The organism is Photobacterium sp. SP02 (genome assembly GCF_038519165.1).
Classification (GTDB): Bacteria; Pseudomonadota; Gammaproteobacteria; order Enterobacterales; family Vibrionaceae; genus Photobacterium; species Photobacterium halotolerans.
Genome location: NZ_JASJOJ010000010.1, coordinates 57,672 through 104,778 on the forward strand (window position 1 = coordinate 57,672; position 47,107 = coordinate 104,778).

Consider the following 47,107-nt stretch of genomic DNA (forward strand, 5'->3'; position numbering starts at 1 on the left):
GGAGTTGAAGTGCACGATATCGATGCCGACCGGTTGTTTATCGCGTTGCTGGCCCTGAAGCGTGAGCATCAGGCTGACGTCGCCGCGCAAAGTGATTCCCTCACCTGGTCGGAGGTGGGCTAATGCGTCTGCATACCTGGCTGACACTCGGCCGCGCATCCAATCTGCCCAGTGTCTGGAGCAATGTGTTTGCTGCCGCGCTGATAGCGCAGGCCAGCTTGAGCCATGAGGTTGTGGGAAGCGAAGAAGAATGGATACCGGGCAGTCTTAGCTTACAAATTATGCTGTGGGCCGGTTGTCTGTTATCACTCTCACTGATGTACCTGGCCGGTATGTTTCTCAATGATGCCTTTGACGCCAACTGGGACAGGCATAATAACAACGCCAGGCCAATCACTCAGGGTAAGGTATCTGCAGCTGCAGTCTGGCTCAATGGGTTGGGGATGCTGGTGCTGGGAATGGGGCTGGCAGGCAGTTTGTATCAGCGTGCCGTTCCCGAACAGGCAGTATATGGCTGGGTTGCGGTTGGTTTACTGGCGGCTTTAATACTGCTGTATAACCGGGTACATAAGCAGTTCAGGCACAGTGCGGTGCTGATGGGCGGATGCCGTTTAGGCGTCTATCTGGTTGCCGCATTAATGCTGGCAGAGATCACCCCTGAGTTATTTCTCGCGGCACTGGCGCTGTGTCTCTATATCAGCGGAATCACCTATGTTGCCCGTGAAGAGCACACCAACAAAGTGTCTCAGTTCTGGTCAGTCGGCTTGCTTTTCCTGCCTGTTATTCTGGTCAGTTTTCTTGGTTATACCTTCCCCTATTTTTGGCTCTATGCCTGCAGTCTGAGTCTGTATTTGCTGTATACCATGCAGCGATGCCTGTTCACTCCGCACAAAAATGTACGGGGCTTTATCGGCGGGCTGCTTGCTGCTGTACCGCTGCTGGATGGCTTAATGCTTGCCAGTATGAATTTGATTCTGCCGAGCCTGTTGTGCGTGGCGGTGTTTTTCATCATGCCTGGTTTACAGAAGTGGATACAGGCAACCTGATCGTGTGAGACCAAGTCATGCATTCACGACGTTTCGATACTCCGCTCAGCCCCTTTTCACCCGACGCACTGCAAAGTGAGCTGGCGGTAGCCCTGACTCCTGAAGCCCGAACCTGGCTGCAGGTCGCCAGAGATAAGATTCTCGGCACCAAATCTGTGGAGGACGCGGTATCCGCTTTACTGCTCACCAGTGCCATGGCGCGGCGAAAATTGGGAGAGCAGGCGCTGCCTTATCAGCCGGAAGGAACAGATTGGCAGGTGGATCAGGCCGGGCGTCTGCTTCTGTTACTGACATTGAGAACCATAGTGCCTGCAACAAACTGGAGTGACGTGCTGTTCTCTGCCTATCGTCAGTTTGACGAAAACGAGAAGATTGTCGTTGTCAGGGCACTGGACTGGCTGTCCAGTCATCACGAACTGAACCGGATTGCGCACGAAACAGCCCGTACTAATGATGTGAATCTGTTTGCGGCACTGGCGCTTAACAACGCCTACCCGGTGAAGTATTTCAACGAGCGGGCGTTTCATCAGTTAGTGCTCAAGGCGCTGTTTCTTGATTTGAATATTGAATCAGTCAGAGGGTTGCCACTGCGTCAGTCGGCTGAACTGACACAACTTTGTGCTGATCTGGTGCAGGAGCGATTACTGGCTGAACGTGCGGTACCCGAGTCTGTCTGGCTGGGGATGCGCTTTCGGTATTTGTCTGACAGTAGCAAAGATACTTATCTGGGTTATGTTTTTTCCGAATCTGATGCGCATCAGTACTACACCTTACTGGCACTGGCCAATAATGGTGCACAGGATTGCCCGGACTCATTCTGGCAAAGGCTCTCAGCAAGGCATTCACCGTCGCTTACCAGCGAGGTTCAACAACTGATTGACCATCTTCTGACCGCGTCTCGCTTCGGCCATTCTCAATCGCTTTCTTCACTAACCGGGTACTTCAATCATGACATATTTTGATCCGCATATTCACATGGTGTCGCGCACCACGGACGATTATCAGCGTATGTACGCCGCCGGTATTGTCGGCGTTATTGAGCCGGCTTTCTGGCAGGGACAGCCACGGACTTCTGTGGGCAGTTTCATTGATTATTTTGACACCTTGTTAGGCTGGGAAAGGTTCAGGGCCAGCCAGTTTGGTATCCATCATTACTGCACCATGGGGCTGAACCCCAAAGAAGCGAACGATCTGGGACTGGCAAATGAAGTCATGGCGGTACTGCCACGCTTTCTGGCAAAAGACGGTGTGGTTGCCGTTGGCGAGATCGGCTACGACGATATTACGCCTGAAGAAGAGCTGTTTATGGCGGAACAAATGCAGCTCGCGATGGAGTTTGAACTGCCGGTACTGGTCCACACCCCGCACAGAGACAAAATCGGCGGAACGAAACGTACCATTGCCTTGATCCGTGAAGTGGGTATTCCTGAACACATGGTCATTATCGATCATCTGAATGAACAGACGCTGCCTCTGGTGATGGAAACCGACTGCTGGCGCGGCCACTCAATCTACCCCAATACCAAGATGTCTGAACACCGTATGGTCGCGCTGCTCAAAGAGTACGGGCTGGAAAAAATGGTGGTGAACAGTGCCGCAGACTGGGGATGCAGCGATCCGCTCAAAGTACCGAAAACAGGCGCAGCGATGCGGCAGGCGGGGTACAGCGATGCCGATATCACCAAAGTGCTGTTTGATAACCCGATAGATTTTTTTGCTCAAAGCGGACGTATCAGCAAAGAAGACGTCAGTGTCCCCATCAGCGTTGATCAGACCAGGTTATGGGAATCCAATTCGGCGCTGCGCGGGCAAACACCCATAGTCGAAAGCTGACTGCAGTCCCAGAAATCAAATCACAAGGAGTGGTGCATATGTGGCGACGGAGTGAATTGACTTACTGCAGCAATCTCCATCCAGGCGAGCAACTGGCCGATGTTGAAGAGAATCTGGCGCGGTATTTTTCCCGTGTGATGGCCAGGCGCTCATTGTCAGACATGGCAAGCGGCCTTTGGCTCAGTGCCGCTGCTGCCAGTACGTTACAGTCGCCTGAATCGTTAAAAGCGTTCAGAGAAACCCTTCAGCGTCACGGTGTTGTACTGACCAGCCTGAACGGATTTCCCTATGGAAACTTTCATCAGACCAAGGTGAAAGAGGCGGTGTATCTGCCAGACTGGAGTGAACCGGATCGCCTGAACTATACCTGTCAGCTGGGCGTGGTTCTGGCAAGCTGCCTGCCTGAATCTGTTGCGCAGGGGACGATTTCAACTTTGCCATTAGGCTACCGGCACCAATGGAGTGAGGAAAAACAGCAAAGGAGTATCGAACAGCTGTTACGGCTCAATGCCGAACTGGCTGTGCTGAAAGAGCTGGAGGGCAAGCACATAGTGGTGTGTCTGGAAATGGAGCCTGACTGTGTGCTTGAAACCACATCGCAGCTGATCGCGTTTTTCTCGGCGCTGACAGCTGCCAATGGCGGATATCCGGCGCATCTGGGTGTGTGTTTTGATGTGTGCCATCAGGGCGTGATGTATGAAGATAGCTATGATGCCTTACGCCGGATCACTGAAGCCGGCATCACAATAGGAAAGATCCAGATTTCCAATGCGTTTGAAGTGGATACGCAAAGTTTGCAGGATCCCGTGTCAGATGTGCATGACCTGCTGGCTGAATTCGCCGAAGCGCGCTATCTGCATCAGGTAAAAGCCTGTCGGCCGGACGGAACAATTATCGCTGTGCCGGATTTGTCTGAGGCATTAGCGTCAATGTATATGGCGCGCACCGGACTTAACGATACAACGAGCTGGCGGGTGCATTTTCATATACCACTCAGCTTTTCATCTTGTATACACCCGGCGATCAAGCCTTTGCACGGCACACTCAATGGTGTTTTTCAATTTCTTGCTGACTATCAGGATCTCGTGAAGCCCTGTCTGGAAGTCGAAACCTACACCTGGGATGTGTTGCCTGCTGCGTTGCAGCCTCAGGATGATGATGCCCTGATTGATGGTATTGCCGGTGAGTTGCACTGGCTGGAGCAGCAACTGGCCGACAGAGGGTTGCTATATCATGACTAAGCCCTTAATCGTGATCAATATTGTCGGGCTCACGCCTGCTTTGCTCGGTGAGCACACGCCTCAGCTGAATGCGCTGGTCAATGACGGCATCATGTTACCCATGCAAGGGGTGTTTCCTGCGGTGACGGCAACGGCGCAGGCTACCATGCTGACAGGCTTGTCGCCCGGTGAGCACGGCATAGTGGGTAACGGCTGGTATTTTCGCGAACTGGCAGAAGTAAAATTCTGGCTGCAACCCAATCAACTGGTTCAGGGCGAGAAAATCTGGCACAAGCTTAAACGGAACAATCCCGGGCTGAAATGCTCACAACTGTTCTGGTGGTACAACATGTACGCGGATGTCGATCATGCGATCACGCCACGTCCGCATTACCCTGCCGATGGCCGGAAAATCCTGGGCCTGTATTCAGAACCGGCGCAGCTTCATCAGGAGATCGAAGCAAGAGTCGGCACGTTTCCTTTTTTCAATTTCTGGGGGCCGACGGCCGATATCCGATCCAGCCGCTGGATAGTGGATTGCGCCATGCTCGAATTCACACTGAACCGCCCGCATCTCCAATTGGTGTATTTACCGCACCTCGACTACAACCTGCAGCGCTTAGGGCCGGAGTCACCGGAAATTGCCAAAGATCTGGCGATGATCGATCACGAAGCCGGGCGTTTGCTTGAGTTTGCCCGTGAGCAGGGCACCGATGTCATGGTGGTCTCTGAATACGGGATTACGCAGGTCAGTCAGTCGGTGTCTGTCAATCGGCTGTTACGCGAAGCCGGTTTACTGCGTGTCAGGGAATCTCTGGGCTGGGAACTGCTCGATTGTGGCAGCAGTCGTGCTTTTGCCGTTGCGGATCATCAGGTTGCGCATGTGTATATCAAAGATCCGGCTGATATTTCTGCCGTGAAATCTCTGCTGCAGGCACAAGCTGGCATAGAGCGGGTGCTTGACGGCCAGGAGCAGCAAGCGTTTGGCATTGCTCATTCCCGCTCGGGTGAGCTGGTGCTGATCGCCGAGCCGGGCTGCTGGTTTAATTATTACTACTGGCTGGATGACAGCAAAGCCCCTGACTTTGCCCGTACCGTGGATATTCACCGCAAACCCGGCTACGACCCGGCAGAACTGTTTGTCGACCCTACAATTCGATTCGTCAAACTGAAAATCGCCGCCCGATTGCTACAGAAAAAACTCGGGCAGCGCATGCTCATGGACGTCATTCCTCTGGACCCTTCCCTAGTGAAAGGCAGTCACGGGCGTCTGGCCGAGCGGCCGGAAGATGGACCGATATTCATTACTAATAATAAGCAGATGTTAGACCGGTTGAATAAGCCGGATTGTCTACCCATGCAGCAAGTCTGTGGTCTGTTGCAACAGCACTTTCAATAGCGAGGCAATATGAGCTACTTAAATAACTTGCGGATGGTGTTTTCCGGCCGGTTTCAGTCGGACGTATCGACCGTCAATAACGATGTGCGTCATTTTGATGTCGACAAGTTCGTACCTGAGTATCAGGAGTACGGCAAGGGCGCGATCAATGGCTGGTGGAATCCCTGTGGTTCCGGTGCGTTTCGTTTGATCGACTGCAGAGTGACGCAGGTCGGCTATCAGGACGGCACAACCACCAGTGATCCGGCGAAAGATCCTGTTATCGGCATGCTGCTGGGCGGTTCTAATGATCTGGTCAGTGCCAAAATGGTGGACTTGGATCCGCAGATGCAGATGGTCTCTGAAATCTGGGGGCTGACCATGCGGCTGACGGACGGCAAGACGCCTGATTTCGTGGCAGGGCGTTTTTTACCTGCGCCATTCCGTGACATTTTATTCGGCAGGCAGCAGGGCGGCGGTGCCGGCGATCAGGCCGCCACGGCGATTTATCAATCGGTACTGGAGGATCTGAGCTGGGTTGATAGCAGCCATTCCCCCTTTCTTCAGCAGCTGAAAGCAATGACAGAGCAGGTTGGAAAATTGTCTGTCCGCATGATGCTGTACAGCTACAACATGGATCATAAGAATTCGGACTTTACCATTGGCCGCGTCAGCGGGGTGATTGGCCCGGCATTAGATTTTGAGCCGGATACCTTTGTACTCGGGCGTCGTTTTGCGCCAGCCAACGGCGAGAGCACTACGCAGAATATTAACTTCTTTAATGCCCAGGTGGATGCCACCAACCGCAACCTGTGTGTCGACTTCAGTAATGCGTTGCCACTGTCTGGTAATAACGGCGCTTTTGTTGATCTTGGCAAGATGCAGCTGGTGGTATTAGAACCGCCTTTTGAGAACATCAAGGAAGGCGACACTCAGCTGATTTCTGGCAATCAGTTTACCCCGATTGGCGGTGCGATCCCTTATCTGACACCGGACTGGCTCAATGCTGAAGGGGCCCTGTTCAATGTGACTGATATTGACCCGACCCTGCTTAAGAAAATACAGTGCCAGCCGCTGGCGCTGCTGAGCACCGACAACAACGGTGTGCTGATCCGGGAAACGGCGCAAGGGCTGCTGGTGCGGGCCGATCAGGTTGTCCATCGCTTAAATCCGGCTGTGCCTGTGTCGGTTGATCTGTACGCGTCCCGTTATGGTATTCCTGCCGCCGGAGAAAAGATTGCGGTGACGCTCCAGCCACCGGCAAAAGGTATGGGGGGCGGCGGCCCGCAACCGGCAGATGTGCCTATTCCTGTCATCAACATCCCGGCATCTGCTATTGCTCTCGGCCAGACAGTCGCCACCGACTCACACGGCAGGGCGCATTATGGTTACAGCGTTTCGGCGCCGGGTAATCCCAGAGAATATATCGACGGCCAGGTGTATTTACTCAGTTACATACCAGTCAGTGATCCGGGTTATATCCAGCAGATGTTTGATTTTATTGCCAATCTGGTCTTTGACAAATTTACCGTGCCCGATAAACCCACCTGGGATGACATCAAGCCCATTATGAGTCAGTACAACAACCTGTACCCGATCATGGGCCGCATGCTGGTTAATCTCAGCAGTTACGATTCTATGGTGAGATTCCGCAATCTGCTGGAGCTGGCTTTCTCCCGCGAGCAGAGCGATCCGAATTACATGCCTGTCACCCGTGATCTTTCCGAGCCTAAGCGACAAATGGTGCTCAAGTGGCTGTGCGAGCAGGATGCCAACGGCAATTACCTGCTGCGAAGAGGACAGAACGACGCGCCTTTACCCATAGAGCCTTGTGCCTCTTGTGAAATCAGCTCGCCACTGGCAAAAGCCAGCCTGGAAGCGGAGTCATCACAAGATATCAAAGGTTCAAAAGAACTGGCTGCGGAGCAGTATCGCCGTAACCTCACTCAACAAGATTAAGGGCGGGTACGAACATGTTGAAACTCAAAAGACAAATCATTGATAAAATTCATGATATTTCCGAAGTGAGCGAATTGCGTGAGTATCTGCAAAGCGCGATCGAACTTGAACACGCCACTGTGCCTGTGTATCTGACCGGAATGTTTTCGCTGAAACAGGCGCAGAATGTCGAAGCCGGCAATATAGTCCGTAGTGTGGTGATCGAAGAAATGCTGCACATGAGCATCGCCTGTAATGTCCTCAATGCAATTGGTGGTGCGCCGCAAATCAACAAGCCCGATTTTGTCCCGACGTTTCCCGGTCCGTTGCCCATGGGGGTGGGCGAAGACAGAGGGTTAATTGCCACCCTGGCACCTTTGACAAAAGAGCAGGTGAAAACTGTGTTCATGGCGATTGAAGAGCCGGAAAACCCCATTGATATACCTGTTACCAGTTTGCTTCAGGCGGATGCCAATTACGCCACGATTGGTGAGTTTTATCAGGCGATCATCGACAAAATCGTGCAATTGGGCGAGGGTATTTTTACTGGCGATCCCAGCCGCCAGTTGGCCGACACCAAGTGGTTTCCATCGGATGAACTGTGGGCCGTGACGGATGTGGAAACCGCTTGCAGCGCACTCAAACTGATTGTTGAGCAGGGTGAGGGCAGCAGTAAATCCCCGACGGATGAAGAAGGCGAACTGGCACATTATTACCGCTTCGCCGAAATTTATTATGGTAAGCGCCTGGTCAAAGATGCCAGTTCACCGGTCGGCTGGTCATTTAGCGGCGAACCCGTGCCGCTGAATCCTGAGGATGTGTATAACCTGCGGCATAATGCCAAGGCGCAGGATTACCCTGAGGGCAGTACGGCCCGGCGCTACGCGGATCAAACCAATTACACCTACTCTTCTTTGCTGAACTCATTGCATCACACCTTTAACGGTGAGCCGCAGCAGCTGGATCATGCCATGGGGCTGATGTATGAACTGCGATTAAGTGTACAGAAAATGGTCACGATTGACTTAGGCAATGGCGAGTTTGCCGCACCGCCATTTCAGTATGTCGCAACCAACGTGTGAGGCTGGTGTATGACGAATCCGTTTATTTTCCACGAGATTGTCACGCCAGCACCCTTTGACCTCAGCCATTTTTATGGCGAGGTCTTTGGCTGGCGGTTTCAGAGAATTGATGATCAGGGAACGCTGTACGCCATCCGTTCTCCAACACCGGGCTGTGCGCCGGTTGGTCTGCTGACAAAAACCTCGGACGAGCCGGGGTTTTCCCAGAACACACTGTTTTATATTCAGGTTGAGGAGATCGATGCATTCTTGCCAAAAGCGGTATCGTTTGGCGCTCAGATCGTGATGCCCGCAACGGCTTCTTCTCTCGGTGAATGGCAGTACCGCCTGGCTGTGCTGTGCGATCCGCAGGGAAACCACTTCGGTGTAATGGAGCCTGTGACCCGAGCCGGGCAAGTGGTTCCGCTTCCCGGAACGCCTTTTGATTTCAATGAAATAGTGACAGCACATCCTACGGAGCTGGTCGCGCGCTTTTATCAGCCCTTGTTTGAGTGGACGATTGAGCTGACGGGCTCTTCGGAAGCGCCTTTTTATACCATCAGCACCGGCCGGAACGCGACACTGAGCGGCGGTATTGCGAAAGTCAGTGAGCAGCCCGGGTTTAATTCCTACGCCGGTTTTTATATCCGGGTGGACGATATAGCCCTCAGTTTAGAGAAAATTGGCCTGATGGGCGGTGAAGTGATCATGCCGGAAGTTACTGTGCCATTAGGGGATGAAAGGGTATCGATTGCCATGTTTACCGACCCGCAGCGGAATCAACTGGGACTAATTCGCCGGATTCAGGGAGTGAAGCCATGAGTTCATTGTGTATCGAAAGAAGAGGTTTGCTGCTAGGTGGCCGGATTTTCGGCGCTTTCACTGTTGGCGTCTTGAGTCCTGGGGCTTTGGCAGTCGGCGCTTTGGCTGCCGTCGTCATGAGTAGCGCCGTTTTGGCTGCCGACAATGGTGATGCCCCGGATGTGTATTTCACCATGGGTGTGCATAATGACTTTGGCTGCCAGCCAGCGTCTAAATGCCTACCACAGCGCCAGGCGGGCGATCCGAGTGATCCTCAGTACCCGGAATACTGGATCAGTGACTGGACCATGTTTCGGGTGTTCCAGAACTATGCAAACAATCCGCCGCCTTATACCAATCCCCCTGCCACACTGAGTCCGCAGGATTATACGGTTTCATACGGTACTACCTATTACGACAGTACTTACCGGCCTGCAGACGGCGATGGCGAAGGGGCGATGATGGAGCAGTACCACAAATACTGCCTGCCCATTTTCCCGATAGAAAATAACGAGTATTCCTGCTCGTTTGTGTCTCTCGGAAACAAGGCGTATTTCCTGACCTATCCGGAAGACAGACCAGCCGATATGCCGGAATGTTGTTTGTTCTCGCCGCAAAATCATCCGCCGAGACGGGATTTCATCAAGCACTTACCGTATAGCGCGAACCGAAGCGCGCTGCTGAATGGATCAGTACAAGCCTATGCACTGACCCTGCAAGGACCAGAACCTATCTTGTTTGGTTATGCATTCAATAAAGCACTGTCGCCTGACGCCGCGACTGGCGAATGGTACAGACATCCGCAGTCTTTTTACTTTTCAGGGGATTCGCAAACTGCGAAAGCCCCCATTGTCAGCCAGAACTACACCAGTTTTCGTAAACAGCGGCCTCAGGCAGCAGATACCTGGGATAAAGTCGGCCAGATGTGTACGGCACAACCTTTACCCAAGTGCCAGTTGTTTACGTATCAGGAGCAACAGGACAACAAAGCATTGCAGGCCATACCGGCAAAACGCGGCGCTGGTGTCTGGAGTGATTTGAAAGCGCCGCGCCTCAGACCATCGAGTGATTGAAGAGTCAGAGAATATAACGGGACAGGCACTTTTGTGGTGGCTGGGACAGTAAGATTATCGGGACAGGCTGGCTATATCGTCTGTCCCGATTCAGGTTACAGGTCTTTCTGATTCGCCGATGCCCAGCTTTGCTGAAATCCTGCCACCCAGAATCTGACCTCATGCTGAGTTTGCGGCAGTTGTATGGTGGCCCATTCGTTCATCGAAAATATGTCAAAGACAGACTGTAGTCCTTCACGTGAATTGGGCGTGGCAGTTAATGCATTGGATTTTGCATCACACCAAACGGTCATTTTCACATCTACGTCATTAACCGGAATCGTCGCTGTCGTTGTTGCTTCCATCTGACTGCAATCGCCTTCCCAGTCGAAATAGACCGCCAGGTTGCCTGATTTTGACCGTGTCAGGGACGAGAGAAAATTTCTCGCCGTTAATTTTTCAGACACCTGCTGAAATGTTTCATTCAGCTTTGCTTTCACCCTGAAGGCATCATTGGATGTGAGTGTCACGCCCTGAACTAATTCTTCCCGGGTACTCAGAATGCCTAAGCCATAGGTTAAGTAAAACAGGATATCACCATCTATTTCGTCATTGCTGAACTGCAACAAATAATCATTGGATGCTGTCTGAGAGAGATTTTCTGCAATCACGGCAAGGCTTTTTCTTCGTTGAGAGACATTCGAAAAACTTTGGATAGATAGCGGATAAAAAGAGGTAATGGCCTGATTTTCAGTGATACTTTCGGCACGAAAATTAAAGTAACTGACCATCTTGCCGTCCACTTCATCTATTTTCGTGTAACCAGCATGTGCGTTACCAGCCTCAGCATGTACGTTAAATACGATAAAAAACGAAAGTGCGAGAAATAAAAATTTAACCATCATGACTCTCCAAAGATTCGACGGTTCAGGCTATCACAGGTGATTTGACTGGCAGTTCTTTGATCAGAATTTAGTGAAGCTGGCCGAATAATTCAACGTCGTTCTGGTACCCAGATGACAGAAATTAACGGGACAGGCACTTTTGTGTAATGGCCAAGCTAGACACTTTTGTGACTCAGAAGTAACGGGATGAATTTAAAGGGACAGACACTTTTGTATCATGACCAGATTCAGTCAGGACAGACAGATTCAGCCTGCCCTGACTGATTTGCGCCTCTTTAATTCATCTTCATCGGTTCAGCTACCTGCGCGGATCGCGTATCGGATGCCATATTCTGCGGTGTGACTGTGCTTCTGGCATAGTGCCATTCGCGAAAATCACTGCCGGTTGGCGCTTGTGAAACGCGCAATCCGAACTCGGGCAGTACGGCATACAGGTGATCAAAAATATCCGATTGGATCTGCTCGTATTCCACCCAGACAGTGGTATTGGTAAAGCAGTAAATCTCCAGCGATATCCCTTCGTGTGAAGGCGGCAACTGACGCACCATCAAGGTCATGTGTTGGTGAATATTAGGGTGCTGGCGAAGGTAGCGTTCCAGATACGCACGAAAGTTGCCAAGGTTCGTTAAGCGACGGCCATTGATGCGGCAGCCTAAATCCGACTGCTTTTGTTCGTTGTACTGATTGATCTCTGCCACTTTATGCTTGATGTAAGGTTCGAGCAGCTGGACTTTTTCCAGATAGCGAATCTCATTGTCGGCCAGAAAATGTACGCTGGTGGCGTCAATCAGCACGCTGCGCTTAATACGGCGTCCCCCCGACTGTTGCATGCCTTTCCAGTTCTTAAATGAATCAGAAATCAGCGCGTAGGTTGGAATCGTGGTAATGGTTTTATCCCAGTTCTGCACTTTCACTGTGGTCAGACTGATATCAATCACATCACCGTCGGCGCCGTATTTCGGCATTTCCAGCCAGTCACCCACACTGAGCATTTTATTGGCGGATAACTGGATGCCCGCAACCAGCCCCAGGATCGGATCTTTAAACACCAGCATGATCACCGCGGTCATCGCACCCAGACCGCTGAGCAGTATGACCGGAGATTTGCCGATCAAAATCGAGGTACTCAGCAGGGCCGCAACCACAAAAAAGATGATTTTCAGACTCTGAGAAATGCCTCGCAACGGCATATTACGGCCAGCCTGCGTCCGGCTTAACAGCACTTCAATAACACCCAGTACCGCGTAGAGTGTCAGCAAGCTGTACAGCACGATCCACAGTGACGTGAAGGTTTGCAAAATCTCATACACGGCACTGTCACCAGACAGCCATAACTGGGTTTGCACCGCAATCACAATGCCCTGAATCAGCAAGGCAAACCGACTAAAGAGTTTCTTGCCAAATACCGCCTGATGCCAGAGCGTTTCGCTGTGCCCGGTGAACCGGTTCAGCCACAGAATCACACCGCGGTGCAGTATGAAATGAATTACGACAGAGATACCGGCGATCAACCCCAGCGCCTCGCCGAGATCAATCAGTTGATCGACATTAATATTGTGAGAAGTAAACCATTCAGTAAGCATGAAAAATAGTGCTGCCATAAATCACAAACAGGCCGTCAATGTAGCATGGATAGCGGCTTTTCAACATGAGGGGAAATGTTAAATCTTGGTGGGGAGGGCGAGGATTGAGGAGGTATTCGCTTTTATTTAATTATTCGCTTCGTGTTGTGTCACTAAATAGTCCCGGTCCTAAATTTCTGTATCGGCTATCGAAATACATACGCTTATTACACACGGCCGTGGTAGTTGTTTCACCGTATTAGATTATTGAAATGAGCAGACATAAATGTTTGGATAATCAAGGTGAGAGGACATTGAAACATTCCCAGGTGTAGACACTTTGTAGACACTCGGCGTTTTTGGATACAAAAAAGGCCGCTCAAAAGCGGCCTCAAATACATCGGGAAAACCGAATCACTCTTTCCCGTACACGTTATTTTCCTGCTCACGAACACGGATGAAAGTGGTGCGTTTTGTGAGCTCTTTGAGCTTCGCCGCGCCAACGTAGGTGCAGGTTGAGCGCACGCCGCCCATGATATCCTGGATGGTGTATTCTACTGGGCCGCGGTAAGGCAATAGTACGGTTTTTCCTTCAGCGGCACGGTAGTTGGCAACACCGCCGGAATGCTTGTCCATCGCGCTCTGAGATGACATGCCATAAAATTTCATGAATTGCTGGCCGTCTTTTTCAACGATTTCGCCGTTGCTTTCTTCGTGGCCAGCCAGCATACCGCCCAGCATCACGAAATCGGCACCGCCGCCGAAGGCTTTAGAGACATCACCGGCACAGGTGCAACCGCCGTCACCAATGATCTGTCCGCCCAGGCCGTGCGCGGCGTCTGCACATTCGATAATGGCAGACAGCTGCGGGTAGCCGACACCGGTTTTCACGCGAGTGGTGCACACTGAACCCGGGCCGATCCCCACTTTGACGATGTCTGCACCGGCCAGAATCAGCTCTTCGACCATGTCGCCAGTGACGACGTTACCGGCGCTGATGACTTTATCAGGGAATGCGGTACGGACTTTTTCCACGTACTCGACCAGGTGCTCAGAGTAACCGTTCGCAATATCGATGCAGATAAACATCAGATCGTCGGTCAGCGCCATGATGTCTTTGGTTTTCTGAAAATCCGCATCTGATGTACCGGTAGAAACCATGGCGTGTTTGAGTACATCAGCCGGGTTTTCTTTGATGAAACCGGCCCAGTCCTCAACCGTATAGTGTTTGTGAATGGCGGTCATGACATTGTGTTTTGCCAGTGCTTTTGCCATGTCAAAGCTGCCGACTGAATCCATATTGGCGGCAATAATGGGGACGCCTGACCATTGACGGCCGCTATGCTTGAATGTAAAATCGCGGGTTAATTCAACTTGAGATCGGCTTTTCAGGGTTGAACGTTTCGGGCGAAACAGTACATCTTTGAATCCCAGTTTCAGGTCTTGTTCGATACGCATGGAAGTTCCTTCTTTATCTTCACTGTGACTATCGGATATTGCTCGTCAGTTATGCGCTATTGGCAGATAGCAAATTTCCTGAAGAGCAGGCACAAAAAAACCGGAGCGTTGGCAGACGCTCCGGTTTTCAGCATTATAGGCGCAGTTATTTTTTCTACAAGCCTGAAAAATGCATTTTTTTTATGGTATCCTCCCGAAGATTGCATCCAGACGTTTCACTCCAATTGCTACAATCAGGTGGCGTTTTGGCGAATCCTCAAGCACTCAAATCACTTCATAACCAGACGCGGATGACTTCCTGAATCCGAATGTCAAATTTATCATTTTTCTCTTCCAATCTGTTTCAATCCTTGGATAATCCTATGAGTCTCGCTGGCTAAGTGGATCGATTTACCTTGTTTAATAAAAGAAAAACAAAACAGATATTCCCGCTGGATTTCTACGGTGAAGATGGCAGCTGGCGCTTTATTCTGCGGGCTTACTCGTCTGATGAAGTTCTGGATGCTATGTATTGGCGCGCATATATTTCTTGTCACCGGAAGGAGTTTGATCTGCTTCATCTGGCGATCGACAAGTTCAACTATAAGTACAACTACTCGGCCTCTGACGTCTCGGAGTTGCATTTGGGGGCCGTGGGGTCTGCGATGCGGGTCAATATGATGGGACCGATTGTGCCGGTTAAGCATTTGCTGGCCAATATTGCAGAAAGGCTGGAAAACAAGCCGGTCAGCGGTGAGAAAACCCAGGCCGCAACGCATACCGGGCAGCTTCAGGCTAAGTCATCTTAGGCGCTGAACAATGGCCCGAATGACGACTGAATATTTAAAAGGAGCGATGGCTCCTTTTTTAATGTCTGATTTTGGTAAAAGCTTGTGGAGACATTATCTTAAGTTCGCTATGTTAGTAAACGAATCTGACAATAATCATGTAGGTGAATGGATGAACTCATGGACGCAGGGCAGATATCTGGCCGTCTCTTTGTTGCTGGCGACTCAGTTTGGGCTGGTCAGCGCTGCGCATGCCACCACGGAGCTGGCATCCATGTCAGAGTTGGTGGGGAAGTGGCAGTGTCTTCCGGATGAGAAGGCATCGGACAAGGAAGAGAGCTGGGTGAATTATGATTTTCATCACGATGGCAAAGTTAATTCTAAAGAATGGATTCGCTATCAGGATCAAGGCAAAACTGAACTGGAATTCAACCTGTTTGTCGACTATCACCTTGAGTCACTGGAAGGTGAATACCGTTTAAAACCGTTATCAATGAAACGGGAAATACTGTCAGATCCCAATCAGGCCAATCCTTTTGGCTATGATGCGCAACGCGATCTCATGGGTTACCGTATTTTCCTGCAGCCTGTGATGAAAGGAAAAAACAAAGCGCAGTTCGAAATGTGGTATCACATTACCCCGCAGAATCATTTTTCTATGCAATGTCAGCGTCAGGCCGCCTGACGTGTGTTCAGTCTTTGCGCAGATCGCTCACGCTTGAAATCGGCGTAGGAAAGCGGCTCACTACCCAGTAAGTGGACAGGATGAAAGTAGTGAGTGTCGCGGCTTGAATAAAGAGCATGCCCTGATCGGAAACCAGACCGGCGGTTAAGGCAGAATAAGCCAGCAAGAGTGAAAACTCGCTGGCTTGGCTGAGCCGGGCAGACAGTTCCTGAGGCGCTTTTTCCTTGGCCAGCTTCAATGCAACAATGAATCCAGCTGCTTTTACTGCCACCAGCAGTACCCCGAACAGGCCGCCCCACAGCAACATAGTCCCACCTTGTGTGATATCCATTTTTGCGCCCACCGCGAAGAAAAACAGAATCAGAAAAAACTCCCTCAAAGGTTTCAGGTGCAGGGAAATGGCTTGCGAAACCCGACTGATTGCAATGGACAGCCCGGCGACGAATGCCCCGATTTCATAGGATAAACCAGCCAGGTGAGCCGTTTCCGCCCACAGCAGGCACCATGCCAGTGCGGTAACAAAGGTGTATTCCTGAATCACATCAAAACGACGAAACAGGGGGAGCACCAGATAGCGGACGCCTAAATACGCCAGCAGGCAGAGCAATCCTAATTTCAGCAGGATGAGTACAAAGGCGCTGATCATGGCATCAGGCTCACGCACATTCAGGAACAGAATCACAATGATAGCCAGCATGTCCTGTATCAGTAACACGCTGGTCATGACTTCCCCCACGCGCTGATGGTGAAGAGTGGTGGTCGGAATCAATTTCAACCCTATGACGGTACTTGAGAACATCAGTGCGGCGGCTGCCACAAGCGAATCGCCAAGTGACAGGCCGATCAGCAAGCTAAATCCCAGTGTCACCAGAAAGAAGAGACAGCAGGTCCCCAGTGTGATCAGGGCGCTTTCTTTAAAGAGACTCAGCAGCTTGAAAGGTTGCAGGTTCAGGCCCAGCAGAAACAGCAAGAGGATGACACCGAACTGGCCGAACTGGATGATTCTGTCGCTGTCATTCAGCAAGCCTAACCCACTAGGGCCAAGGGCAATGCCGGCAACTATGTACGCCAGGATAATAGGCTGGCGGGCATACAGGAACATTGTGCCTATTAACGCTGAACTGACCACAATGATCCCGAGTTCGAAAATCATGGTTTGCAGTTCATTTAACATACAGCACCCATACGACAGCAATCAGGCTTGTTGATCCCTTAAAAGCATAGATGCTTTAGTGGGACAGACACTATTGCGACCGGCAAATCGGATATTGCTTTAACGGGACAGACACTATTGTGACGGGCTAATCGGATGCCATATCGGGACAGACACTTTTATATGTGGCGGGCAAATCCGGCTAGGATACTCGCCAATCGATCTATTTTGCTATTGGAGAGCTGGCGATAATCAAAGTAGGGACAGATGACCAGCCTGTGCTCGCGGTTTATTGCGAATTCATTATCCAGCCAGATGAGAGGCACAGTCAGTTTCTCCTCGTGGATCAGTTTCTTGGCGTAGGTTCTTCCCATAATGATGTGGTAGCGAGGGGCTGAATCTGATGTATCAAGAACGGGCGGGTTGAATAACAGCGCGGTTTGGCTGGATTGCTGGAGAAGGAAATCATCTCTGAATGACTGCCAACTCGGGGCGTTCGTTGAATGAGGAAACACCTTGCTGTCGAGGGCATAAATCAGCTTAGCGTACACATTGAACACTTTTCGCCAACCGTTGCCGCACGCCTGGCCGATAGCCTGTATTTCGCCTGAAGCAGCTGGCTGTAATTGATCCAGATATGCCATCCCGGGCATGTCTGGCCGGTTTTCGATATAAGCGGCTAAGGAAAAGTCGGGACATCCCAGCCCGATGAGGCGTTGCGTGCTATCTTCGGCGAAAGTGTTTGTATTTTCAGGCATCTGTGTCGATCTTCTTTGTATGCAGTATGTTGAGTGAATGTAAGCGCGATTTTACTTAAGGTTTACTTGCGGTTGACACTGCTTTACCAAGCTATATGTACGCTGTACACATATGCAGAAAAACAGGTAGTGTTATATGAAAACTCTATGGATTGGTATCTTGTGCTTGTCTCTGATTGCACCAGTAACCAGCTTTGCTCATGGCGGCAGAGATCACGGTGGCAGAGACCATGGTTATGATCATGGTTATAAAAAATACTATAAGCATAAACATAAGCACAGACACCATCATCATCGTAAACCGGCCAGACATTATCACCATCATGAGGTTGTCGTTATTAAGGAACGCCCACGCAGGGAGTATCACCGAACCAATTTACCCGAATTGGTCACCTTTGCTGTGGTATCTGGTATTACCTATGCCATTATTGATAACGCATTTTATAAAAAATCTGGTGATAATTACGTTTATACCCCATATCGCCCTTAAGCTGCCATCAGACTGTTCCGTTCATTATCCTCCAGATTTACAGACCTTCTGTCAGAAATGGCAGGAGGTTTTTTACATTCTGCGTTTTTACTTCCTCTGTACATGCACAGATAATCAATATTTTTGGTGGGATACATATCACAAACGGTATTTTATGCTGGTTTTTAGATGAGTTCACAGCGGTGCCGCAACTCAAGTATCAAAGTAATAAGCTTTTAAAATCAGATGGTTACGATTTTTCCTAGCAAAGAACACTGCTTTTCCGTGAAGCCAGATTGAAATACTAGATTGTTAGGCCAGTCATATTCACTTATATGGTTAAATGTTCTTAATTTTATCTATTGTGTGAAGTTTATATCTGCTAGGTCTTGGCTTTGTCGAATTTTCCTTTACTCTAGCTTGTAACTGAATTGTTAATCTCTTGTTTGTGGTTTGCTGCAAACGGGAGAGCGTCCGACACAGTTGCGGACGGCTAGGGATAAGGCGCTGCTAAGAGGAGCTGATGCAATGAATGTTTCACTGGATCGTACTTTTCAACTCACACAACTAAGCGGGCAGGCTATCAATGAGCTTTCCCCTTCGTTCAATCATTTGCCTAAAACCGGGCACGCAGATGGCGAGTACCGTCTTCGCCGTTATTCCATTGTGAAAGCGACCGCCAATGGCGTGCAGCACATGCCGCCCAGGGCCTTTGTGCAATCTGACGACATTAACCACTTTCAGGGCAATGTCAGCCGCAGTTTTGAGCCTTTGGAAGACAAGATACTTTTTAGTGCCGGGATGCGTGAAATGTGTGAAGTGTTCAAGCGTGCCAATGCCTTATCAGATGATCAGGAAATTGAAATTCATCAGATCCGTATTGCTGCGCTGGAGGGTGAGACTCAGGTTGCGCCAGAAGGGGTGCATCAGGATGGTTTTAATCACATTGCTGTGATTGGGATTGGACGTGAAAACATCGAGGGCGGTGAGTTTCTGGTCTACAAAAACAAAAATCAACTGCCTTTTCTTAGCATGGCGCTCGAGCAGGGTGAGGTCGCTATTCTGGCCGATGATCAGCTCTGGCATAATGCGCGTCCGATTAAGGCTGTGAAGAAAGATCAACAAGGCTACATGGATCTGTTTGTTCTGACAGCCCGGGAGACCCAGTATGCACTTTGATGTCTCGAGTGTTCGACAGCAGTTCCCCGCACTGGCTCAACAAATCAATGATGCACCTGTGTATTTCTTTGACGGGCCGGGCGGAGCACAGGTGCCTGCCAGTGTGTTACAGGCGATGACGGATTACCTTGGCCGATATAATGCCAATCTGGGCGGTTCGTTTTTCTCCAGCGAGGTGACAGTGTCACTCATGGCAAAGGCGCGTGAGTCTGTTCAGGCCTTGCTCAATGCACCGTCGCCCGACAATATTGTCTTCGGTCCGAATATGACCTCTCTGACTTTTCAGCTCAGTCGTGCCATTTCACGCGACTGGCAGCAGGGTGACGAAGTGATTGTGACGTCCCTGGATCATTATTCGAACGTGTCCAGCTGGCAGCAAGCGGCGGATGACAAAGGGGTACTGGTTCGTCAGGTTCGGGTGAATGAAGCCGACTGCACACTGGACTATGAGCACTTTGAGTCTTTACTGAATAATAAGACGCGGCTGGTGGCCGTCACTTATGCGTCGAATACAACCGGCTCGCTGGTGGACGTTGCACGTATTGTTAAAGCCGCACACAGTGTCGGCGCGCAAGTCTATGTTGATGCCGTGCACTATGCTCCACACAAGCTGGTGGATGTGCAGGCACTGGGCTGTGATTTTCTGGCATGTTCGGCCTATAAATTCTTTGGCCCGCATGTGGGGATCGCTTATGTGGCACCTCAGTGGCTGCAGACTCTGAAGCCGTATAAAGTTGAACCTGCTACCGATATCGGTCCGGGACGTTTTGAAACGGGAACCCAGAATTTTGAGGGTTTGGCGGGAGTAGTGGCTGCGATTGACTATCTGGCACAATGGGGCGATCCGCAAGACAGCTTACGTGAGCGTCTGGCAGCCAGTTACTCTCAGTATCAGTCTCATGAAGAAGCGCTGAGTCAGCACTTTTTGAACCGGGTCAGGAAATTCAGCAATGTGACTTTGCTGGGTATCGAGGATGATAAACGGCTCGCAGAACGCACCCCGACTTTTGCGATACGTATTGATAATGTACCGCCGTCGGATATAGCCTCTCGCCTGAGTCAACAGAATATGTGCGTCTGGAACGGTCACTTTTATGCGTTAGGCTTGTGCCAGCAGTTAGGGGTACTTGAAAGTGGCGGCGTCGTCCGAATTGGTTTCATGCATTACAATACTCAAGCAGAAATTGATCGACTTTTTGAAGCGTTAGCGCCGTTTTTGAACCCTGTTTCTGAATCCTGTTTCTGAACAATTAATAACAATTATTACTGCCATTTGCAGAACACTGTCACAGGCTTAATTCATTAAGCTGAACGAATGAAAGCCCGCGTTATCTCGCGGGTTTTTTCTTGTTGAGTGCATGACACCCCAGCTCAGCATCGGGTTTTCTGTATGGGTTGGCCTGACGCTGCTGGTTGAGATACACACCGAACAAAATCAATATCATTCCCGCGATTGGCCAGATCATATCTAAAAGTGACAAAAGTGACTGTCCCTTTATGAACAGCAAAACCAGGGAAAGTGACACACTCACCAGCATTTGCCCGCTGATCACCAGCAAGCTTGTTCGCATCGCTCCAATTCTGGGGAGCACAAAGCTATTAATTGCCACAAATAACACACCAATGACTCCCCCAGCGTAAGCACTTAATGGGGCATTTTGTGGTAAAGAGAAAGAGCTGCCATGAACAAGCAGCACAAGTAATGACAGAAAGATAAACCCTATCAGGTGGTTCCAGTAAGATGAGAGCATTGCAGTGCGGTCAAGACTTAACCGACCGTTCAAAACGCGGCTCAGGCTAATACAGATACCGTTGAGTACAGCAAGAAAAATGAACCAGGACATGGCTTATCCTCATTAATCAGTAATATTTTAATAATCAGCTGGGTGTAAAAATGATCAGCATGCTGCCCGAGAGAATGCAGCACACCACGGCTAAATCTTGAGAAGAAATTTTCCTTTTATTCGAGCCCATCAGTCCGAACACATCACTGAGCATCCCGAAAAGTGTCTGTCCCACCAGCATAAAAGCCACAGAGCCCGACAGGCCCAACGGGCTATTCACCGTAGCCGCAGCCAGAATAACGGTAAATGCACCGGGAATACCGCCCAGATAAGCCCACTTGGGAACAGGTTTGGTTGCCGGGCGAGTCGGTTTACTCCGAAGATGACAGACACACAATATCAAGCCAGCAAACGCTGCACCTATGCCATGTGCAACCCAGGAGGCCAAGATTGGAGAGCTGTATGCGGCCAACTGGCTGTTGAGCACAATCAGGAGTGACAACATAGCACCAGCAAAAAGCGCAAGCAGAGCAGGGGATAATTTCAGCATGGGTAATCCAACTCATTGTGTAGTTTCTGAGATGGATTTTATATTGTGCCTGTGGGGTTTATAATTGGGTTAAATAGAAAAACACTGTTGAGATATAGTATACAAATGCGTGATAACGATGTTTTCAGTGCTATTCCTGTTTTCGTCACTGTAGTGGAATGTGGCAGCTTTTCTGCAGCGGCTGAACGGCTGGGGATCACTAAATCTGCAGTCAGTAAACGTATCAATCACCTTGAGGCGAAACTGGGGACGCGTTTACTGAACAGGACAACGCGAAGCCTTAGCCTGACCGATGCCGGTGAGCAGTACTTTGAATCTGCCAGGGCCGCTTATCAGCTTGCTCGTGAAGCTGAAGATAAACTCGGCCACTTACAGGGCAACCCTAGCGGGCTGCTAAAAGTGACTGTCCCGATGACGTTTGGGCGCCTGCACATCAGCCCGTTGATCCCTGAGTTTCTGCAACGATATCCCGATATCCGGCTGGAGATGACACTGGACGACAAAATGGTCGATCTGGTCGAAGGGGGTTATGATCTTTCTATACGTATTGGTTATATACCTGAATCCAGCCTCGTTGCGCGGCGGTTAGCGCCTTGTCGAAGTGTGCTTTGCGCTGCTCCGCACTATTTGGAAAAGCACGGTACTCCACAGTCACCAGCGGATTTACAGAATCATAACTGCCTGTATTACAGCTATTTTCGTGGTGGTGCTGAATGGCGATTTGACGGGCCTGCTGGTGTTGAGAGCATTCAGCCCAGAGGGAATTACCAGGCCAATAACAGTGAAGTGCTGCGAGATGCTTTGGTTGCTGGCTTGGGCATTTGTCAGATGCCGACCTTTATCGTGGGGGCGGATTTAGCTTCAGGGAAATTGATTCCGGTAATGCCAGATTATGTGTTGCCGCTGCATGCTGTGTATGCCATGTTTCCAGAACGTAAACATTTACCTGAGAAAGTAAGGGTGCTGATTGACTATCTGGTGGATAAGTTGGGAGGCGATGAGCCGCGCTGGGATCGCTTTTAGGAGTAGCTTTTAGGAGGACAGGCACTTTTACGGGAAACCTAAATGGGACAGGCAAATTAGTGATCTAACTGGTTGTGTATTAACAGAGGTAGCTATTCTGACTGATAGGGTTCGGACTGATAACAAAAGTGAGGGCTGATGTGCCGGGAAAGTTGCGGCTAGCCCGTAAAATTAGCAAAACGGTAAAAATGAGCAGTGATTTGAGATGCGTTGACCCGATCTAAAATCTTATGCTGAAGCTTTGTAACGATTCACCGATCAAGGTTTAATTGGTGGATAATTGAGTGCCAGAAATTCGTTTCCGTCCTACCAATGACAGGCAGGCTTTCATTGATGACTTTGCCCCAATCATATTGCCTTTCTCAAATCGTTTGTATGTGCGAAGCCAGTGAGAGTTATTCAATCCTAATCGCTTAAGAATGGGTGGCGCATCGTGAGCGATCTGCCCCGTTTTTCCTTCATGAAAATGCCTGCCTATCCAGTCGAGAAGTTCCAGATAATCCGCCAGATGATAGGGGATTCCTTCTTGCGTGCTGTTGTTTTGGCCAATAAAAGGATAGAGGTAAGCCACACTGGCTTTGGGATTGCGCAAGTTATCGAGACGGAATTGGACTGACGTGAAGTCTGATGTTTCCGGTGTTTCAGCTATACCGGCACGGACGGGGTTTAAATCGACATACGCCATAGCCGCGGCCAGTGCTTTATCATCCAGCAGGGCCTGACTTTTGAATCGTCCCTCCCAGAAGTGTCCGCTACAGCCATCTTCTTTATTCGCTTCGGAAGCAATGAATTGATTGAGCAACCGCATAAACCAGCTGATGCTGTAGAGACGCTGTCGCCAGGTTTGAATGATGGAACAGACTGCGTTGTATTCATCCTGGGTATGAATATCACCCCGCAGATAGCGTTGGATCAAGACGGGAGGATTGTGAAATGATAGCCAGCGATCAATGACGTCACTGTCAGTCAAAGAGTCGGCTTTGGCTTTGTTAATATGCAGCACAAGGTGATAGTGATTACTCATGATGGCGTAAGCACAGAGGTCGATGCAAAACACTTTTGCTAATGCAAACAGCCTGTCTTCAACCCAGCTACGGCGGTGCTCATAACTGACACCGGACTCCTTATCCTGTCCGCAGAGGAAAGCGCGGCGCACACACCGGGAAATGCAGTGGTAATAGGCCGTGGCTTCAAGGCAAATTTGCTGGTGTCTGGCTGTTGTCATGGAAGCGTTCACAAATAAATGACTGGATGTATGAACAGTATATAAAAGACGGTTTGGATGAGAAGTCGGATAGTGAAAAAATCGATGCGATGCACAGTGCGGTGTAATTGAGACAGCTGTAACTTTCAGGTAATCCGCAGAATCTGTCTTGAAGTGCCTGTCCTTTTATGGGCTTTAAAGTAAAGTGTCTGTCCTTTTATGGGTCCGTCCTTTTATGGATCCTCTTGCGAGCTTTAATCAGTGGAAGAAAGAGTGACAGCTTTTATGCTGCCACGCTTGGTCATTCTTTGTTGATAATCAGCTCAGCGCCCTTTCTGGCAAAAGTGCCTGTCCCGTTAAAAAGCTTCCCTGTCAAAGGCTAGCTTGCTCTCTTCAGCATTCCTGCTGTCTCAATAAACTCGATGATGGTTTCCAGTCCTTGTTTTTCTTTGAGGTTGGTAAACACATATGGCTTGGTCGGACGCATGCGCTGGGTGTCGGCCTCCATCACCTCTAAAGAAGCTCCCACGTACGGGGCAAGGTCGATTTTGTTGATGATCAGCAGATCGGAGCGGGTAATTCCCGGGCCACCTTTACGGGGTATTTTTTCCCCTTCTGCTACATCGATGACATAGATGGTTAAATCAGCCAGCTCCGGGCTAAAGGTGGCACTGAGATTGTCCCCGCCACTTTCTACGAAGACCACGTCCAGTGTTTTGTGGCGCTTTGCCAGTTCCTCAACAGCGGCCAGGTTCATGGAGGCATCTTCACGTATCGCGGTGTGAGGACAGCCGCCGGTTTCCACACCTATGATACGGTCGGCATCCAGTGCTTCGGCACGGGTCAGAATCTTGGCATCTTCCTGGGTGTAGATGTCGTTGGTGACCACCGCGATGTTGTATTTATCACGGATGGCCTTGCACAAAACCTCCAGTAAGGCGGTTTTGCCTGAGCCGACCGGGCCACCGACGCCAATGCGAAGTGGTTGTTTGTAATCCATTATCATGTCTCCTTAGGAACGGAATAAGCGTGTGTATTGGGTTTCATGCCGGCTGGAGGCAATGGCCTGCGCCGGAGCGAAGCTGCTCACTTCGTCATCCTGTATGGCTGCAGAACGTGCGACTGCCTCCGCCAGCATGGACGACAGTTCCAGCAGTAGTTGCTGTCCCGCCGTCTGTCCCAGCGGGATGAGTTTTACGCCCGCCATAGTGGTATTTTCCAGCCAGCTCCACAGGTAGCCACGACAAAGCGCGTCCATTTCTATTCCCCAATGCGTGGCAGCCAGAGCAAAGCCGGAAAGCTGGTTATCTCCTACCAGTCCCACATGTTGTGGCAACGGTATCTCCAGTTGTTGCAGCAGTGTGGCCGTTGCCTGCCCACGCTGTTTTTCTTCCTGCCTGAGTTCTTTGGTTTCCCGGCTTGCGTACAGCCACTGATTCCATTTTGCTATCGCCTGAGTGTCTTCACATTGCCAGGCCTGATACAGCCGTCTGAGGACAGGCAGTTCAAGGGTGATCAGACTTTGACTCAGCATGTCTCTGAGCCAGTTCCCCAGGGTGATTTTGTCATGGACCCAGCCTTGTTCGACCGCCCATTCCAGTCCCTGCGAATAGGTAAAAGCACCGATTGGCAGGGAAGGGCTGATCAACTGATAGAGCCGAAACTCAGCCGTGGTATCAGAAAAAGGGGAAACCATCACTAGGAAGCCAGAGCCAGCATTACGCCGCTAAAAGCCAGTACCGGACTTAGCCAGCGGGCCGGTACTGCCCGGCCGATGAAATTACCGGCAATCAGGATCCCGGTAGCGCTGACCAGCATACCTGGCGCAAAAGACAACAGCGCTGAGGCCGGCGCTTCAACACCGTGTGCCCAGCCGTGTGCCAGTAACATGGCGACAGACAACATTGAGCCGAGAGTTGCAAGGTGACTGCGGCCAAAGGCTTTAAAGCCCAGTGTAGCGGCGGCGACAAATACTGAACCCAGAATCAGGGTTTCCATACCACTGAAACCGCCGGTGATCGCACCAAACGCCAGGCCAAGCAGAATGCTGGCCAGTGCGCTGACCATGAGGGACATCTGCTTTTTCAGCCCCGGGGTCTGCGCTGACAGGAAACCCACCCCCAATAGCATGGCCAGGTGATCAAGGCCGGTCAGTGGGTGAGTTACGCCAGCCATAAAAGAATTGATGATGGTGCCGGCTTCCTGGCCATGACCGACGTGGGCAAAGGCCGGCGCTGACAGTAAAATGCCTGTCCCGATAAAGGCAATACGTTGTTTATTTGAACCTTGGTGCATGTGAAGTTCCTTTTCTTGTTAAAGTCATTCTATGGTGGAAAAACAGGTGTGATCCGGGCTTAATGCTCGTGCTCATGATGGTGGTGATGGCTGTGTCCGCCACCTTGCTGGCCGCCATATGCCCCGGATTCGGGCTCAAACGGCGCCTGTTCTACAGTGACTGTCCCGCCAAGGCCATGCACCATGTCATCGAGCACATGATCATGCTGATAACGCAGCCAGTTCGCATGAATCTGTAAAGGCACATGGCGGTTGCCAAGGTGATAACACAGGCGGGCCAGTAGGTGTGAATCGTCGCAGTAGACGCTGGAGACAGACTCTGGCGCTGCCAGGACAGTCACTGCAATACCTTCGTCGTTTGTGAGCAGATCACCGTCGCGCAGAATGTAGCCGCGCGGCAGAAAAAGCCCGGCGGCACGACCATCATCCAGAGTGACTTTCAACCGGCTTTTTATACGAGAATCGATAGGCAGGCTTAAGGTGGCATTGCTCGCATTGTCTGTGCGTTCCGCGGCGGGAATAAAGCGGGTTAACTCAATCATAATTGCATCCTGCTGTTTTGATTAGAATAAGAAATAACGCTGTGCCATAGGCAGTTCAGTGGCCGGCTCGCAGATCAAAAGTTCGCCATCGGCACGAACCTGATAGGTTTGCGAGTCCACTTCAATATTGGGCAGCCAGTCGTTGAGTTTCATGTCTGACTTACGGATGGTACGGCAACCCTTCACGACGCCGATTCGGCTTTGCAGCCCCAGAGAATGGGCCACACCTTCCTTGTAGGCCAGCTGAGACAGAAACAGCATAGAAGTCTGCTGGCTGGCTTTGCCAAAGCTGCCGAACATAGGGCGGTAATGCACGGGCTGCGGTGTCGGGATCGAAGCATTCGGATCGCCCATAGGTGCTGCCGCTATCATGCCGCCTTTGATGATGGCACTGGGTTTGACGCCAAAAAAGGCCGGTTTCCACAGCACCAGATCAGCCAGTTTACCGGGTTCGACCGAGCCGACTTCGTGGCTGATCCCATGGGTTATCGCCGGGTTAATGGTGTACTTGGCGATATAACGCTTAAGGCGGAAATTATCATGATGTGACGGGTCTTCTTTCAAGCTGCCCCGCTGCACTTTCATTTTGTGTGCCGTCTGCCAGGTGCGAGTGATCACTTCGCCAACACGGCCCATGGCCTGTGAATCTGAAGAAATCATCGAGAAAGCCCCCAAATCATGCAGTATGTCTTCAGCGGCAATGGTCTCGCGGCGTATCCGGGACTCGGCGAAAGCCACATCTTCGGCAATCGAGGGATTCAGATGATGACATACCATCAGCATATCAAGGTGTTCATCCACGGTATTGATAGTGTACGGCCGGGTCGGATTGGTCGACGATGGCAGCACATTGGCGATCCCTGCGGCACGGATAATGTCCGGCGCATGGCCACCCCCAGCCCCTTCTGTGTGATAAGTATGAATCACACGATCGCCGATCGCAGCCAGGGTTGACTCCACAAAACCGGATTCGTTCAGCGTGTCGGTGTGGATGGCAACCTGGATATCGGTGTTCTCAGCGACGCTCAGGCAGCAGTCAATGGATGCAGGCGTAGTTCCCCAATCTTCGTGCAGTTTCAGGCCAATGACACCGGCGGCGACCTGTTCGTACAATGCGTCCGGCAGGCTGGCATTGCCTTTACCTAACAAACCGAAATTCATCGGAAAGCTATCCAGCGATTCCAGCATGCGGTGAATATTCCACGGCCCCGGCGTGCAGGTCGTCGCATTGGTGCCGGTCGCCGGTCCGGTACCACCGCCAATCATAGTGGTGATGCCCGACATCAGCGCTTCCTCAATTTGCTGGGGGCAGATGAAATGGATGTGAGCATCAATACCGCCGGCTGTCAGTATCTGACCCTCGCCGGCGATGATTTCAGTGCCGGGGCCGATGATGATATCCACATTCGGCTGGATATCCGGGTTGCCTGCTTTACCAATGGCACTGATACGGCCGTTTTTGACAGCCACGTCGGCTTTGACGATGCCCCAATAATCGAGGATAACGGCATTGGTGATCACCAGATCCGGGGTGTGTAATGAAGGGCGTTGACTCTGGCCCATGCCGTCCCGGATCACTTTACCGCCACCAAATTTTACTTCGTCGCCATAAACGGTGTAGTCTTTTTCCACTTCCAACCACAGCTCGGTATCCGCCAGCCGAAGTTTATCGCCCGTTGTCGGACCAAACATTTCCCCATAGGCCTGTCTGGACATGGTTGCCATAATTATTGCTCTCCCTGCTTATCATCCGTGGGCTTGTTGTTAGCCAGGTCCAGCGATCCCATAACCTTTCCCTGAAAGCCATAGACTTTCCTGTCTCCGGCAAAAGCGACCAGCTCTACCGTGCGGCTCTGGCCCGGCTCGAAACGGACCGCGGTGCCCGCTGCGATATTGAGCCGGAAGCCTCGGGTCTTTTCACGATCAAACTGCAGCGATTCGTTGGCCTCGCAGAAATGGTAATGCGAACCTATTTGCACCGGGCGATCGCCGAGATTTGCCACACTCACCTGACAGGTTTCACGGCCAGGATTGAGAATGATGTCGCCGGCGGCGGTTCGCAGCTCACCGGGGATCAGCGCAGGTTTAGCGTGTCTGTCCTTATTAATTTCCTTGCTCATTACGGTGTCTGTCCTTTTAAGAAGTCGCTATACGATGGGCTCGTGAACCGTGACCAGCTTGGTGCCATCAGGAAACGTCGCTTCAATCTGCACATCGTGGATCATGGTGGCGACACCGTCCATGACATCGTCCTGTGTCAGAATCGTGCGTCCGTAATCCATCAGTTCGGCGACTGTTTTGCCTTCGCGGGCACCTTCAAGAATTTCGGCACTGATCAGCGCAACAGCCTCGGGGTAATTGAGCTTGAGGCCTTTGGCCTTACGCCGTTCAGCCACCAGAGCCGCGGTGAAAATCAGCAACTTATCTTTTTCTCTGGGTGTTAATTCCATGTCTGCGCCTTGTGTCCGTCAGGTTGCCCATATCCGGGGTGGCAGGGGATAAGTGCCAGACCAATGTGCACGTGTGTGCTGCCAGATACGGGTGAAAAGTTGTAAGAGAGGCTCTGTGCCCTGTGCCAGTGCACGAACCGCAAGCAGACCGTCAATATGAGTCACACCTGCTATCAGATTGTTTTTATTTGCACTCTCATGATGCTGATTTAGCAAATCCTGTACCACAATGAGCAGTTCGTCGGTTTCTCCGGCAATCAGCAGGGTCGCATTCATCGGAAAATCGCGCAGGCTGGCGGCACGAGCAGGCTGGGACAGCGAGGCATTGAGGTTCATCCCTTCGGCCAGCACGAGCTGGTCGCCCAGAAATACCCGACAGTGTCCTGCGATATGCCCTGTTTCGAAGCACTCATTCAGTGCAGGGCGTCCAAAACAGTGCATTTCCCAACCGATAAAGCGCCCGCCTGGTGCAATGTGAATATCTGTGTTGAATTTGACCTTCGCGCCGGGGAAGTGGATGTTTTCCTGAGGCAGCCACTCTAATTGTGCCCCCGACGCCACGCTGAGGATCTGTCGCTGGTGCGCCAGCTTGCCGTCAGAGCGATAAAATTTCGTTGCTCCGGGGGTGGTCACCAATGCGTGAGCACCTTCGCTGACGTGCGCTGTTATCGTCAGTTGATCACCGCCGACGACACCGCCGGGCGGGTGAAGCAGATAGGTGTGACAAACCGGGCCTTCGGGATAAAGGGGCCGCTGTACCGCCAGCGGTCCTTTCTGGCTTCGTTGCCTGAGCACGGTTTTGTCTCCGCGATCAGCAAAGCCCAGCTGTATCTCTGCCAGCCAGCCTCTATTTGTGTCTGTCCCGTTTAGATTGCTGCGCTCACAGGGCTGAAGTGACTGTCCCTTTAGTTTTTCGTGTGGATTGCCCGCTGCTAATAGTGTCTGTCCCGTTAGAGGTAATGTGCCTGTCCCTTTAAGTTGGGCTGCCTTCCGATCGCTCTGCGTCATACGGTGAGGTACTCCTTGATGTGAGCCTCAGAAAGGTTGGCCATTTCTCCGCTGGCGACTGTTCGTCCGCGATCCAGCAGACAAAAACGGTCGCCGACTTTACGTGCAAAAGGCAGTTTTTGCTCCACCAGCAGCACAGTCAGGCCGAGATCGTGGTTTAGCTTTCGGATGATGTCACCGATTTCTTGTACGATATTGGGCTGTATGCCCTCGGTGGGTTCATCCAGTAAGAGTAATGTCGGGTCCAGCACCAGTGCCCGGGCGATCGCTAGCTGCTGTTGCTGCCCGCCGGATAAATCGCCGCCCCGCCGGTGCAGCATGTCTTTTAACACCGGGAACAGGTCGTAGATGTAGGAGGGAATACGTCTGTCACCGCGCGGGCGAACCGGCAGGCCAATCTGCAAATTTTCTTGTACAGTCAGGAGGGGAAAGATTTGCCGTCCCTGAGGCACATAGCCCAGGCCGCAGCGCGGGCGGGCTTCGGTTGTCAGCGGTAATAAATTCTGCCCGTTAAAGGTAATTTGCCCGCTGCGGGCTTTGATTAAGCCCATGATGCATTGCAGCAGTGTGGTTTTGCCCACGCCATTGCGCCCCATCAGCACGGTGCACTGGCCTTCGGGGACAGACAGTTCAAGATCCCACAGGGTATGGCTTTCACCGTAAAACTGGTTCAATCCTTGTATTTCTAACATAGTGATTCCTTTTTACGATCAGTGAGATACTTACTGACCTAAATACACTTCCCGGACTTTGTCGTTGCTCTGAATATCTGCCATGTTGCCTTCTGCCAGCACATGCCCCTGATGGAGAACGGTCACAGTACTGGCGATGGAGCGAACGAAGTCCATATCGTGCTCGACAACCACCACAGAATGCTGTCCGGCCAGTGAGCGCAACAGCTCGGCGGTTCGGTCCATTTCCTGATGCGTCATGCCTGCTACCGGCTCATCGACCAGCAGCAGTTTGGGTTTCTGCATCAGCAGCATGCCGATTTCCAGCCACTGTTTCTGGCCGTGAGATAAATTACCCGACAGTATCTGGCACTGCTCTGTTAATCCAATCAGTGTCAAAACCTGTTCAATGTTGTCCTTTTGTTCGCCAGACAGCCGGGCTCTGAAGGTCTGCCAGACCCCTCTGGTTCCTGTCATGGCCAGTTCCAGATTGGTCCAGACCGACAGGCATTCAAAGACGGTGGGTTTTTGGAATTTCCGGCCGACACCGGCAGTGGCAATCTCAGCTTCATCCATCTCCAGCAGGTTGAGGTTCGAACCAAGCCAGACCTGGCCGCTGTCAGGGCGCGTTTTTCCGGTAATGATGTCCATCATGGTGGTTTTACCGGCCCCGTTTGGCCCTATGATGCAACGCAGCTCACCTTCTTTGATGTAGAGGTTGAGATCCTTGATGGCCTGAAAACCATCGAAAGAGACGGAAACCCCTTCCAGGTACAGCAGTATGTTGTGTCGGGTGTCGATCAGCGGGTGGTGCTGAGGTTTCAGGAAATCGAAGACTTCATGACGGCGGGTGAGCGGTTGTAACGGATTGTGCGTCAGCAGCTTGTCCAGCCGTGATGGCGTTGTATTCGGGTGAAGAGTGGTGACTGTTGTCATGCGGATACCTCGCGACGTTGCAGCAGGCCGGCAAGGCCTTTGGGCAGAAACAGGGTGGCGAGGACAAACAGGCTGCCAAGTGCAAAGAGCCACACTTCCGGGAACTCCACCGTGAACCAGCTTTTGGCATAGTTGATCAGTACCGCACCGATGACGGCGCCATACAAAGTGGCACGGCCACCAAGTGCGACCCACACCACGATTTCAATGGAGTTCAGCGGGGCGAATTCTCCCGGGTTGATGATGCTAATTTGCGGTACGTACAGTGCACCGGCAATGCCTGCCAGCACCGCAGACAAGACAAAAATCGCCAGTTTGACATGCTCCACTTTATAGCCGATGAAGCGCGTGCGGGCTTCGGCATCGCGGATGGCGATCACCACACAGCCTAACCGGCTGGCGATGACTGCGCGGCAAACCAGATAGCCAAGGATCAGGGCCAGCACACTGGCAACAAACAGGGCCATTCGCGTGGTGTCGGCCTGCAAGTCGGCACCAAGCAAGTCTTTAAAATCCGTCAGGCCATTATTGCCGCCAAAACCCATCTCGTTGCGGAAAAAAGCCAGCATCAGCGCAAAGGTCAGTGCCTGTGTCATGATAGACAGATACACCCCAGATACCCGTGAGCGAAAGGCCAGCCAGCCAAACACAAACGCTAATGCCCCGGGGATCAGCACTATCATCAGGCAGGTAAACCAGAAGTTATCGAACCCGTGCCAGAACCAGGGTAATTCTGTCCAGTTCAGGAAGACCATGAAGTCCGGCAGTTCGGGGTTGGCATACACTCCCCGATCACCAATCTGGCGCATCAGGTACATACCCATGGCGTATCCACCCAAGGCAAAGAAGGCACCGTGGCCCAGACTGAGAATGCCCAGATAACCCCAGACGAGATCGACAGCCAGTGCCAGTAAGGCGTAACACAGGTATTTGCCCAGCAACGAGACAGTGTAAGTTTCCAAATGAAGCGGATGCCCCTGCGGGACAGCAAGATTGAGGACAGGCACGATGATCGCGGCCGCAAACAACAGGGTCAGCAACACCTGTCCTCCGCGATCCTGTCTGAGTATGGAGGTCAGCATAATGAATCCTTTTCTTATCCTTCAACGGCTCTGCCGCGTTGCGGGAACAGGCCACGCGGGCGTTTTTGAATAAACAGAATGATAAAAACCAGCACCAGGATTTTCGCCAGCACGGCACCGGCCCAGGGCTCGAGGATCTTGTTGAAAATGCCCAGGCTCAGGCCGGCAACCAAAGTGCCCCACAGGTTGCCTACACCGCCAAATACCACCACCATGAAGGAATCAATGATGTAGCTCTGGCCCATGTTCGGCCCGACATTGGTCAGCTGGGAAAGTGCAACCCCGGCGATACCGGCAACGCCGGATCCCAGTCCGAATGTCATGGCATCGACCCATTCAGATCGGACTCCCATTGCCCGGGCCATGCCTCTGTTTTGTGAGACGGCGCGAACCTGCAGGCCAAGCGAGGTTTTTTTCAGCACCAGCAGCAACAGGGTAAAGATCAGAATACAGAAACCTATGATGATCAGTCGGTTCCAGGTCAGGCTGAGCATAGGGGTGATTTCCAGCATCCCACTCATGAAATCCGGCGTCGTCACTGAGCGGTTCAGCGGAGAGAAAATACTGCGAACGGCTTGTTGCAGGATCAGGCTGATGCCGAATGTGGCCAGCAGGGTTTCCAACGGGCGGCCGTACAGAAAGCGGATCACGCTGCGCTCAATGGCGACGCCGACAAGTCCCGACACCAAGAAAGCCGCCGGAATGGCAAGGATCAGGGCCAGTGCCGTATGCTGGGGCATGAGTTGTTGCAGCACATAAGTGGTATATGCACCCAGCATAATCAGCTCGCCATGGGCCATATTGATCACCCCCATGACCCCGAAAGTGATGGCCAGACCAATACCGGCCAGCACCAGCACCGACCCCATGCTCAACCCGAAATACAGGGTTTCGACACCGTTGTAGACGCGTTGCCGCTGATCATAGGCGCTGAGCGCACGTGTCAGTGCGCTGCGAATCTCGGGATCCTTTGCCAGGGGTTCAGCTTGAGCCAGAGCGCGTTGCGCGGCAGGATGGGCGGCATCTGACAGCGACTGAATCAAAGCCAGCTGGCTTGCTTTGCTGTCTGCGGCGCCGCTGAGCTGGTTATCATCGGCCTCGTTGTCAGTGGCCTGGCTGAACTGGCCCAGTCTGGCGATGTTGAGCGCCAGATTTATGGCCGCTTTGATCTCTGGGCTGGTTTCCTGGCTCAGTTGCTGGCGAAGTGCCTCAATGATGTCCTGTTCGGTGTTGCCTGTCAGCGCCTTGACTGCGGCTAACCGGACAGACAGATCAGTGCTGCTCACATCGAGTGTGGAAAGCCGTCGTTGAATCAAAGTGCGCAGCGCATTATTGATGGCCACTTTTTTGTAATCACGCGGATTATCGAGCGTCACCGGCTTATTACTGCTTAGCAGCAACGCATTTTGATTATCCTGTAACAGTACCAGAGCGTGAGTGTGTTTCTGGTAAGCAATGGCGCGATTGAGCAGGCCATCAAGAATGGTTTTGGTTTGCGGGTGGTGCTGGGCAATCAACCATTCAATGGCTTCGGCTTTGCGCTCGAAATTGCGCTGGGCGAAGCTGCTTTCCACATCAGTGAAGCTGTCGACTGCGCTGGCGTAAGCTGTCGAAACCACTATAGGTAAGCAGATCAACAGCATCAGCAGTTGCCGAACATAAGTGATGGAAGTCTGGAGCAAAGTCAGCAGTCCAGACAGTAACTGTTTGGTCATGAGTGTCGTCCGTGAGTGCAGGAACAGGTCCAATCGTCCGGCAATCCGGGCCGGACGATGGAGTGACGCGGGAAGGTGTTATTGATTGCTACCCGCACATTTGCCTGAGACAACATTGAAGCTGCCGCAGGACATGGGTTTTTCCCAGCTGGCGAACAAGTCTTTTGAACCGGGCAGAAAATCGGACCAGGCATCACCGGCCACTTCGTCTTTGGTTTCCCATACGGTCACGAACTGGCCGTCATCCTGGATCTCGCCAATCAGCACAGGTTTGGTGATGTGGTGGTTCGGCATCATGGTGGCATAACCGCCGGTCAGATTCGGGACAGTCACCCCAATGATGGCATCCTGTACCGCATCGGAAGCTGTCGTTCCGGCTTTTTCAACCGCTTTCACCCACATGTTGAAACCCAGATAAGAGGCTTCCATCGGATCGTTGGTGACACGCTGGTCATCTTTGATGAACTTATGCCATTTTTCGACAAAATCGTTGTTCTGCTCTGTGTCCACACTCATGAAGTAGTTCCAGGCGGCGAGGTGGCCAACCAGAGACGAGGTATCCATGCCGGACAATTCTTCTTCACCGACGGAGAAGGCAACCACCGGAATGTCTGAAGCTTCGACCCCCTGAGCGGCGAGTTCTTTATAGAAGGGAACGTTGGCATCGCCATTGATGGTGGAGACAACGGCCGTTTTCTTACCCGTTGCGCCAAATTTCTTGATATCAGAGACGATTGACTGCCAATCGGAATAACCGAACGGCGTATAGTTGATCATGATGTCACTGTCGGCGACCCCTTTATCTTTCAGGTAAGCCGCCAGGATTTTATTCGTGGTACGCGGATAGACATAATCGGTACCGGCCAGCACCCAGCGTTTCACGCCCATCTCGTTCATCAGATAATCTACAGCCGGAATGGCTTGCTGATTGGGTGCCGCACCTGTGTAGAAAACGTTCTTGGACGATTCTTCTCCCTCGTACTGCACCGGATAGAACAGCAGGCTGTCGAGTTCTTCAAAAACGGGCAGCACAGATTTACGAGAGACAGATGTCCAGCAGCCGAACACCACATCCACCTTGTCTTTCTCGATCAGCTCGCGCGCTTTCTCAGCAAACAGCGGCCAGTTAGAAGCAGGATCGACAACAACAGGCTCCAGCTTTTTACCCAGCACGCCGCCTTTTTTATTTTGCTCGTCGATCAGCATCAGCATAGTGTCTTTGAGAGTGGTTTCACTGATCGCCATGGTGCCGGAGAGAGAATGAAGGATACCGACTTTAATGGTGCCGTCTGCGGCTAACGTATTGAAAGATAAAGCCATTGAGGCGGCAAGTGCTGCCCATTTCAGTGTCACTGCTTTTTTATCCATTATGTTTGCTCCTTTTTAGTGTTGTCACTGACAGAAGCAAGGGGCAGGCCAGAAAAACGTCTTCAGATAAAAATCAAAAGAGTAAATAAAAAACAATAAGTTACCCTGACAGAGAGGAACGCGTGTAGAGAAAGTAATGCAGACCTGTCCATTTGTGGTGCAAGCTGATGAGCAGGTGCACAATATTGAGTCAGGATTCAGAATTTTGGCTTCATTGACCCCGCATCAGAAGCGTGAAATGCACTGACAGTGACCTTAATCGATTGTCAGCTGTAGGTCATAGTTGGGCGCTTATATGGGCTTCGGTCTTGTTTTCTGGGAGCGAAGTGGCAAGCTTAGAGTTTGCTCTGGCGGTATACTGCTTGTGAATAAATACAAATAACAGTGAGATAGCTATGCTGAAATACATTGTGATTGCCCTGGTGGGCCTGGGGATTTATATCGGAGTGACCTATAAAGATCAGATTGAAGATGTGATCAATGCACGTCCGATGGAGGAGGCACAGGATATGCTTGAGGATATGGGCGACCAAGCCGCTGATGCCAAAGATGCCTTAGACAAGCAACTGGAGACATTACAAAACTGATTTGTATCGCAATGATTTTTCAGTCATTAATACAACAATGGCGACCTTAACGGTCGCCATTGTTGTTAGTTGCTCATGTCAGGTGCTCAGAAAAAGCGTTAAGCGTTAAGCGTTATGCTCAGGCTTTAACTGGATTAGCAGCTTCTTGCGCTTCGGCAGCACGGCATGCAGCCGCAGTGAAGATAACGTCAGTAGAGCTGTTCAGAGCCGTTTCAGCAGAATCCTGAATTACACCGATGATGAAACCGATAGCAACAACCTGCATCGCAACTTCGTTGGATACACCGAACAGGCTGCAAGCCAATGGAATCAGCAGCAGAGAACCACCGGCAACACCGGATGCACCACATGCAGACACGGCAGCCACGACGCTCAACAGCAGGGCAGTACCCAGATCAACCTGAATACCCAGCGTATGGACAGCAGCCAGAGTCAGCACAGTGATGGTAATCGCTGCACCCGCCATGTTGATGGTCGCGCCCAGAGGAATCGATACTGAGTAGGTATCTTCGTGCAGATCCAGATCTTTACACAGTTGCATGTTCACCGGGATGTTTGCCGCTGAACTACGGGTAAAGAAGGCAGTGATACCACTTTCACGGATACACTTCAGCACCAGAGGGAATGGGTTCTGCTTAGTTTTGTAGTACACGATAGCCGGGTTAACCACAAAGGCAATAATCGCCATTGAACCAAGCAGCACGGCCAGCAGGTGCGCATAGCTGGTCAACGCAGAGAAGCCAGTCTCAGCGAAGGTTTGTGATACTAAACCGAAGATACCGATAGGTGCCAGACGGATAACAAAACGAACGATCAGTGTGACGCCGTTAGACATGTCGTGGAACACTTGTTTGGTCGCATCGGATGCAGAATGCAGAGCAAAGCCCAGACCCACAGCCCATGCCAGAATACCAATGTAGTTGCCGGTCAGCAGCGCGTTGATTGGGTTATCAACAACTTTGAACAGCAGAGTATTCAGTACTTCTGCAATACCTTCAGGCGCGGCCTGATTTGCAGTACCTGCGTCCAGAGTCAAAGTAGTCGGGAAAAGGAAACTCATGGTAACGGCAGTTAAGGCGGCCATCAGTGTACCGAACAGGTACAGCATAATGACGGGCTTCATGTTGGTATGCGCGCCTTTTTTCTGATTTGCAATCGAAGATGCAACCAGAATGAACACCAGCACAGGAGCTACAGCTTTCAGAGCACTGACGAACAGGCTGCCCAGGAAACCGACTTTCAGTGCGGCATCAGTTGAGACAGCGGCTAGGACGATACCTGCCACGATACCAATAAGGATCTGGATAACCAGACTGCCATTGGCAATTTTAGCTAGGAATGGTTGTGGTTGACTCATACTACATCCTGAATGTTTTGAGTTGGTGTGGAAGCGTTTTATGTTGTTTGCGGGAGGTTTTTTAACAGGATAATCGAACGATTTCCACTACTCTTTTTAGAAACTTTTAGGTTACACATTTTTAACGTTACTGAACGCTGATATTTGTGAGCGGTTTATCACTAACATTTATCTGCTTCTGACGACATTGACCCGCTTTTATTCCGCTCTTGGAGGTGTCCATCGCACCTTGCACTGGGCCATGGATGCTGAACAAATAAAAAATCCTGCCCGAAGGCAGGATTAACTATCACCCAATCTTTCAGTCGCGGCTCACCACAACCGTGCAGGGATGGATGAAACTCGTGCTCTGAGAGCAGGCATCTTAACGGATCAGCTGAGTCATTTCCGGTCTGCCGCCGGTATCTCTGGCACCAGAGGCTCCAGTCCATTGGCCGTTTGCGCCTTTTTACGGCTTTTCTGCTGGCGTTGCAGCAGAGCCAGCAGATCACTCTTGTCCCACGTTTGCGGAGACTCACTGTAATGGGCCGCCATCATGGCGCTAACCGCCTGATCCAGTTGCTGCCGGTGTTCCGCCGTCAGGTGCGATTTATCCCAGGCATTGTAGTAGGTTTGCACCTGCATGGGCTGACATGCTGTCACCGCCGCGATCAGCTTATCAGTGATGCTGTTATTGTCAGAGGTTGAACTGACGGGCTCTGTGGTCAGTGGAGACTGTTTTCGGCTCCGCCACCACATCATCAGAGTAATAAGCCAGAGAAGGGTAACGACCAGCGTCAACCAGGGCCACCAGGCAGAAGCGCCCTGAGCCAGCTGGTTCACAGTAGCAGGATTGTCATTGTTAGCCTGCGGATGACTGCCCCCGGTCTGTGAGGCACTGTCACTGTGTTCATCCGGTGGACGCGTGGCACCGGGAACACTGGCTGTGGCATCTGGCTGAACCTGCAGCACTTTACCTTCAACCTGGCTGATGACTTTCTCTCCTTTGTCGGTATTCCACCAGTTCACTGTCAGAGCAGGCAGGGTAATCGTTCCGCTCCGGCGGGGTATGATGACCTGTTTCAGCGTCATGACACTGTAATCGTTCTCTTGTTTGTAAACGGGCTTTTCGCTGTATACCCGGACTGAGTCAGGGTAGGTCAGGGATAAATCCGGCAGGTTACTTTGTGGTGTACCTTTCATTTTTAGTGTCAGGGTGCGAGAAACCGGTTCACCCACTTTAATGTTTGCTTCATCCTTGTTCCAGATCTGCTCCAGTTGCAGATCCGCGGTTGGCAGCCACAGTCCTTTATAGTCATCAGGCTCAGCAAGGACAGCCAACGGCATCGGCTCGGCCTGAATATTGACGGGGATCCGCATGCCAAAACGCCGGCTGCGGTCACTTTTGAAGGCAGTGCCAGTGAGTTTCGCGCCCTGAAGGGTGATATCCCCCGGCTTGGTTGCTGTGACTCGGTACTTACGGTTAATGATGGTGTAGCGTCTGCCATTCAGTACGGTGTCTGCCTGATGATCATCACCCACCTGAACCACCTCCAGTCCTTCGCCCTGAGGGGCGATTAAACTGGCTTTTTCCAGCTGTTCTCCGAGCTTGATTTGTACCATGTAGATCTGACTTTCTCCGACATACAGACGGCTTTTGTCCATACGCCCGCTGACCTCAATCGCAAGATCGGTAGTGGAAGCGGCAGCATCTGAACGCTCACTGACCTGAATCCGGATAGGATCTGACGCAGACGCGCCAATACGAAAGGCCGGAATGGTGAAATCACCTTTGGCTTTGGCAGCAAGCGACACTTGCCACTGGGTTTGTCTCGACACTGCACCGTTAATAAAACGGTTCATGGAACGGGTGCTGGTCGTGCCGACAATGAAATCATTGTTGAGTGGCGATAAGTCAAGGGCACTGGCGCTGACATTGTCATCTATGCTGACCGTCAGCTCAAAGATCTCATTCACTCCAACCTGGTTGGATGACACAGTGGCCACAACCTGGGCGGCATACGCCGAATAAGAGAGCAGGCTGCCAATCAGCAGCACGACACTTAACCAGAGCTTTGTCCGGCAAAAGGCGGAAAGAAAAGTAACATACTTAGAATGCATTGTGAGTCCTTGCTTCTGTAACTGTCTGTGGCTACCAACGATTTTCAGGTGCGTCCGGGGCTGGTTTTTCTCTCGCCTGGAGAATGATCTGAGCCCTGAGCAATTCCCGGGTGCTGTCTGGTATCTGCTCCAGTTTTTTTAATGTCGGATGGCTTGCACTCAGGCCACTGGTTTCACCGCCACTGTCTTCATCGTCACCGTCTTCATTATTACCGGCTATTGGCTGCTCGCTTTTCTCAGCGTTTGGCTTGGCCTGTTGACCAGCAGGCGACATGCGCGACTGACCGTCATTGCCAGCGGAATTGGCTGAGCTTGGATCTGAACCGGCCTGGACTGGATTTCCCGCTTGTGTTGACTGCTGACTGCCTGGCGAAGAAGAGGATGGTTTTCCGGCACTGTCATTATTATGACCCGATGCCTGCTGGCTTTGTTCATCTTGCCGTGATTGCCTTTCTTGCTGCGCATCGCCAGCAGACGCAGAAGCTGTCTGGTCAGACTGACTGGCGTTGTCAGACTGGCCAGTTTGACCATTTTGCTGGCTGTATGGCTGCTGCCCTGAAGCAGATCCTTCATGATTGTCACGGGATGAGTTGCCAGCTTGTTGTCCGGACGGCGAGCCTTGACCTTGCTGACCTTGCTGACCTTGCTGACCTTGCTGGTTCGCTTGTTGCTGGCTGAGCTGCTGTTCGACGATATCCAGATTGGTTTTTGCATCTGTGTTATCCGGATCTGCGTTCAGCAAGTCCTGATAGATATCGCGGGCCTTGTCCAGCTGGCCGGCTTGTGCGTACGCATTGGCCAGGTTGTAGCGAGAGGCCGGGTCAGTTAAACCTGACAGGGATTCGATTGCGCCTTCATAATCGCCCGCCTGATACTTGGCCGCGCCTTGCCAGGCGGGGGACTGGAACAGATTCGCCGCTGCCTGGTAGTCCTGTTGCTGATAGTGTTGGTAAGCATCCTGATCCTGATTCAGCCAGGGAGAGGCAACGCTTTTCTCAACCGGCAGGAAAACGATCAGTAAACAGGAAAAGGCGATGCCTTTGCGGCAAGCGGGCAGAAAGAGCAGGATCAGCGGGATCAACAGCCAGAATCCACCATTGAGTTTTTCCTCAATGGTCTTGTCTTCAGTTTGTTCAGACTGCGCTGTGAGATGAGACGTAGCCTCAATAAGAGCCAGAATATCCTGATCATTCCCCCGCCATCTCACCATGATGCCACCATGGCTGGCTGCCAGTGTTTCGAGCCGCCGGGGATGCATTTTGCTCAAAACAGTGTTGCCTTGATGGTCTTGTAACAGCCGGCCGTCTGGCATGGTGACCGGGGCACCTTGCGGGGTAGCGACAGCCAGAATGGACAAGCGGTATTGATTGTCTTGCAGCAACTGGTCAGTTTGCATGGCTTCTTTCTCACTGAGTCCGTCAGTGATCAAGATCAGATCTCCCTGAGGGTGCCCGGCTTGTCTGAGCAGATCGATGGCGGCTTTCACACCTGCGGCAGCGTTACTGCCCTGAATAGGAAAAATAGCAGGTGATAATCCCGGGATCAGGTTACTCAATGTCGCACTGTCTGCAGTCAGCGGGCTGATGATGTAGCCATCTCCGGCATAGGCTATCAGGCCTGTGCTGCCTTCCTGCCAGTGAGGAAGAAGATCCATAGCTTTGTAGCGGGCCTGGGTCAGACGGTTAGGGGGCAGATCGGTCGCGTACATGGAGTTCGACATATCCATGATAATCACTCTGGCGCCGCTCAGGTTAGAGGCGGGCAACATTTGTTTTTGCCAACTGGGGCCGGCCATTGCAACCACCGCCAGTATCCATCCTATGCTGAGGAGCAGAAGCGATAGCGCGCGGACTCGCTGAGAGGAGGGTTTATTGTCGGGTTGAAGGTGCGCAGCAATCAGCCCGGACTGTGCACGGCGTTGAGCCAGCCAGGGCAAAAGGACGGCTAACGGAATCAATGCCAGTAACCAAGACGGATGTAAGAAAGTAAAATCAGCCATATCGCCTCCAACGGATTGCCAGCAGGACGCTGAAGAGCAATGCCCCTGCCAGCGGGAAACGAAACAATTCTTCTCTTGGCCGCCAGGTTTGCTGAGCGGTTGATACAGGTTCCAGATCGTTGATTGACTGGTAAATGCTGGCTAATTCCTGCGGATTCCTTGCCCTGAAATACTGACCATCAGTGAGGGCTGCGATTTGGGTTAGCGCATGCTCGTCCAAATCCTGCGAGGGGTTAACCATACGATCACCAAAGAAACTGCGCTGCACCATTTCCTCGGCGCCTATGCCGACTGTGTATATCCTGACCTTATTTTCAGCGGCCAGCTTTGCCGCTTCCATCGGGTTGATCACACCGGAAGTGTTGGCACCGTCACTGAGCAGGATAATCACGCGTTGCTCGGCGTCACTGTTGATAAAGCTTTTCGCCGCGATGCCCAGTCCTTCACCAATGGCGGTGCTTTGCCCGATCAGTCCGAGCACAGTTCTGGCTAATTGCTGCTTTACCGTGTTGAGATCGAAGGTCAATGGTGTTTGCAGGTAGGCATGATTGGCGAACAGTACCAAACCCAGCCTGTCACCCTGGCGTTTGCTGATGAAGTCGGTGACTACCTGTTTTACCGCAGTGAGGCGATCGACAGTGTTACCCTGACCATCAACCATATCTTCAATCGACATTGAACCGGATAAATCGACCGCCAGTAACATGTCTCTGTGCTCAGGTTGTATCTGAACCGGATCACCAAACCAGACCGGCCTGGCGAGTGCCCCTAACAAGCTGATCCAGCACAGCAGAGCCAGAATGCTTTGCCAGCGTCGAACCGGCTTTTTGACCAGATTTTCCGGCAGTACCGGCAACGTGATGGCTGCCACGGGTTGCACCGGCCTGGTAAAGCGGTAGATAAACCAGGGCAGAGGAAGCAATACGAGCGCCCACCACCATACAAATTCAAACATGCCTGTCCCCTTTTGCTGCATCCCCTTTCATCGCTGGGGTATGTTGAGGGAAACGGGGCGGAAGGGCATGCCTTAACCAGATCTCAGCCTGATGCCGGCAGGCACCGCCAATGTCATCCCCGATTTCTGAGGCATACAGGGCCTGTGTCCATGCATTATTCAGCGACACAAATCCCCGGTGTTGTTCAGGTAACTGATGATCTAAAAATGCCATCCAGTGATGGCCACTCAGCCCCGCCACCTGCTCACGGGGAAAGTAGGTGAGCGCGGCCTGTCTGAGTAAGGTGTTCATTTCTGACACCGATTGAGCGCGTTTCAGTTGTGCTAATGCCTGTTTTTTACCTGCTTTTAAGCTGCGTCTGGCCTTGAGATGATTCACGACCAAATACAGCAGGGCAAGCAGGATAATGATAAGCAAAGCGCTTGCCCACCATCCCCAGGCCAGAGGCCAGGGATCCGGCAAAGCTGGCAAATGGAGATCGGCCAGCTGCAATGGATGCGTATGTGTTTGTGCCATAAAAGTTACATCTTGTTCTGTATGGAAGGCTCAGACGCTGGATGAGGCGCTTGAGTGCTCCCGATTTGTTTCAATAACGGAATGCCAGCAGAAACAGCATGCAGAGGTATTGCCAGTGATGAAGCCAGCTCTGTCAGGTTCTGCAGGTGACGGGAAAATTGCTGTGCCATTTGCTCCCGGGTTCGCTGGGCGCCAAAGTTAATCCAGGCTGACTGCTGGCTGTCAGTGACGAATTCACGGCCGCGATAACCCGTGTCACCCAGCTCAAGAGGATCAAACAGGTGCACAAACTGCAATCGGTTATGGCTTCGTAACTGACTGAGCCGCTTTTTATCACTGGCCTGTAAAGCATAGAAATCACTCAGAATGACAATTTCACTGCCTTTAGGGCATAAGTGGTGCATGTGGCGCAGCACATCAGAAAACGTCAGCCTGTTATCCGCAGAGGCTGTCGGGTCTGGCTGATGCATGTTGATCATGGCATTGATAACCGCCAGCGGACCTTGCTGACGAGCCGTCGGTTTGCACTCACTTAACCTGTATCCGTTGTACACCAGTGCACCAATGCGATCCTGCTGCTGCACGGCCAGCCAGCTAAGCAGACTGGCAAAGTGAGCAGCCTGTACCGATTTCAGCAACAGCTGGCTGCCAAAGCGCATACTCTGACTGAAATCAATCAGTAACATCACAGGCTGTTCGCGTTCTTCGCTGAACAATTTGGTATGGGTCTTTCCTGTCCGGGCTGTGACGCGCCAGTCTATCGCACGAATGTCATCACCGGCCTGATAGGGGCGCACTTCAGTGAAATTCATGCCCCGGCCTTTTTGCCGGCTTTGATGTTGTCCATTGAGTTGAGACCACACGCTGCGAGCTGGAGGGAGCCACTTAACGGACTGATTTTTGTACTGTAACAGCTCGGCAAGGCACAATTCATACCCGTTACTGTGTGGTGGCAGCAGAGGGGGTGTTTTCGCCGTTGCTTTTATCATGCACTGGTTACCTGCTGAATCAGTGAATGAATGATGCTGTCCGGGGTGATGCCTTCAGCTTGTGCTTCATAGCTGAGCAGTAACCTGTGTCTCAGCACGGGATAAGCCATGCGCTGCACATCGTCCGGCGTAACAAAATCCCGACCACTTAACCAGGCGTATGCCCGTGCGCAGCGATCAAGCGCCAGCGTTGCCCTTGGACTGACCCCCAATTGCAGCCAGGCTGCCAGCTCATCGCTGTAACGCTTTGGTTCGCGTGTCGCCATGATGAGGCGGATAATATAGTGTTCAATATCTTCGGCCATATGGATCTGCAGTACTTCTTTGCGGGCACTGAAGATATCAGCCTGACTGATGTGCACGGCTTCAGAAGGCTTGGGGATATTGTCTTCCAGTGCTTCGCCGCGGTTCAGCCGTAAAATAGCAAGCTCACTGTCGGCATTGGGATAATCAACGTTCAGTTGCAGTAAAAAACGGTCCAGCTGGGCTTCCGGCAACGGATAAGTCCCTTCCTGCTCAATGGGGTTTTGTGTCGCCATCACCAGAAATAATGCTGGCAGAGGATAGGTATTCCTGCCTGCGGTGATTTGCTTTTCGGCCATAGCTTCAAGCATCGCGGCCTGTACTTTTGCCGGGGCGCGGTTTATCTCATCGGCCAGTAACAGCGAGTTAAAGATAGGACCGGGCTGGAACACGAATTCGCCGGTTTCGGGGCGGAAAATATCGGTGCCTGTCAAGTCTGCGGGCAGGAGATCCGGCGTGAACTGGATACGATGAAAATCGCCTTCGATGCATTCGGCAAGGGTTTTGACCGCACGAGTTTTGGCCAGCCCCGGAGGGCCTTCTACGAGGATATGTCCGTCTGCTAATAGTGCAATCAGTAATTGTTGCACCATTTCGGCCTGGCCGATGACCTGTTGTTGTAAGTAGTGATCGAGTTGTTGGAAGGTCTTTGCAAGCATGTGTTTTTTATCCCTTGGAGCGACTGTTTTTCCTGCACGCTCAGAAGCGTGTTGTATACACCAATAACGTATTAAAAAGAATGACGTTATTGGTATTCGACTTTGTTCCGCCAGTGAAGTTCACAACAAGTATCAAGCAAATGATAAATGTTATTTCCCTTTTTTACATTGCAAGGTGATTTTTGTCACTAATCAGATAAAAAATGAAAAACAGGACAAAAAGAATGAATCACTTAAAACTATTTTTTCGTGAGGTCAGATGTGTTTTTTTTGTTGCAGTAATGCTTCATTTATTTGCTTGGTCATCAAAAATCACTTTTCCGAAACTTATTTATGTACCAGATGAAAAATGGTGCAACCCTGCACCATTAGAGTGCGATGAATCGAGTTTTGCGGCAAAAAAATCAATCCTGAAGCGTGAAATGGCTTGATTCATAGCATTTTGTAAACTTGGCATCCCTCATGCATTGAAATATTCCGTTAACAAATCGAACTTATTATGTAATCGATTAATTGTTATTGAGTTGATTCCATATAGGGATTTCATGGAGAGGATGAATTCCCTGTGTTGATATCTATATGTGCATGTGTTCTTATAATAATTGTGCAATGTAAACTTCACACAAGTGACTTGTGGGGTGGATACGCTGCGTAATCGTGGTGCAGGGAACAGGTCTGGTTCAGATGTACAGCAGCAGGTTCTCTTCAGAAAAAGTACAAAACCAGCCATCAGCGAGATGCGGTTTTTGTATTGGCAACGGATGGAAAGGAGTCTGGTAAATGACAAAGGTAGCATTAGTAACTGGCGCTAAAGGTGGTATTGGTTCTGCAATTACTCAGGGTTTGGTAGATGCAGGTTATCGTGTTATTGCCACATATTTCCCAACAGGTGAAGATAAAGCCAAAGAGTGGTTTGCTGAAAACAACTACTCTGATTCTCAAGTTCGCTTATTCCCTCTGGATGTTACGGATGCTGCATATTGTGAAGAGGCACTGACTACTCTTTTAAAAGAAGAGGGTAAGATTGATGTGCTGGTTAACAATGCAGGGATTACCCGTGATAGTACGTTTAAACGTATGACCGTCCAGCAATGGAAAGAGGTGATGTCCACTAATCTGGATAGCCTGTTTAACGTTACTCATCCTTTGTTTGCTGCAATGTGTGATAGCGGTTTTGGCAGAATCATCAATATTTCTTCTGTTAACGGCCTGAAAGGACAGTTCGGCCAGGCAAACTACTCAGCGGCCAAGGCTGGCATGATTGGTTTCACCAAAGCACTGGCTGCAGAAGGCGCACGTTACGGTGTTACTGTAAATGCGATTGCACCGGGTTACACGGGTACACCTATGGTTGAAGCGATTAAGCCAGAAGTGCTGGACGCGATTAAAGCTGAAATTCCAATGAAGCGTCTGGCGCAACCCAATGAAATATCAGCATCAGTGAACTTCCTGGCCAGTGATGCTGCAGCCTATATTACCGGAGAGACCCTCTCGGTAAATGGCGGCTTATACATGCACTAATTTAGAAGTAAGGACACTCGACACATGACCAAAGTTTATATTGTTGCAGCCAAACGTACGCCAATCGGCAGCTTTAATGGCGCACTGAAATCAGTCTCGCCAGCGCAACTCGCAGCTGTTGCTATCAAAGGTGCCATCGCTCAGGCAAATGTTGACCCCGCTAAAATCGACGAAGTGATTTTAGGTAACGTAGTGGGTGCAGGCCAGGGTATGGGCCCTGGACGACA

At 51.3% G+C, this 47,107-nt stretch carries 48 protein-coding genes and 1 pseudogene (1 of these 49 running past the window's edge); 21 read left to right on the forward strand and 28 right to left on the reverse strand.

Annotation, left to right across the window (positions count from 1 at the left end; all coding sequences use genetic code 11):
- The 10 genes in view from P0Y67_RS06795 to P0Y67_RS06840 are tightly spaced (at most 38 nt apart) and all read left to right on the forward strand, a layout consistent with a single transcriptional unit that may run on beyond the window.
- Positions 1 to 123, forward strand: the end of a protein-coding gene (locus tag P0Y67_RS06795) for a 3-dehydroquinate synthase (RefSeq protein WP_342391260.1). 1,794 nt of this gene lie to the left of the window's left edge; 123 of the gene's 1,917 nt are visible here — the last part of the coding sequence; its start codon lies off the left edge, out of view; the stop codon is at positions 121 to 123.
- On the forward strand, positions 123 to 1,046 hold the full coding sequence (locus P0Y67_RS06800) for a UbiA family prenyltransferase (protein WP_342391261.1): 924 nt from the start codon (positions 123 to 125) through the stop codon (positions 1,044 to 1,046). The genes P0Y67_RS06795 and P0Y67_RS06800 overlap by 1 nt, the downstream gene beginning before the upstream one ends.
- Before the next feature lie 17 nt (positions 1,047 to 1,063).
- Entirely contained in the window at positions 1,064 to 2,008 is a 945-nt protein-coding gene (locus P0Y67_RS06805; protein WP_342391262.1) for an EboA domain-containing protein, read from the forward strand.
- Positions 1,995 to 2,879, forward strand: coding sequence for a TatD family hydrolase (locus P0Y67_RS06810; RefSeq protein ID WP_225445231.1), 885 nt, complete (start codon positions 1,995 to 1,997; stop codon positions 2,877 to 2,879). Before P0Y67_RS06805 ends, P0Y67_RS06810 begins: the two co-directional genes overlap by 14 nt.
- Before the next feature lie 38 nt (positions 2,880 to 2,917).
- The gene (gene eboE, locus P0Y67_RS06815) at positions 2,918 to 4,120 is read left to right on the forward strand and encodes a metabolite traffic protein EboE (RefSeq protein WP_342391263.1); all 1,203 of its coding nucleotides are present in this window, start codon (positions 2,918 to 2,920) and stop codon (positions 4,118 to 4,120) included.
- Positions 4,113 to 5,498 carry an alkaline phosphatase family protein gene (locus tag P0Y67_RS06820; RefSeq protein WP_342391264.1) on the forward strand — a complete coding sequence of 462 codons (1,386 nt, stop codon included), beginning with the start codon at positions 4,113 to 4,115 and terminating at the stop codon, positions 5,496 to 5,498. Before eboE ends, P0Y67_RS06820 begins: the two co-directional genes overlap by 8 nt.
- A 9-nt stretch (positions 5,499 to 5,507) precedes the next feature.
- A complete protein-coding gene (locus P0Y67_RS06825) occupies positions 5,508 to 7,436 on the forward strand; it encodes a hypothetical protein (protein ID WP_342391265.1) in 1,929 nt (642 codons plus the stop codon).
- Positions 7,437 to 7,450: 14 nt separating this feature from the next.
- On the forward strand, positions 7,451 to 8,497 hold the full coding sequence (locus P0Y67_RS06830) for a ferritin-like domain-containing protein (protein WP_342391266.1): 1,047 nt from the start codon (positions 7,451 to 7,453) through the stop codon (positions 8,495 to 8,497).
- 9 nt (positions 8,498 to 8,506) lie between these two features.
- Positions 8,507 to 9,298, forward strand: a complete 792-nt coding sequence (locus P0Y67_RS06835; protein WP_342391267.1) for a VOC family protein — start codon at positions 8,507 to 8,509, stop codon at positions 9,296 to 9,298.
- The gene (locus tag P0Y67_RS06840; protein ID WP_342391268.1) at positions 9,295 to 10,350 is read left to right on the forward strand and encodes a hypothetical protein; all 1,056 of its coding nucleotides are present in this window, start codon (positions 9,295 to 9,297) and stop codon (positions 10,348 to 10,350) included. Before P0Y67_RS06835 ends, P0Y67_RS06840 begins: the two co-directional genes overlap by 4 nt.
- Before the next feature lie 95 nt (positions 10,351 to 10,445).
- Here P0Y67_RS06840 and P0Y67_RS06845 read toward each other — a convergent pair whose 3' ends face one another.
- The 3 genes from P0Y67_RS06845 to P0Y67_RS06855 all read right to left on the reverse strand — a co-directional run bounded on the left by P0Y67_RS06845 (position 10,446) and on the right by P0Y67_RS06855 (position 14,254).
- Positions 10,446 to 11,231: a hypothetical protein gene (locus tag P0Y67_RS06845; RefSeq protein WP_342391269.1), complete on the reverse strand. Its 786-nt coding sequence runs from the start codon at positions 11,229 to 11,231 to the stop codon at positions 10,446 to 10,448.
- A 278-nt stretch (positions 11,232 to 11,509) separates the two neighbouring features.
- Entirely contained in the window at positions 11,510 to 12,817 is a 1,308-nt protein-coding gene (locus P0Y67_RS06850; protein ID WP_342391270.1) for a mechanosensitive ion channel family protein, read from the reverse strand.
- Between the two features lie 393 nt (positions 12,818 to 13,210).
- Positions 13,211 to 14,254, reverse strand: a complete 1,044-nt coding sequence (locus P0Y67_RS06855) for a GMP reductase (RefSeq protein ID WP_342391271.1) — start codon at positions 14,252 to 14,254, stop codon at positions 13,211 to 13,213.
- A gap of 395 nt (positions 14,255 to 14,649) precedes the next feature.
- Here P0Y67_RS06855 and P0Y67_RS06860 point away from each other — a divergent pair, with 395 nt between their 5' ends.
- Entirely contained in the window at positions 14,650 to 15,042 is a 393-nt protein-coding gene (locus tag P0Y67_RS06860; protein ID WP_342391272.1) for a hypothetical protein, read from the forward strand.
- Positions 15,043 to 15,193: 151 nt separating this feature from the next.
- The gene (locus P0Y67_RS06865; RefSeq protein WP_051287776.1) at positions 15,194 to 15,706 is read left to right on the forward strand and encodes a hypothetical protein; all 513 of its coding nucleotides are present in this window, start codon (positions 15,194 to 15,196) and stop codon (positions 15,704 to 15,706) included.
- Between the two features lie 7 nt (positions 15,707 to 15,713).
- Here the strand turns inward: P0Y67_RS06865 and P0Y67_RS06870 are convergent, their stop codons facing one another.
- Together P0Y67_RS06870 and P0Y67_RS06875 are read right to left on the reverse strand one after the other, a co-directional pair.
- On the reverse strand, positions 15,714 to 16,880 hold the full coding sequence (locus P0Y67_RS06870) for a cation:proton antiporter (RefSeq protein WP_342391273.1): 1,167 nt from the start codon (positions 16,878 to 16,880) through the stop codon (positions 15,714 to 15,716).
- A gap of 158 nt (positions 16,881 to 17,038) precedes the next feature.
- Positions 17,039 to 17,617, reverse strand: a complete 579-nt coding sequence (locus tag P0Y67_RS06875; RefSeq protein ID WP_342391274.1) for a DUF6942 family protein — start codon at positions 17,615 to 17,617, stop codon at positions 17,039 to 17,041.
- A gap of 136 nt (positions 17,618 to 17,753) precedes the next feature.
- Here P0Y67_RS06875 and P0Y67_RS06880 point away from each other — a divergent pair, with 136 nt between their 5' ends.
- The 3 genes from P0Y67_RS06880 to P0Y67_RS06890 all read left to right on the forward strand — a co-directional run bounded on the left by P0Y67_RS06880 (position 17,754) and on the right by P0Y67_RS06890 (position 20,511).
- On the forward strand, positions 17,754 to 18,107 hold the full coding sequence (locus P0Y67_RS06880) for a hypothetical protein (protein ID WP_342391275.1): 354 nt from the start codon (positions 17,754 to 17,756) through the stop codon (positions 18,105 to 18,107).
- 507 nt (positions 18,108 to 18,614) lie between these two features.
- Positions 18,615 to 19,265: a 2OG-Fe dioxygenase family protein gene (locus tag P0Y67_RS06885; RefSeq protein WP_342391276.1), complete on the forward strand. Its 651-nt coding sequence runs from the start codon at positions 18,615 to 18,617 to the stop codon at positions 19,263 to 19,265.
- Positions 19,255 to 20,511, forward strand: coding sequence for a cysteine desulfurase-like protein (locus tag P0Y67_RS06890; protein WP_342391277.1), 1,257 nt, complete (start codon positions 19,255 to 19,257; stop codon positions 20,509 to 20,511). The genes P0Y67_RS06885 and P0Y67_RS06890 overlap by 11 nt, the downstream gene beginning before the upstream one ends.
- Before the next feature lie 82 nt (positions 20,512 to 20,593).
- On the opposite strand, the gene P0Y67_RS06895 is transcribed toward P0Y67_RS06890, so the two are convergent.
- Both P0Y67_RS06895 and P0Y67_RS06900 read right to left on the reverse strand, forming a co-directional pair.
- Complete coding sequence (locus P0Y67_RS06895) at positions 20,594 to 21,109, reverse strand: DMT family transporter (RefSeq protein WP_342391278.1); 516 nt, start codon at positions 21,107 to 21,109, stop codon at positions 20,594 to 20,596.
- Positions 21,110 to 21,143: 34 nt separating this feature from the next.
- Entirely contained in the window at positions 21,144 to 21,599 is a 456-nt protein-coding gene (locus tag P0Y67_RS06900; protein WP_342391279.1) for a DMT family transporter, read from the reverse strand.
- A gap of 105 nt (positions 21,600 to 21,704) precedes the next feature.
- Here P0Y67_RS06900 and P0Y67_RS06905 point away from each other — a divergent pair, with 105 nt between their 5' ends.
- Positions 21,705 to 22,622, forward strand: a complete 918-nt coding sequence (locus P0Y67_RS06905) for a LysR family transcriptional regulator (RefSeq protein WP_342391280.1) — start codon at positions 21,705 to 21,707, stop codon at positions 22,620 to 22,622.
- A 265-nt stretch (positions 22,623 to 22,887) separates the two neighbouring features.
- On the opposite strand, the gene P0Y67_RS06910 is transcribed toward P0Y67_RS06905, so the two are convergent.
- The 4 genes from P0Y67_RS06910 to P0Y67_RS06925 form a co-directional block, all read right to left on the reverse strand.
- A complete protein-coding gene (locus tag P0Y67_RS06910) occupies positions 22,888 to 23,847 on the reverse strand; it encodes an alpha-amylase family glycosyl hydrolase (protein ID WP_342391281.1) in 960 nt (319 codons plus the stop codon).
- A gap of 358 nt (positions 23,848 to 24,205) precedes the next feature.
- On the reverse strand, positions 24,206 to 24,829 hold the full coding sequence (gene ureG / locus P0Y67_RS06915) for an urease accessory protein UreG (RefSeq protein ID WP_144409030.1): 624 nt from the start codon (positions 24,827 to 24,829) through the stop codon (positions 24,206 to 24,208).
- Positions 24,830 to 24,838: 9 nt separating this feature from the next.
- On the reverse strand, positions 24,839 to 25,522 hold the full coding sequence (locus P0Y67_RS06920) for an urease accessory protein UreF (protein WP_342391282.1): 684 nt from the start codon (positions 25,520 to 25,522) through the stop codon (positions 24,839 to 24,841).
- Between the two features lie 2 nt (positions 25,523 to 25,524).
- Positions 25,525 to 26,121, reverse strand: coding sequence for a HupE/UreJ family protein (locus P0Y67_RS06925; RefSeq protein ID WP_342391283.1), 597 nt, complete (start codon positions 26,119 to 26,121; stop codon positions 25,525 to 25,527).
- On the opposite strand from P0Y67_RS06925, the pseudogene P0Y67_RS23000 reads away from it, so the two are divergent.
- A pseudogene (locus P0Y67_RS23000) lies at positions 26,106 to 26,219 on the forward strand (hypothetical protein); the annotation flags it as partial. The gene P0Y67_RS06925 and the pseudogene P0Y67_RS23000 overlap by 16 nt on opposite strands.
- Here P0Y67_RS23000 and ureE read toward each other — a convergent pair.
- From ureE to urtA, 10 genes are all read right to left on the reverse strand, one after another.
- The gene (gene ureE, locus P0Y67_RS06930; protein WP_342391284.1) at positions 26,181 to 26,663 is read right to left on the reverse strand and encodes an urease accessory protein UreE; all 483 of its coding nucleotides are present in this window, start codon (positions 26,661 to 26,663) and stop codon (positions 26,181 to 26,183) included. The pseudogene P0Y67_RS23000 and the gene ureE overlap by 39 nt on opposite strands.
- A 21-nt stretch (positions 26,664 to 26,684) precedes the next feature.
- Entirely contained in the window at positions 26,685 to 28,388 is a 1,704-nt protein-coding gene (gene ureC / locus P0Y67_RS06935) for an urease subunit alpha (RefSeq protein WP_342391285.1), read from the reverse strand.
- 2 nt (positions 28,389 to 28,390) lie between these two features.
- Positions 28,391 to 28,783, reverse strand: a complete 393-nt coding sequence (locus P0Y67_RS06940) for an urease subunit beta (RefSeq protein ID WP_342391286.1) — start codon at positions 28,781 to 28,783, stop codon at positions 28,391 to 28,393.
- 27 nt (positions 28,784 to 28,810) lie between these two features.
- Positions 28,811 to 29,113: an urease subunit gamma gene (gene ureA / locus P0Y67_RS06945; RefSeq protein WP_342391287.1), complete on the reverse strand. Its 303-nt coding sequence runs from the start codon at positions 29,111 to 29,113 to the stop codon at positions 28,811 to 28,813.
- An 18-nt stretch (positions 29,114 to 29,131) separates the two neighbouring features.
- Entirely contained in the window at positions 29,132 to 29,953 is an 822-nt protein-coding gene (locus P0Y67_RS06950; protein WP_446728805.1) for an urease accessory protein UreD, read from the reverse strand.
- Positions 29,954 to 30,117: 164 nt separating this feature from the next.
- Positions 30,118 to 30,813 carry an urea ABC transporter ATP-binding subunit UrtE gene (urtE, locus tag P0Y67_RS06955; RefSeq protein WP_342391289.1) on the reverse strand — a complete coding sequence of 232 codons (696 nt, stop codon included), beginning with the start codon at positions 30,811 to 30,813 and terminating at the stop codon, positions 30,118 to 30,120.
- A 30-nt stretch (positions 30,814 to 30,843) separates the two neighbouring features.
- The gene (urtD, locus tag P0Y67_RS06960; protein ID WP_342391290.1) at positions 30,844 to 31,728 is read right to left on the reverse strand and encodes an urea ABC transporter ATP-binding protein UrtD; all 885 of its coding nucleotides are present in this window, start codon (positions 31,726 to 31,728) and stop codon (positions 30,844 to 30,846) included.
- Positions 31,725 to 32,810 (reverse strand): urea ABC transporter permease subunit UrtC, encoded by a 1,086-nt coding sequence (gene urtC, locus P0Y67_RS06965; RefSeq protein WP_342391291.1) that lies wholly within the window; start codon positions 32,808 to 32,810, stop codon positions 31,725 to 31,727. The genes urtD and urtC overlap by 4 nt, the downstream gene beginning before the upstream one ends.
- A gap of 14 nt (positions 32,811 to 32,824) precedes the next feature.
- Positions 32,825 to 34,525, reverse strand: coding sequence for an urea ABC transporter permease subunit UrtB (gene urtB, locus P0Y67_RS06970; protein ID WP_342391292.1), 1,701 nt, complete (start codon positions 34,523 to 34,525; stop codon positions 32,825 to 32,827).
- Between the two features lie 78 nt (positions 34,526 to 34,603).
- The gene (gene urtA, locus P0Y67_RS06975; protein ID WP_446728806.1) at positions 34,604 to 35,845 is read right to left on the reverse strand and encodes an urea ABC transporter substrate-binding protein; all 1,242 of its coding nucleotides are present in this window, start codon (positions 35,843 to 35,845) and stop codon (positions 34,604 to 34,606) included.
- A gap of 443 nt (positions 35,846 to 36,288) precedes the next feature.
- Between urtA and P0Y67_RS06980 the strand changes: the two genes are divergently transcribed.
- Positions 36,289 to 36,480 carry a YtxH domain-containing protein gene (locus P0Y67_RS06980; RefSeq protein ID WP_342391294.1) on the forward strand — a complete coding sequence of 64 codons (192 nt, stop codon included), beginning with the start codon at positions 36,289 to 36,291 and terminating at the stop codon, positions 36,478 to 36,480.
- A gap of 118 nt (positions 36,481 to 36,598) precedes the next feature.
- Here the strand turns inward: P0Y67_RS06980 and sstT are convergent, their stop codons facing one another.
- The 7 genes from sstT to P0Y67_RS07015 form a co-directional block, all read right to left on the reverse strand.
- A complete protein-coding gene (sstT, locus tag P0Y67_RS06985) occupies positions 36,599 to 37,837 on the reverse strand; it encodes a serine/threonine transporter SstT (RefSeq protein ID WP_342391295.1) in 1,239 nt (412 codons plus the stop codon).
- Positions 37,838 to 38,218: 381 nt separating this feature from the next.
- Positions 38,219 to 39,937, reverse strand: a complete 1,719-nt coding sequence (locus P0Y67_RS06990; protein WP_342391296.1) for a BatD family protein — start codon at positions 39,935 to 39,937, stop codon at positions 38,219 to 38,221.
- Between the two features lie 31 nt (positions 39,938 to 39,968).
- Positions 39,969 to 41,936, reverse strand: a complete 1,968-nt coding sequence (locus tag P0Y67_RS06995; protein WP_342391297.1) for a VWA domain-containing protein — start codon at positions 41,934 to 41,936, stop codon at positions 39,969 to 39,971.
- The gene (locus P0Y67_RS07000) at positions 41,929 to 42,891 is read right to left on the reverse strand and encodes a vWA domain-containing protein (protein WP_342391298.1); all 963 of its coding nucleotides are present in this window, start codon (positions 42,889 to 42,891) and stop codon (positions 41,929 to 41,931) included. Before P0Y67_RS07000 ends, P0Y67_RS06995 begins: the two co-directional genes overlap by 8 nt.
- Entirely contained in the window at positions 42,884 to 43,408 is a 525-nt protein-coding gene (locus P0Y67_RS07005; protein WP_342391299.1) for a DUF4381 domain-containing protein, read from the reverse strand. The genes P0Y67_RS07000 and P0Y67_RS07005 overlap by 8 nt, the downstream gene beginning before the upstream one ends.
- Before the next feature lie 5 nt (positions 43,409 to 43,413).
- Positions 43,414 to 44,397, reverse strand: coding sequence for a DUF58 domain-containing protein (locus P0Y67_RS07010; RefSeq protein ID WP_342391300.1), 984 nt, complete (start codon positions 44,395 to 44,397; stop codon positions 43,414 to 43,416).
- Entirely contained in the window at positions 44,394 to 45,359 is a 966-nt protein-coding gene (locus P0Y67_RS07015; protein WP_342391301.1) for an AAA family ATPase, read from the reverse strand. Before P0Y67_RS07015 ends, P0Y67_RS07010 begins: the two co-directional genes overlap by 4 nt.
- Positions 45,360 to 45,583: 224 nt before the next feature.
- On the opposite strand from P0Y67_RS07015, the gene P0Y67_RS07020 reads away from it, so the two are divergent.
- The 3 genes from P0Y67_RS07020 to P0Y67_RS07030 form a co-directional block, all read left to right on the forward strand.
- On the forward strand, positions 45,584 to 45,790 hold the full coding sequence (locus P0Y67_RS07020; RefSeq protein ID WP_342391302.1) for a hypothetical protein: 207 nt from the start codon (positions 45,584 to 45,586) through the stop codon (positions 45,788 to 45,790).
- A 349-nt stretch (positions 45,791 to 46,139) separates the two neighbouring features.
- A complete protein-coding gene (locus P0Y67_RS07025; RefSeq protein ID WP_342391303.1) occupies positions 46,140 to 46,880 on the forward strand; it encodes an SDR family oxidoreductase in 741 nt (246 codons plus the stop codon).
- Positions 46,881 to 46,904: 24 nt separating this feature from the next.
- On the forward strand, positions 46,905 to 47,107 hold a 203-nt coding region (locus P0Y67_RS07030; RefSeq protein WP_446728804.1), incomplete at its 3' end, for a thiolase family protein.

Coding starts and splice junctions, on each gene's coding strand:
- P0Y67_RS07005 (WP_342391299.1), bottom strand. CDS start 43,408: ATGGCACAAACACATACGCATCCATTGCAGCTGGCCGATCTCCATTTG.
- P0Y67_RS06875 (WP_342391274.1), bottom strand. CDS start 17,617: ATGCCTGAAAATACAAACACTTTCGCCGAAGATAGCACGCAACGCCTC.
- P0Y67_RS06995 (WP_342391297.1), bottom strand. CDS start 41,936: ATGGCTGATTTTACTTTCTTACATCCGTCTTGGTTACTGGCATTGATT.
- P0Y67_RS06895 (WP_342391278.1), bottom strand. CDS start 21,109: ATGTCCTGGTTCATTTTTCTTGCTGTACTCAACGGTATCTGTATTAGC.
- P0Y67_RS06910 (WP_342391281.1), bottom strand. CDS start 23,847: ATGACAACAGCCAGACACCAGCAAATTTGCCTTGAAGCCACGGCCTAT.
- P0Y67_RS06940 (WP_342391286.1), bottom strand. CDS start 28,783: ATGAGCAAGGAAATTAATAAGGACAGACACGCTAAACCTGCGCTGATC.
- P0Y67_RS06820 (WP_342391264.1), top strand. CDS start 4,113: ATGACTAAGCCCTTAATCGTGATCAATATTGTCGGGCTCACGCCTGCT.
- P0Y67_RS06885 (WP_342391276.1), top strand. CDS start 18,615: ATGAATGTTTCACTGGATCGTACTTTTCAACTCACACAACTAAGCGGG.
- P0Y67_RS06850 (WP_342391270.1), bottom strand. CDS start 12,817: ATGCTTACTGAATGGTTTACTTCTCACAATATTAATGTCGATCAACTG.
- ureE (WP_342391284.1), bottom strand. CDS start 26,663: ATGATTGAGTTAACCCGCTTTATTCCCGCCGCGGAACGCACAGACAAT.
- urtE (WP_342391289.1), bottom strand. CDS start 30,813: ATGTTAGAAATACAAGGATTGAACCAGTTTTACGGTGAAAGCCATACC.
- P0Y67_RS06845 (WP_342391269.1), bottom strand. CDS start 11,231: ATGGTTAAATTTTTATTTCTCGCACTTTCGTTTTTTATCGTATTTAAC.
- P0Y67_RS06905 (WP_342391280.1), top strand. CDS start 21,705: ATGCGTGATAACGATGTTTTCAGTGCTATTCCTGTTTTCGTCACTGTA.
- urtD (WP_342391290.1), bottom strand. CDS start 31,728: ATGACAACAGTCACCACTCTTCACCCGAATACAACGCCATCACGGCTG.
- P0Y67_RS07000 (WP_342391298.1), bottom strand. CDS start 42,891: ATGTTTGAATTTGTATGGTGGTGGGCGCTCGTATTGCTTCCTCTGCCC.
- P0Y67_RS06865 (WP_051287776.1), top strand. CDS start 15,194: ATGAACTCATGGACGCAGGGCAGATATCTGGCCGTCTCTTTGTTGCTG.
- P0Y67_RS06830 (WP_342391266.1), top strand. CDS start 7,451: ATGTTGAAACTCAAAAGACAAATCATTGATAAAATTCATGATATTTCC.
- urtA (WP_446728806.1), bottom strand. CDS start 35,845: ATGGCTTTATCTTTCAATACGTTAGCCGCAGACGGCACCATTAAAGTC.
- P0Y67_RS06810 (WP_225445231.1), top strand. CDS start 1,995: ATGACATATTTTGATCCGCATATTCACATGGTGTCGCGCACCACGGAC.
- eboE (WP_342391263.1), top strand. CDS start 2,918: ATGTGGCGACGGAGTGAATTGACTTACTGCAGCAATCTCCATCCAGGC.
- P0Y67_RS06990 (WP_342391296.1), bottom strand. CDS start 39,937: ATGCATTCTAAGTATGTTACTTTTCTTTCCGCCTTTTGCCGGACAAAG.
- P0Y67_RS06920 (WP_342391282.1), bottom strand. CDS start 25,522: ATGGTTTCCCCTTTTTCTGATACCACGGCTGAGTTTCGGCTCTATCAG.
- P0Y67_RS06880 (WP_342391275.1), top strand. CDS start 17,754: ATGAAAACTCTATGGATTGGTATCTTGTGCTTGTCTCTGATTGCACCA.
- P0Y67_RS06980 (WP_342391294.1), top strand. CDS start 36,289: ATGCTGAAATACATTGTGATTGCCCTGGTGGGCCTGGGGATTTATATC.
- P0Y67_RS07025 (WP_342391303.1), top strand. CDS start 46,140: ATGACAAAGGTAGCATTAGTAACTGGCGCTAAAGGTGGTATTGGTTCT.
- P0Y67_RS06835 (WP_342391267.1), top strand. CDS start 8,507: ATGACGAATCCGTTTATTTTCCACGAGATTGTCACGCCAGCACCCTTT.
- P0Y67_RS07020 (WP_342391302.1), top strand. CDS start 45,584: ATGAATCACTTAAAACTATTTTTTCGTGAGGTCAGATGTGTTTTTTTT.
- P0Y67_RS06840 (WP_342391268.1), top strand. CDS start 9,295: ATGAGTTCATTGTGTATCGAAAGAAGAGGTTTGCTGCTAGGTGGCCGG.
- urtC (WP_342391291.1), bottom strand. CDS start 32,810: ATGCTGACCTCCATACTCAGACAGGATCGCGGAGGACAGGTGTTGCTG.
- P0Y67_RS06900 (WP_342391279.1), bottom strand. CDS start 21,599: ATGCTGAAATTATCCCCTGCTCTGCTTGCGCTTTTTGCTGGTGCTATG.
- P0Y67_RS06870 (WP_342391273.1), bottom strand. CDS start 16,880: ATGTTAAATGAACTGCAAACCATGATTTTCGAACTCGGGATCATTGTG.
- P0Y67_RS06855 (WP_342391271.1), bottom strand. CDS start 14,254: ATGCGTATCGAACAAGACCTGAAACTGGGATTCAAAGATGTACTGTTT.
- P0Y67_RS07010 (WP_342391300.1), bottom strand. CDS start 44,397: ATGATAAAAGCAACGGCGAAAACACCCCCTCTGCTGCCACCACACAGT.
- ureA (WP_342391287.1), bottom strand. CDS start 29,113: ATGGAATTAACACCCAGAGAAAAAGATAAGTTGCTGATTTTCACCGCG.
- sstT (WP_342391295.1), bottom strand. CDS start 37,837: ATGAGTCAACCACAACCATTCCTAGCTAAAATTGCCAATGGCAGTCTG.
- P0Y67_RS06800 (WP_342391261.1), top strand. CDS start 123: ATGCGTCTGCATACCTGGCTGACACTCGGCCGCGCATCCAATCTGCCC.
- ureC (WP_342391285.1), bottom strand. CDS start 28,388: ATGGCAACCATGTCCAGACAGGCCTATGGGGAAATGTTTGGTCCGACA.
- P0Y67_RS06825 (WP_342391265.1), top strand. CDS start 5,508: ATGAGCTACTTAAATAACTTGCGGATGGTGTTTTCCGGCCGGTTTCAG.
- urtB (WP_342391292.1), bottom strand. CDS start 34,525: ATGACCAAACAGTTACTGTCTGGACTGCTGACTTTGCTCCAGACTTCC.
- P0Y67_RS07015 (WP_342391301.1), bottom strand. CDS start 45,359: ATGCTTGCAAAGACCTTCCAACAACTCGATCACTACTTACAACAACAG.
- P0Y67_RS06890 (WP_342391277.1), top strand. CDS start 19,255: ATGCACTTTGATGTCTCGAGTGTTCGACAGCAGTTCCCCGCACTGGCT.
- P0Y67_RS06925 (WP_342391283.1), bottom strand. CDS start 26,121: ATGCACCAAGGTTCAAATAAACAACGTATTGCCTTTATCGGGACAGGC.
- P0Y67_RS06805 (WP_342391262.1), top strand. CDS start 1,064: ATGCATTCACGACGTTTCGATACTCCGCTCAGCCCCTTTTCACCCGAC.